This window comes from uncultured Winogradskyella sp. (assembly GCF_947496485.1).
Taxonomy (GTDB): domain Bacteria; phylum Bacteroidota; class Bacteroidia; order Flavobacteriales; family Flavobacteriaceae; genus Winogradskyella.
In genome coordinates, this window is sequence record NZ_CANMCZ010000001.1 from 980,414 (window position 1) to 1,038,084 (window position 57,671).

The window sequence follows — 57,671 nt, forward strand, 5'->3', positions numbered from 1 at the left end:
CCTTTTTAAGGGTTTCATCCGTTTTTGCAAAACAGAAACGCAATACCTTATCATCTTTATTATTTTCGTTAAAAACTGACAGCGGAATTGATGCAATTTTAAATTCTTTAGTTAGTCGTTTTGCAAAATCCACATCGTATTCGTCTGTGATGCCAGAATAATCTAAAACCTGAAAATATGTCCCTTTTGATGGAGTAAATTTAAAGCGAGATTCCGAAATTAAACTTAAAAATAAATCACGTTTATGTTGAAAAAAAGAATTTAAATCTAAATACGTTTCTGCATCTTGCATATAATCAGCTATTCCTTTTTGCATTGGATGATTTACAGAAAACACATTAAACTGATGCACTTTTCTAAACTCCGACATTAAATGATCTGATGCACAGCAATAACCTATTTTCCAACCTGTGTTATGAAATGTCTTTCCGAAGGAAGCCGTAATAAAACTACGTTGTTTTAAATCTTCAAATAAACAGACGCTCTGGTGTTGTTCACCATCAAAAATAATATGCTCATAGACTTCATCACTCAATACAATAATATTAGTGTCTTTGGTTAACTTTTGAAGTTGAAGCATATCCTCCTTAGACCATATTGTTCCGCTAGGATTGTGAGGTGAATTAATAATGATCATCTTAGTTTTAGATGATATCTTTGAGGAAACTTCATTCCAATTTACCTTATAATCTGATGCTGATAATTGAATCGGAATCGTTTTACCTCCATTCACTTCAACAGCAGGTTCATAACAATCGTAAGCAGGTTTAAAAATAACAATTTCGTCATTTGGTCTAATAAATGCTGATATAATGGTATAAATGGCTTGTGTTGCACCAGCTGTAACAGTTATTTCATTTTCAGGGTGATAAGTGGCTTTATAAAGCAGTTGGTATTTGTTAGAAATTGCCAATCGCAAATCCAAATTACCAGCCATTGGTGCATATTGGTTGTAACCATTGTTCATACCATCTGAAACCAAATCATTTAACTTTTGAGAACTAGGATAATTAGGAAATCCTTGAGATAGATTTAAGGCATTATGCTCGTTAGCCAAAGCACTCATTACTGTAAAAATTGTAGTACCTACATTAGGTAGTTTAGATTTGTGTTGCATAGTTTGTAAGATACTAAATATAGAGATAGATCGTTAAATATGTATGTCGAAAATTAGCCTCCTTTTATTTTTTATTTTAGTAAGTAGTTGCAATGACAATGCAGAAAAAGAATTAGTAGTTACAGAAATTCAAAATAAAAATAGCAAGACTATAGCAATGGAAGTTAGTAATGAATTTTTGTTAGATTCCATAAAACTGAACATCAACTTCAAACCAAAAGGAAATTATACGACTATCACCAATAAAATTAAAACTGACCAAAACTATTTTAAAAATTTATATAGCTCTGATAAAACCAAAGCTATTGATAGCGCATCAAAATATATCTACTCTAAATTACTAAATGATATTGTGCCTCATTGGTATGAAACCGAGTGGGATTTTAATGGATACACCAATATTCCGAATGATGGTGAAATTGCATGTGGTTATTTTGTATCGACCACTTTAAAGCATTTAGGTTTTAATCTCAATCGCTACAAAATGGCACAAGCTGCTGGTTTGGATGAAGCCAAACTTTTACAATCGAGGTCTGAGCTTAAAATATTTTCTAACTTAACTTATGAGAAGTTGAAAGCCAAAGTAAATAAGGTTTATTCTGATGGTGTTTACTTTGTTGGTCTTGATAATCATGTTGGTTATGTACTCATAAAAGACAAAGAACTTTATTTTTTACATTCTAGTTATTGTGATGACAAAGTTGTGATAGAACTAGCAGAAAAATCACTATGCTTTGAATCTAATATTTACGTATATGCGGAGATAACATCAAACAAAAAATTGATTAAAAATTGGATATTTAATGAGCGATTGAATATTCGAAGTAATAATTAAAAACCCTCACATTTCTGCGAGGGTTTAAATCTATGATGAGATACTGAAACAAGTTCAGTATGACAATAATTTAATATCTGTAATGCTCAGGCTTATAAGGCCCTTCAACTTTTACACCAATGTAATCGGCTTGGTAGTCTGCTAGTTCTGTAAGCTCAACACCAATCTTTTCTAAGTGTAATTTTGCTACTTTTTCATCTAAATGTTTTGGCAACATATAGACATCATTTCCGTAGGCATCAGCATTTTTCCAAAGCTCGATTTGTGCTAAAGTTTGATTAGTGAATGAATTACTCATTACAAAACTTGGATGACCCGTTGCACAACCTAAGTTTACTAAACGACCTTCAGCTAAAATGATAATATCTTTGCCATTGATAGTGTATTTATCTACCTGAGGCTTAATCGTATCCTTAGTATTTCCATGGTTTTTATTCAACCAATCCATTTGTATCTCATTGTCAAAGTGACCAATATTACAAACAATTACTTTGTCTTTCATAGCTTCAAAATGCTCAGCTCTAACGATGTCTTTGTTTCCAGTGGTTGTAATCACAATATCAGAATTTCCAACAACCGTCTCTAGCTTCTTCACTTCAAAACCATCCATTGCAGCTTGTAATGCACAAATTGGGTCAATTTCAGTGACAGTCACAATACTACCTGCTCCTTTAAAAGAAGCCGCAGTTCCTTTACCAACATCACCATAACCACAAACTGTTACACGCTTACCAGCTAACATAATATCTGTTGCTCTACGAATTGCATCTACTGCCGATTCTTTGCAGCCATATTTATTATCAAATTTAGACTTTGTAACCGAATCATTGACGTTAATTGCTGGCATTGTTAATGTACCATTTTTAACGCGCTCATAAAGCCTGTGAACACCTGTAGTCGTTTCTTCAGATAAACCTTTTATACCATCAGATAACTCTGGGTAACGATCTAAAACCATATTAGTTAAATCGCCACCATCATCTAAAATCATATTTAATGGCTTACGGTCTTCACCAAAGAACAATGTTTGTTCTATACACCAATCAAACTCTTCTTCTGTCATGTCTTTCCAAGCATAAACGGCTGTACCTGCAGCAGCAATTGCAGCAGCAGCCTGATCTTGTGTAGAGAAAATATTACAAGAACTCCAAGTTACTTCTGCACCTAAGGCTTGCAATGTTTCTATTAAAACAGCCGTTTGAATCGTCATGTGCAAACATCCAGCAATACGAGCACCTTTTAGAGGTTGTTCATTTTTATATTCTTCTCTAAGACTCATTAAACCTGGCATTTCTGCTTCAGCTAGTTCAATCTCTTTTCTTCCCCAAGCCGCAAGGGACATATCTTTTACCTTGTTAGGTACGTAAGCAATTGTTTTTGTATTCATATTCTCTTTTATCTCGTTTTTAAAATTGTACTTGCCTTTGGGTTTATGGCTTAAATAACTAAATTCGCTATATCAAAAAAATACCAAATTCGCCTTAGGCGATGCAAAGATAATCAATAGGATTAACAATATTAAATGCCACTGTACAAATCCATTAGCGTAAACTCACAAACTACTGTTAAAATCTGGAAGATTGAAGAGTCTTACAATGCGTTATTAGAGCCTCTAGATTTAAAATCAAATAGCCTAGAACGTGTTTTAGGCATGAAAAGCGAACTACATCAACGTGGTTTTTTAAGTGTACGTCATTTGTTGCGAGAGTTTGGTTATACAGATCAAGATTTATATTACGATAACAACGGAAAACCACATTTAAAAGACGGAAAACACATTTCAATAACACATTCCTTCACCTTTTCGGGAGTCATTGTTAGTGATAACGAAGTTGGAATAGATATTGAAAAACAACGTGATAAAATCGGAATTATAGCACATAAATTTGTGGACTATGAGTTTGATTATTTAGATAAAAACGCTGAAGATTATATAAGAAAACTTACTGTAATTTGGGGAATTAAAGAATCTTTATACAAGTTGTTTGCCACACCAGGTATGCTATTTAGGGAACATTTTTTAGTGATTCCATTCATGATTAAACATAGCGAAACTGTCGCATGGATAGATTATAAAGACAAAAAATACAGGTATAATACAGCATTTTTAGAGTTTGAAGGTTTTACTTGTGCCTATGTTGTCCCATAATGAGTAGCATCTATCAACATATCATTACTGCAAAAGCCAAAGGTGAAAAATTATTAGCTGTTTTAATCGATCCTGATAAAATGAAACTTGAAGCTGTTTCAAGTTTTATCTCTAAAATCAATCAATCTATAGCAACGCATATTTTTGTAGGAGGAAGTGAAGTTGATGAAGGCATCACTGAAATTCTGGTTGATAAGATTAAAAAACACACCTCTTTGCCAGTGGTTTTGTTTCCAGGAGATGTGATACAGATTACAGATAAAGCTGATGGCATTTTGTTTTTGTCTTTAATATCTGGAAGAAATCCAGAGTATTTGATTGGGAAACATGTTGAAGCAGTTTCTAGATTGAAAGGCACAAATCTGGAAGTAATTCCGACTGGCTATCTGTTAATTGAGAACGGAAAAGAAACTTCTGTTCAGCGCGTGAGTAAGACCAAACCAATTAAAAGAAGTGAAATTCAAATTATAAAGGACACAGCTAAAGCTGGAGAATTTTTAGGTATGAAATTAATTTATCTAGAAGCTGGAAGTGGCGCAACACATGCTATTGAGCCTGAAATAATTTTAAAGGTAAAGCAAAAATTAACTATTCCTCTCATAGTTGGAGGTGGTATTAAATCCATTGCAGAACTAAAATCAGCTTACAATGCTGGCGCAGATTTATTAGTAATTGGAACAGCCTTTGAAGAGGATGAAGCATTCTTTAATGACATAAAAAAATAGTATGAATATATCTGTAGATTTAACTTTATCCCCATTACAAGATGATTATGAAAAACATGTCATCAATTTTATAAAAAGACTAAGAGCTTCAGAGTTTACAGTATTAGAAAATCCTCTAAGTACTCAAATCTATGGTGATTATGATGTATTAATGCCGTTCTTAACTCAAGAAATAAAGCGTTCATTTGCTGATGTAGATATTTCAGTATTACAAATGAAACTAGTAAAAACAGACCGAAGCGACTATGAACCAGATTTTTGATTTTTTCTTCGCGCAATATTCAACCTATGAAACTACAGACATCGTCTTAGAAATTATCGCGGTTATTTTTGGATTTTTATCGGTTTGGTATTCTAAACAAAATAAAATATTTGTGTTTCCAACTGGAATGATTAGTACAATGATTTTTGTGTATTTATTATTAAAATGGGAATTATTAGGAGATATGATGATCAACGCTTATTATTTTGCAATGAGCGTATATGGTTGGTATATATGGACACGCAAAGTTGACGAAACACATGTTACTCCAATTTCCATGACTACCACAAAAGAAAAAAAACTAAGTGTAGCAATATTTTTAGCAACTTTACTATTTGTTTTTATAGTTTATAAAACATTTGATAAATGGAATGGTTGGGTCGCTTATGTAGATACTATTACAACAGCGATATTTTTTGTAGGTATGTGGTTAATGGCTAGGCGTAAAATTGAAAATTGGATCTTCTGGATTATTGGAGACATCATATCTGTACCTTTGTATTTGCATAAAGGTTTTACCTTTACAAGTTTTCAATATTTAGGATTTACCATAATTGCAATATTTGGATATTTAGCATGGAAGAAGCACTTAAACAACAACCTAGCAACTGCATAAAAGTCGTTTTGTTTGGACCTGAATCTACAGGTAAAACAACATTATCTCGTCAACTAGCCAGACATTATAATTCGGTTTGGGTACGTGAGTATGCAAGAGAATATCTACAAGATAAATGGAATAACGAGCGTAAAACTTGCGAGCCAAAAGATTTACTGCCGATTGCAATCGGACAAATGAAACTCGAAAATGAATTAGCTCAAAAAACGGACTCAGTTCTAATATGCGATACCGATCTACTTGAAACTAAAGTATATAGTGAAGCTTATTACTCAGGAACATGTGACCCGATTTTAGAAGCATATGCTCTAAAAAATTCCTACGATCTTTACTTTTTAACTTATATTGACACACCTTGGGAAGCAGATGACCTAAGAGACAAACCCAATGAGAGAGAACGTATGTTCAAAGCATTTGAAACTGCTCTAAAAACCTACAATAGACCTTATGTTTTATTAAAAGGAAGTAAAGCCGAGCGTCTTAAAATTGCTGTAGGGCATATTGACAAGCTACTAGAGAAAAAAATATGAGTTTTACAGAGAATGATATAAAACAAATTAAAGCGAAAGGATTAACCGTAGACGATGTTAAGAAACAAATTAACATTTTTGAAGCAGGTATTCCTTTTACAAACATTGCAAATGCCGCTACCTTAAACGATGGAATAATGGCATTAAATGAGATAAGTATAAAAAAATATGTCACCCTATTTGAAGCTGAAAAAAATAATATTTCATTATTAAAATTTGTACCTGCATCTGGTGCTGCAACTAGAATGTTCAAATTCTTGTTCCAGTTTGTTAATGAATATAAGCCTAATGAGCAATCGCTCAATTCTTACATAAATAAAAATGGACTAAAAGATTTATCCTTGTTTATGGTGGGTTTAGAAAAATTTCCATTCTATAAACAAGTTCTAGAATTACTCAAATCTAAAGGAATTGCATTTGAAACTTTACCAACGCATGAAAAAATTTGGCAATTTGCCAAAGCGATGTTAGACAAAAATCAATTGAATTTTGGGAATCAGCCCAAAGGATTATTGCCATTTCACGAATATAAAAACAACCATATATCAACAGCTTTTGAAGAACATTTGTATGAAGCTGCATTGTATGCATCTAGCGATGGACTAGCCAAGCTTCACTTTACAATTTCACAAGTTTACGAAGACAAGTTTTCTAAGGAATTTAAACGCATTCAAGATCACGTAGAAGAAAATACAAATGTTAAATTCGATATTTCATTTTCGTATCAGCAACAATCCACAGATACCGTTGCTGTGACTTTAGATCATAAACCATTTAGAAAAGCAGATGGTTCCATTTTATTTAGACCATCTGGTCATGGAGCTTTATTAAAGAACTTAAATGCGTTAGATGCTGACATTATCTTTGTCAAAAACATAGACAATGTTGTAGTAAAAAAGTACAAAGATGAAGTTGCTAAATACAAAATAGTATTAGCTGGGATTTTATTAGAATTACAAAACAAGACGTTTGAGTTTTTAAAGCAATTAGATAGAAATGATGCATCAGACTCATCACTAAAAACAATAGAGGATTTTTTAACTGAAGAATTAAGTGTCAAAATATCTACCGAGTATATAAAATATTCAGACCGCTATAAAAAAAAATATTTAAAAGAAAAACTAAATCGACCTATCCGAATTTGTGGAATGGTAAAAAATGAGGGAGAACCTGGCGGAGGCCCTTTTTGGGTAAAAGATCAAAATTCTAACCAATCCCTTCAGATTGTAGAGTCTGCACAAATTAATTTGAAAGACAAAAAGCAAAAAGCAATTCTAGAAAATGCCACACACTTTAATCCTGTAGATTTAGTTTGTGGTGTAAAAAACTATAAAGGTGAAAAATTTGATTTAGAAAACTACGTAGACCATAGTGCCGCTTTTATAAGCTCAAAAACACAAATGGGTAAAGATTTAAAAGCGTTAGAACTACCTGGACTTTGGAATGGTAGCATGGCACATTGGAATACCATCTTTGTTGAAGTACCAATCATTACGTTTAATCCGGTAAAGACAGTTAATGACTTACTCAAAGCACCACATCAAATTAAAGAATAGTGGACGCTGATTTACTTAAATCTGAATTATCTTATAAATACGTGCGAAGCTCAGGAAGTGGAGGACAAAATGTCAATAAAGTTTCTTCAAAAGCAGAATTGTATTTCAACCTTCAAGATTCTCAAGTCTTTAATAAAGACGAAAAACTAAAACTCTCTGAATTTTTCTCAAAAAGATTAACTAAAGAAGGTATTTTAATTTTAGCATGTGATGAAAGCAGAAGTCAGTTCAGAAACAAAGCCATTGTCACACATCGCTTTTTAGAACTAATTGATGAAGGTTTAAAGGAAGAAAAGGAACGTATTAAAACAAAAATTCCTAAAGCAGTAAAGAGAAAACGCTTAGCTAATAAACGTAAAACTTCAGAAAAGAAAGCTAATCGTAAACCACCAGAAACAGATTAATTACTTCCGTTAAAATAATTTCTAAATAATCATTTGTCTAATATCATTTGTTACTATCTTTGCAGCGTTCTCAAAAAAGGGGTGCCAATAAGTGGCTGAGATCATACCCATTGAACCTAGAACAGGTAATGCTGTTTAGGAAACGAGCGTAAAGAAAATGTCTTGTAGACATTTTTAGCGAGTGCGATAAGGTCATCAATGCTGGTTTTTACTTCTGAATCTTAAAGATGTTTTAGTCATCATTGTATGGATTCAAAATAGAAATCAACATTTCAATATTGTATAAAGCTAATGCTCACAATAATCAATTTTTAACCAAGAATAATGACCTCTTTTTATTCGATTATAAATTATAGTCGTATGAAATCTAGTATTCTTAAAAGTCAATCTGGTAGTAACTTGTCCTACTTAACTAGATTCAGTTTCGTCTTTCAAAATAATGTAGCCGAAACTAAAATTTTATTCAAAAATCTCCCAAAATTTAGTTGGCAGAGATTAACACTATTCATTTTTTTACTAAGCTTTTGTTCAACTTATGGGCAAGAAAAACAACAAGATTCAACAAAAGTTGAAAAACTCGACGAAGTCCTAGTAAAAGCAGTACGTGTAAATGCTAAATCGCCTATTACACACAGTAACGTTACTAAAAAGGAAATTGCTAAACGTAATTTAGGGCAAGACATCCCGATGCTACTTAACTTTTTACCATCAGTAGTTACCACAACAGATGCTGGTGCAGGTGTAGGTTATACAGGTATTAGAGTTAGAGGTGTTAGTGCACAATCTACAAACATCACTATCAATGGAATTCCATACAACGATGCGGAATCTCTGGGAACATTCTGGGTCAATCTAGGCGACTTTGCCTCTTCTGTAGAAAGTTTACAATTACAACGTGGAGTTGGTACATCAACCAATGGTTCTGGTGCTTTCGGAGCAAGTATTAATATTTTAACGGATGCATTCTCTAAAGATGCATCAGGTGAAATTTCTAATTCTTTTGGAAGTTATAATACAAGAAAACATACGGTGAAGTTTAGTACAGGACTTATGAATGACCACTTCGAAATTGCTGGTCGTCTTTCAAATATTGCTTCAGATGGTTATATTGATAGAGCTTCATCTGATTTGAAATCTTACTTTTTACAAGGCTCTTATGTAGATGATAATACCTTAGTAAAAGCCGTTCTTTTTGGTGGAAATGAAGTTACCTATCAATCTTGGTATGGTCTTGAGGATTTGAATCTATTAGAAAATAACCGTACTTATAATATTGCTGGTCAATACACAGACGACGATGGTAATACCCAGTTCTACGATAACGAAGTCGATAACTACAGTCAAGATCACTATCAATTACACTGGAATCAGAGATACAATAGTCAATGGTCGACAACCTTGGGCTTAAACTATACATACGGTCGTGGCTATTTTGAACAGTATAAAGAAGATGAAGGTTTTGATACGTATGGTTTTGAACCAATAGATATCAATGGAGAAACAATAGATGAGACTGACTTAATTCGCAGACGTTGGTTAGATAACGATTTTTATGTGTTTAATGCCAATGCCAATTATAAAGATGATAACCTAAATTTAATTTTTGGAGGTTCTTACAGTCACTATAATGGAGAGCATTTTGGTGAAGTGATTTGGGCAGAATTTGCTAGTCAAAGCGAAATTAGAGATCATTATTATGATGGTAATAGTAAAAAGAATGATTTATCTGTTTTTACAAAGGCAAACTATAGGCTTAACGAAAATGTAAGTTTATACGGAGATTTACAGGTTAGAAATGTAACTTATAAAACTACAGGAACAACATCTGATATTGTAGAATTTGCAGTAGATAAAAACTTTACGTTTTTTAATCCAAAAGCTGGTATAACATATGATTTAAATTCTGATAACAGCTTGTATTTCTCTTATGCTAGAGCCAACAGAGAACCTAATAGAACCGATTTTGAAAGCAATCCAAATATCGAAGCAGAGCAATTAAATGATTTCGAATTAGGTTGGAGACATAAGAAAGGGAACTTCACCTTTAATGCCAATGCCTATTATATGCTTTATAATGAACAATTGGTACTTTCTGGCCAATTAGATGATGTGGGCAATCCGATAAGAACAAATAGCGGAAAAAGTTATCGTTTAGGGTTAGAATTAGAAGCTATAGTTCCTGTATCACCAAAACTTACGCTACAACCCAATATGACTATAAGTACTAATAAAAATGAGGGAACTATTATTCCTTTTGACGGAGCGTTACAAAATCTTGGTAAAACAGATATTTCATTTTCACCAGATTTAGTTGCTGCAAATGCTATTGTTTTTCAACCTATTGAGAACCTACAAATGTCTTTATTGAGTAAATATGTTGGCGAACAATTTATGAGTAATACCGAAGCTAAAGCATCTAAACTTGAGAGCTATTTTATAAATGATTTTAATATCAGCTATATGCTTAAAACTAAATCTGTTTTCGATTCTGTGGTATTTACTGGTTTAGTAAATAATATATTTAATGTTGAGTATATATCAAACGGTTATTACTATACATTTGATGATACTTGGTCTAATCCAGGAACTATTTCAACAATAGAAGGTGCTGGTTTTTACCCACAAGCAACAACCAACTTTTTGGTTGGTATAACTTTAAACTTTTAATTGGATACTAAAAACGTATTATTTCCAATATCCTCAACCCTGTATGGCTGTAACGTACAGGGTTGTGTGTTTTCACCAAATACTAAACCTGTAGCCAAACTATACTGATTACCATCATCGCAGCCGCAAGTTACTATATCACCTTGACCAGTATCTTCCAATGTTGAACATGCAGCAGGCTGATGACTAGGGTCAGCAGCATCCCAAGCATAAAGGGTAGCAGAGTTTAAACGCCAAAGCCAAATACCATTATTTCCTTGTCCAGAAACATATACTCCATTCCCAGGAAATTGTAGTTGGTTAAACTGAGGCAAATTAGTATTTACTGTTAGGTTAACACCAGCATTAAATAAAAAGTTACAATTGCTATTGTCATTATTTTTATCACAAGTAAAAATCATAACACAACTAAACAGTAAAAGTAGTTTTTTCATTATCAATTTTTGAAAGGCAATTTACAATTAATTCAACTATACCGTAAATATTTTATATATTTGCATAGTAATCTCGTCAGCGCGAGATTTTTTTTATGCTGTCCTTACGCTTAGTAAGTTTCAGCATCTTTTGATAATAAACGAATGAATTATGAGTAAAGTATCTTATTACACAGCTGAAGGTTTAAAAAAGCTAAGAGAAGAACTAAATCATCTTAAAGATGTTGAGCGCCCAAAGGCGTCCCAAGCTATTGCAGAAGCTAGAGACAAAGGTGATTTGAGTGAAAATGCAGAATATGATGCCGCAAAAGAAGCACAAGGTATGTTAGAAATGAAAATTTCTAAAATGGAAGAAACATTATCCGGTGCTCGTGTTATTGATGAATCGCAATTAGATACCTCTAAGGTTTTGGCGTTATCTATTGTAAAAATAAAAAACCAAGTAAATGGTATGGAAATGACCTATACTTTGGTGGCTGAAAGTGAAGCAGATTTAGCTTCTGGTAAAATTTCAGTTAATTCACCAATTGGTAAAGGTTTACTTGGTAAATCTGTAGGTGATACTGCTGAAATACAAGTACCAAGTGGAACAATGAAGTTTGATATTTTAGAGATTTCGAGATAAACTCTCTGAACTTAATATTTAAAAGATTCCTGTTTTATACTGAATTGATTTCAGTTAAGCAGGAATCTTTTTATCTTTATAAAAACTTGTTACTTTCTCATTTAAATTATGGCAACACTCTTTACAAAAATAGTATCAGGTGAAATTCCATCCTATAAAGTCGCAGAGACAGAAAACTTCTTTGCCTTTTTAGATATTAATCCTAATTCTAAAGGGCACACGCTTTGTATCCCTAAAAAGGAAATCGATAAAATTTTTGATTTAGATGAAGCTACTTATACTGCATTGATGCAATTTTCTAGACGTGTAGCACTAGCATTAGAAAAATCAGTACCGTGTGAGCGTATTGGCATGTCTGTTATTGGATTAGAAGTACCTCATGTACATGTTCATTTAATTCCACTTCATACTATGGAAAACGCTCGCTTTACACACAAAGAGAAACTAGAACCTATAGAGTTTGAAACTCTAGCCAATAAAATAGCTTCTAATTTTATTTAAAAACTAAATATTTCGGTTGCAAATAACGCAGATACAATAATTAAAACTAAAATAGTTATGATTAAAATCCAACTGATTGGTTTTAATTTAATTGATTTAGGCTTAGGTTGTAAGGCTCGTTTTTGGTAATCTACAACACTTTCAATATCGTCCGTCCAACGAATAGGAAATATTTGAGTATCACAGTTCAAGCAATGTAATTCATTTACTGTTTCTGCTGTAATCGCTTTATAAAAAGTGTTTTCGATAAACTTTTGTTTAAATACAACTTCTAAACTATCATTAGAATAGCATTCTGGACAGTTGTTACTTAACCGAGCTTCTTTTAAAGTGAAAAATCTTGACGCACTCATATTCAAATTTAAACTAAATTTTCAATAATCATTTGCTAAACCTGCTTCATAGCAATCTGAATTGTTGTTCCTTTTCCAATCTCAGAAGTCAAAACCTTAATTTTTCCATTGTGGTAATCTTCAATTATACGCTTAGCTAGAGACAGTCCAAGTCCCCAACCACGCTTTTTAGTTGTATAACCTGGTTCAAAAATTTTAGTGAATTGTTGTTTTGAAATCCCTTTTCCTGTATCCGAAATATTTATAAACACTTGCTTTTCAGTTTGAAAAAGCTCTAGCTTTACATCACCCTTTCCTTTCATAGCGTCAATTGCATTTTTCACCAAATTTTCAATAGTCCAGCTATAAAGTTCAGTATTCAAATTCACTGGTATTTCTTGTTCTGGGATATTGCTTTCAAAATTAATGAGCTTAGACGATCTTGATTTTAAATAATCATAAGATGTTTTGGTAACCTCAACAATATCAACTTTTTCTAGAGTTGGTATCGATCCTATTTTACTAAAACGATCTGTTATGGTTTGTAAACGATCAATATCCTTTTCAATTTCTACAATATAATCTGGATTGATGTTTTCAGTCTTTAAAATTTCTGTCCAGCCGACAAGAGAAGACAACGGAGTACCTATTTGGTGTGCTGTTTCTTTAGCCATACCTGTCCAAAGCTTGTTTTGTTGAGCATTTTTAGAACTTCGGTAAAAGAAATAAACAACCGCAGCAAAAAGTAGAATAATTAATAAAAGTGCTAGTGGATAATATTTTAGTTTGTTTAAAAGTGGCGAATTACCGTAGTATAATACTTTATTCTGACTTTTTATGATAAATGGTTCGTTCTCTTTACTAAACTTAGTAATAAGCTTTTCTCTATTTCTATAAATAAATGAAGAATCTAGTATTTTTTTTATAGAATCATTAGCCTTAATATTTACTCCTATATTTCTAGATCCTTCAATATTATTACTCTTTGTATCAATTAATAACATTGGTGTAGTAATCGTAGAATCTAAAACAATGAACTGCGCTACTTCATTAAAGGTAGGTTCAGCGCTAGTGAGGTCTTTCACATATTCATTGTAGGCAAATGTCCAACTTTTCATCTTTGCGCGTTCCTCTGCTTTAAAGTATTGAAAAAACACATACGTATTCCAAAGTATAAGGGAAATGATAATAAAGGAAGACACAATAATAATCCAACGGATTACATTTCTGTTTAAACTCAAGGTCATTAGTCAGTAAAATTTCATGTGCTTTTAAAAATTGATTTTATATAGGACACATGCTGTTCGTCATTAAAAATCCCTTAAGCCATAAAACTATTAGGATACTCGTTTCAATTTTAAATATAATGTAAATATGTTGATAATATTGTACTAATACAGATGTAAAATACTTTCGCTGACAACCTATAATAATTATATTTGCTGAAAATCAGTTGACTACATGGTTTCATTTATCCCTCAAGACCTTTCAACAGGCGTATTACATAGCTATTTATTAGGTGCTGTTGCACCAAGACCAATTGCTTTTGCAAGTACGATTGATGTAAATGGTAATCCTAATTTGTCTCCTTTTAGTTTTTTTAATGTGTTCAGCGCTAATCCACCTGTGTTAATATTTTCACCAGCGAGACGTGTTAGAGATAATACCACAAAGCATACTTTAGAGAATGTAGAGGCCATAAAAGAAGTTGTAATTAATGTGGTGAATTATGATATTGTTCACCAAATGTCTTTAACTAGTACTGAATATCCTGAGGATGTTAATGAGTTTGAAAAAGCAGGATTAACTATGTTAGCTTCGGATATTGTAAAGCCTTTTAGAGTTGCCGAATCACCTGTACAATTTGAATGCAAGGTCAATGATATTATACATTTGGGTAACGAAGGAGGAGCAGGAAATTTAGTAATCTGTGAAGTGGTAAAACTTCATATTTCAGAGGACGTTATGACTAACGATAACACTATAAATCAAGAAGCCTTAGATTTAGTTGCTAGAGCTGGTGGTAGTTATTATAGTAGAGCAAAAAAGGGCTTTTTTGAAATTCCAAAACCTATCAGAAATATGGGTATAGGTGTAGATAGTATGCCAGAGCATGTAAGAAACAGCATGATTTTAACCGGAAATAATCTTGGGATGCTAGCAAATGTTGAAACTTTGCCAAATGCCGATGACGTAAATAAGTTTGTTGAAGATATTAGTGAGCGTTATCCTGATATTAAAACAGCGTCACATAGAGAAAAACATAAGTTAGCTCGAAATTATTTGAGCTATGGAGACATAGAAAGTGCTTGGAAGTTATTACTTTCGTAGTCTCAAAAAATACAAATATTTAATAATTATAGATTAAGCAAAAATGGAAGTACAAGGACGTATTAAGATGGTAGGTGAGACACAAACCTTTGGTAGTAATGGATTTAGAAAAAGAGAAGTAGTGGTAACTACAGAAGAACAATACCCACAACATATTATGGTGGAATTTGTTCAGGATAAAACTGATTTATTGAATAACTACCAAGTTGGTCAGCAAGTAAAGATTAACATTAACCTAAGAGGTAGAGAATGGGTAAATCCACAAGGAGAAACTAAATACTTTAATTCAATACAAGGCTGGAGAATTGAAGCTTTACAACCAGAAGCTGCGAGTGGAGACATGCCACCTGTGCCACCAACAGAAGCATTTGAACCTGTTAGTGATTTAAACGAAGGAGATAGCGACGATTTACCGTTTTAAGGATACAAATTTTAAGCGATTATAAAAGACTTGATTTAATTAAAACAAGTCTTTTTTTATGTTTTGAAATAAAAAAAGTCCTGATGGTTAATCAGGACTTAATATTGTGGTTTTAGGTTTGACCTCTACTAACAAACTTAAAAAAAAGCAATGATGAACAAAAATTTATTTCATAAAGGTCAGGTCAAATATCAATAAAATTATTATACTATCAAAACAGAAACCTGTATTTAACACCAAAAATGTTAAAAAAATGTTATCGCAGTACTAATTAATGCACTTTTTAACTCAAAAAATAGAATTTCCAGATGTTTCAGAAGCCTCTGTTGATGGGCTTTTAGCTGTTGGTGGAGATTTATCTACTGAACGTTTACTCCATGCTTATTCAAAAGGTATATTTCCATGGTTTGATAGTACAGAACCTATTCTTTGGTGGTCGCCAGACCCTCGTTTTGTATTATTTCCGGCAGATTTAAAGGTATCTAAAAGTATGAAACAAGTGATAAGAAAGAATCTATTCAAAGTCACAGAAAACAAAGCCTTTATACAAGTAATTGAAAACTGTGCCGAAGCAAAGCGAGAAGGACAACAAGGTACTTGGATCACTCATGAAATGGTAGAAGCTTATATAAAGTTACATAAGCTTGGCTATGCTAAATCTATTGAAGTTTGGCAAAATGACGAATTGGTTGGAGGACTTTACGGTATTGATATAAAGAATTCTGTTTTTTGTGGTGAAAGCATGTTCGCTAAAGTTAGTAATGCCAGCAAAGTGGGTTTTATAACATTTGTTCAGAGTTCTAACTATAAATTAATTGACTGTCAATTACACACCAATCATCTAGAGAGTTTAGGAGCTAAGCATATTTCGCGATTAGATTTTTTAAAGTACCTCTAAACTTCATTATATCTAAAACATGATACTTCGTGGTCATTAACCATTCCTGTCGCCTGCATATGCGCATACATAACAGTTGTACCTACAAATTTAAAACCTCGCTTTTTTAGATCTTTACTTATGACATCACTCAAAGGAGTATTTGCAGGAGCATTTTTATAATTTTTATAATTGTTTTTAACAGGTTTGCCATCAACAAAATCCCAGATATACTTAGAAAAAGACCCAAATTCTTCTTGAATTTTCATAAAAGCCTGCGCATTAGTAATCGTTGCTTTTACTTTTAGTTTGTTTCTAATAATACCATCATCTTGCAACAAATCATCAATTTTAGACTGTTGATATTTGGCTATTGTCGCATAATTGAAATTATCGAAAGCTTTTCTAAAGTTTTCACGCTTTTTTAAAACGGTTATCCAACTTAAACCCGCCTGAAACGTTTCTAAAATTAAAAATTCGAATAAAGTATTATCATCATATACCGGAACTCCCCATTCTTCGTCATGGTAAGCCTCATACAAAGGATTACCAACGCACCATCCACACCTGTGTTTTTCCATAATTGTAAGGAATAAAAATTAGAACTACTAATGTAACAACTGTTGCACAAAAAATAGCAATAGAAACTTAAATTTGTACTATGGAAGTTTTAGATACACTTATGATCAACAATATAATTTCAAATGGCTTAAAGCATAGTATTACTTATGCTGATTATCGCAATTTAGTCTCTCAATTAGTTGAAGAAAATTCAACCACAGGAAACCAAAAAACAGAAGATTTAGCTAATTATACCATACTCAATGATAGACGTATGAAGCGTTGGGATAAAACTGTAAAAGTTTCGGAAGATATAAAAACGAAAATTGAAAATTTCAATAGAAAAGTAACTTGGTTGGTCATTACAGAAAGTTGGTGTGGCGATGCGGCCCACATTATGCCTGTAATAAATAAAGTTGCTGAACTCAATGAAAATATTGATTTCAAAGTTGTGTTAAGAGATGAGAATGATGAACTTATGAATCAGTTTTTGACCAATGGAGGAAAATCCATACCAAAATTAATAATGATAGATGATATAACTAATCAGGTCATTGATACTTTTGGACCGAGGCCAACAGTTGCTACCAATATGGTAAATAGCTACAAGGCTGAACATGGTATGCTAACACCTGAGTTTAAAGAAGATTTGCAACGTTGGTATAATAAAGATAAAGGACAATCGACAATTGAAGATTTAGTTAATTTATTGTCTTAAATAGTGACTTGCATAGGTCTAATTACTTTCCTTTAAATAAAAAAGTAATAGTGCCCAATTGATCTGTCCGATCAGACGTGTTAAATTGAACCGACTTTGCATATTCAATGGCGTGATCTATTAAACACTGATTGCTAGAATTCGAAGAACCATTTATGTAAGCATCGTAAACATCACCTGAACCATTAACTTTAATTGTAACTACAATTTTTCCGCCAAATTCGCATAAATAACGTGGCGTTTTATAATAGGTCAACGTTCTTCCTTTTAAAGAGTACGTTAAAGTGCTTTTGGCTTTAGCATGCTCATCAGCTATTTTCTTATTTTCTAAACGCTTATTTAATTCCTCCTGAAGTTTTTTATAAGATTCTGTTTCTTTAGAATTTAAAGCATACGCATTACTGGTTTCGTAAGATTTATCAACGCTGGTTTCTTCTTGTACTTCATTTGCTTTAGCTTCTTCTAGAGCTTTGGTTGTACGTTCAAAATCATTGCTGCTAACCGTTTTAAAGTTACGCATCATGTCTTTATACTCTTGATCTTCATTAAACGCCTTATTGGTCGAAGGTCCTGTTAAATCTTCAAATTTTTGAAGCTCTTCTTCAGTTAATTCTGGCTCTGGTTCTAAAAGGTAATAGCTTTCGGTAATTAGCTCTCCTTTGAGCCTTAGTTGAGCGCTAAACAGACCTAATACTACGATTCCTGCTATAAGAAAAGTAATTATTTCAGCTTTATATTTATCAATTAGTTCCAAATAGAATGCAAGTTTTAGTTTGCTTAGGATATACGAATATAACAACGAAATAGTTTAAAATCCAATCTTAAACCCTTGTTAAATCATTGTTTAGCAGGAAGACTTTCAATAAAAGCCTCAGGAGTTAAGGCGTTTTCAACTTTAAAATCACCTATACGTGTTCTTCGTAATTTAGATAGATGTGCGCCAGAATTCAGTGCTTTTCCAAAGTCATGAGCTAAAGAACGTATATAAGTCCCTTTGCTGCAAACGACTCTAAAATTTAGCTCTAAGTTCTTGATTTGAATAATTTCAAATTCAGTGATTTCTACTTGTCTTGGTTTTATTTCAACCTCCTCACCTGCTCTAGCAAATTCATATAAACGTTTTCCCTCTTTTTTAATAGCAGAAAATACTGGAGGAAATTGTTCAATCTTTCCAATAAATTGGTTCGTAGTTTTATGAATTAAATCTTCTGATATATGTTCCGTCGGATAAGATTGATCTACTTCCGTTTCTAAATCAAAAGAAGGTGTTGTGCTACCTAATGTAAACGTGCCTGTATATTCTTTTTCTTGCCCTTGAAATATATTAATCTGCTTGGTCATCTTACCAGTACAAATCACCAATAATCCTGTAGCTAGTGGATCCAAAGTACCTGCATGGCCCACTTTGATTTTCTTTATAGAAAAGGCTTGTCTTATAGCCCAGCGCAATTTATTTACCGCCTGGAAGGATGTCCAGTGTAGCGGTTTATCTATTAGTAAAACTTGACCAGTTTTGAAATCGTCTTCGGTTTGCATTAGATTTGAGTCCAAATTATTGCGATAATTCCAACGATAACACAATAAACAGCGAAATACGTTAATTTACTTTTCTTTACCAAAGCAATCATCCAAGTACATGCAAACAAACCTGAAATAAAGGCAGCAATAAAACCAACACTCAAATAGCCAAAACTTGTGCTGCTATAAGTCAGTTCTCCGGATAAAATATCCTTTGCTATTTTACCAAATATGAGTGGAACAACCATTAAAAATGAAAATCGTGCGGCTTTGGTTTTATCAATTCCTAAAAGTACAGATGTTGAGATTGTTGCACCAGAACGTGATATTCCAGGAAGCATAGCGATTCCTTGAGCAATACCGATAATAAAACTATCCGCAAAAGAAACTTTCTTATGTGTTTTCTTTGCTCTATCTGCCAAAAACAGCAATAAAGCGGTAACTATTAGCATGGCACCAACTAAAAGAATGTTATTTCCAAAGAGTTGTTCAAAAACACGTTCGTACTTATAGCCAATAATTACGGCAGGTATCATTGAAATAAGAATTTTTATTGAGAACTGAGATTCTTCATTCCATTTTAAACTTATTATACTATTAATGATACCTCTTAATATTTCAAGAATATCTTTTCTAAAAATAACCATGGTACTTAATGCTGTAGCAAAATGGAGCACAACGGTAAACATTAAGCTCTCTTCAGGAATAGCATCACTTCCTAGAATTGCTTTTCCTAATTCGAGGTGACCACTAGAAGATACAGGTAAGAACTCTGTAAGACCTTGAACAATTCCTAAAATAATGGCATCTAAAATTTCCATGGGGCATAAGTATCAACTAGGGATATGATACGTGGCAAATATAAGTAAATTCAAAATTATTTCTTGGAATCCTTATTTGGGTTCAAAAGTATAGCATAGACCTGAATCCCGAAACCAATAAGAACAAGTGTAGGAGCTAATCGAATACGCCTCCAACTAAAGATTGAAGGATCATAAACATTAGGGTTGTCACTTCCACCACCAGCCATGAGAATAAAGCCAATAGCAATAAATGCTAAACCGATAAATAAGAATTTGTAGTTTTTCTTACCAAAGATAAATTCTGCTTTATTATCTTTTTTACGTTTTTGTTCTCCCATAATGTTTTCAACTAAACTTTAATAGTGCACAAAGTAACAGTTTTATTTATAAATATAAGTTCACATTAATATTTTCCTAACATCTAATAATACAACTGATCCGTCTTCAAATTTAAGAAGCGTTGTGTGGCAATGAATGTGCTAATCCATGTAATTACAATACCTAACAGAAAGATGCCAACAAAAAGGGCAATAATCATTACTGTATTTCGCAATAATTCTAACTCAGGGAATGTAATATCTAAGTAATATAAAACTATAGCCATACCAACTAAAGCGACAAACGCACCGATGATTCCTAGTTGTACACTTTTCCAAACAAAAGGTCTACGGATAAAAGTTTTTGTAGCTCCTACCATTTGCATGGTCTTTATAATAAAGCGCTTAGAATAAACTGCCAAACGAATAGAACTATTAATCAACAACACAGCAATTAAAGTAAACAAACCACTAATGATTAATACCCAAAACGTAATTTTCTTAACGTTGTCATTCATCAATTCGACCAAGTCATTATCATATCGTATTTCTTCAATAAAAGCTTTATTAGACAAGCTTTCGGTGATCTCTGTTAAATTTTCAGTAGTTACAAAATCAGCTTTTAAATGAACATCAATTGAATTCTTTAAAGGGTTGTAACCTACAAAATCCATAAAATCTTCACCTGTTTCAGCTTTCATGAGCTCAGCAGCTTCTTCTTTAGAAACATATAATGCTTCTTTAGTATAATCTGCCATCGCTAAACTCTTTTTTAACTGATTTACTTCAACTTCTTTTGCTGTATCATTTAAATAAATGGTCATAACCACTTGCTCTTTAAAGTGGTCAGCCACTTTTTTTGAGTTAATCACCAAAAGACCCAAACAGCCTAAAAGAAATAAAACGAGTGCAATACTTATCACTACAGAAACATAAGACGATATAAGTTTTCGTTTTTGATATTTGTCAAAGGATGATGCCATGGATTAATGCTAATTAGTACCGTAAAAATAAAAAACAATTCGCTTATCTAGAACAATACAACGTTTAGTTTTTTATTGTGTTGTAATACCTTTAAATTTGCACCTTATTTCAAGGAAAATACAACGATGAGGTACGATTTCAATCAAATCGAAAAGAAGTGGCAAGACTACTGGGCAAAAAACGAAACGTTTAAAGCATCTAACACAAGTGAAAAACCAAAATATTATGTTTTGGATATGTTTCCTTACCCTTCTGGTGCAGGTCTGCATGTTGGCCATCCATTAGGTTATATTGCAAGTGATATTTATGCACGCTACAAACGTCATAAAGGCTTTAATGTACTGCATCCTCAAGGTTATGATAGTTTTGGATTACCAGCTGAGCAGTATGCCATACAAACAGGACAACATCCTGCAGTAACGACTGAAGCGAATATAAAAACCTATCGTCGTCAGTTAGATCAAATCGGATTTTCCTTTGATTGGAGTCGTGAAGTACGAACGTCTGATCCTAATTATTATAAATGGACACAGTGGATTTTCATCCAATTGTTTGAATCTTGGTACAATAACAATTCTAATAAAGCAGAACATATTGATACATTAGTTGAAGTTTTTAAATCTGAAGGAAATGCAACAGTAAACGCAGCTTGTGATGATGATGTAGAAACTTTCACTGCTGAAGAATGGAATAATTATTCTTCTGAACAGCAACAAGAAATACTTTTAAAATATAGACTTACTTATTTAGCAGAAACCGAAGTAAATTGGTGTCCAGCATTAGGAACTGTTTTAGCCAATGACGAAATCGTTAATGGAGTTTCAGAACGTGGAGGGCATCCAGTAGTGCGTAAAAAAATGACACAATGGAGTATGCGCATTTCTGCTTATGCAGAGCGTTTACTTCAAGGATTAGATACTATTGATTGGACAGATGCTTTAAAGGATATTCAAAAAAATTGGATTGGAAAATCGGTTGGAGCTTCTGTAACTTTTAATGTTAATGGACATGACGAAAAAATAGATGTATTCACTACACGACCTGATACCATTTATGGTGTGAGTTTTATGACGCTAGCTCCAGAGCATGAACTTGTATCTAAAATTACAACCGAAGCTCAAAAAGCAGATGTTGAAGCCTATATAGAAAAAACAGCTAAACGAAGTGAACGCGATCGTATGGCAGATGTAAAAACTATTTCTGGTGTATTTACAGGAGCTTATGCTGAGCATCCTTTTTCTAAAGAGCCTATTCCTATCTGGATTGGCGATTATGTATTAGCAAGCTACGGAACAGGAGCAGTGATGGCTGTACCATGTGGCGACCAGCGTGATTATGACTTTGCAAAACATTTTGATATCCCTATTCCTAATATTTTTGATGGTGTAGATCTTTCTGAAGAAGCTTATGGTTCTAAAGACAATGTAAAGATTGCTAATAGTGATTTCCTTAACGGCATGAACTATAAAAAAGCCACCAAACGTGCGATTTATGAATTAGAGCAAATAGGACAAGGAGAAGGTAAAACTAATTACCGTTTACGTGATGCTGTATTTTCTAGACAACGATATTGGGGAGAACCCTTCCCAGTATATTATGTCAATGGTATGCCGCAAATGATAGACAAAGCCCATTTGCCGATTGTATTGCCTGAAGTAGAAAAATATTTACCAACCGAAGAAGGCGAGCCACCATTAGGACGTGCGGATGTTTGGGCTTGGGATACTGAAAGTAATGCTGTTGTTTCTAATGATAAGATAAATAATACAAAGATTCATCCTTTAGAATTGAACACTATGCCAGGTTGGGCAGGCAGTTCTTGGTATTTCTTCCGTTATATGGAGGATGCCATGCGAGATGAAACTTTTGCAAGTGAAGCTTCACTAAAGTATTGGGAAAATGTAGATTTATATATTGGTGGAAGCGAACACGGTACAGGCCATTTATTGTACTCACGTTTCTGGGTAAAGCTTTTAAAAGATAGAGGTTTTGTAGATGTTGAAGAGCCTTTTAAAAAGTTGATTAACCAAGGAATGATTTTGGGGACGAGTGCTATTGTTTATAGAATAAATGAAGCTCCTGATTTTATTGTTTCGGGAGATGTTTGCAATAATTATAATAATTCTGAAAAAAGAGCAGAAACCCTTAAACTTATTCAAAGTCATACGGGTCAATCTTTAAACTCAATTCAGTTAGACCCTGTTCACATTGATGTTAAATTAGTAAATGCATCTGATGAGATTGATGTTCTAGCATTTAGGAGTTGGATGAAGGAATTCGGTTATGGTCATATTAAGTTTATATCGACTAAATCAGAAAGAGATAGTGATACAATTAAGGTTAATCGTGAAGTTGAAAAAATGTCTAAGCGTTGGTATAATGTTGTCAACCCTGACGATATTTGTGAGCAATATGGCGCAGATAGTCTAAGACTTTACGAAATGTTTTTAGGGCCTTTAGAGCAATACAAACCTTGGAATACAGCTGGTATTACAGGTGTACATAGTTTCCTTAAAAAATTATGGAAATTGTATGTTGGTCAAGACAGCTTAAATGTTAATGATACTGAGCCAACTAAAGACAACTTAAAAACATTACATAAAACCATAAAGAAAGTACAAGAAGATATTGAGAATTTCTCTTTTAATACGTCAGTGTCTACCTTTATGATTGCTGTAAATGAGTTAACTGCTCAGAAATGTACAAGTAAAGCTATTCTAGAACCTTTACTAGTTCTAATATCACCATATGCACCTCACATTGCTGAGGAATTATGGGAAAAGATAGACAATGAACCTTCTATCTCAACAGCACCTTTCCCAACATTTGATGCAAGTCATTTGGTAGAAAGCAGCAAAAATTATCCTATTTCATTTAATGGTAAAATGCGTTTTACTATGGAGTTACCAATGGATATGGGTAAAGACGATATTGAAGCAGCTGTAATGGCTCATGAAAAAACCATAGCACAATTAGATGGTCGTACTCCAAAGAAAGTCATTGTAGTACCTGGTAAGATTGTGAATATTGTAGGCTAGGATAAACAAATGGGAAATATAGATTACGTTGAGGTTATAGGATTATGTGCTGCTGTTCTTACAACAGCCGCATTCTTACCTCAAGTATATAAAACATGGAAAACTAAAGATGTCTCTAGTTTATCTATGCCAATGTTATGGATGTTTTTTACTGGTGTAATACTTTGGCTGATTTATGGCTTTTTATTAGAAAGTGCAGCTCTGATTTTAGCAAATAGTATTACTTGTATTTCTGCTTTTTTACTATTTTATTTCAAGATTAAATACCGAAATAGATAAATCTCAAAAGGGTCTAAAATCATTTCGTCGAATCTATTTTACATTCATCTAATACCGTATTCTTCTTATAATGAGTGTTTTATTATTGAATTTTCAAAATTGAGATTTCAAAATAATAATTCCATAAAAATCACTTCAACATCATATCTAAATTTGGATAAATCTATTTTTTGATAGTACTTTCCTACAGCTATTAATATCAAAAAAATTATAAAAATGAAAATTGGAGTCCCAAAGGAAATTAAAAACAATGAAAATAGAGTTGGTATGACACCTGCTGGTGTTTTCGAATTAACTAGAAACAATCATACTGTCTTTGTTCAAAAAGATGCCGGTTTTGGCAGTGGTTTTTTTGATGAAGATTACAAAGATGTTGGCGCTAAAGTTTTAGATACCATAGAAGACGTTTATGCTGCTGCTGATATGATTGTAAAGGTAAAAGAACCTATTGCCGAAGAATATCCTTTAATAAAATCTCACCATGTTGTATTTACTTATTTTCACTTTGCTTCTAGCGAACCTCTTACAAAAGCCATGCTAAAAAGTGAAGCCGTTTGTATCGCTTATGAAACGGTTGAAGATAAAGATGGTTCATTACCATTATTAACGCCAATGTCTGAAGTTGCTGGTCGCATGGCCATTCAGCAAGGTGCAAAATATTTAGAAAAGCCAATTAAAGGTCGTGGTGTATTACTTGGAGGAGTACCAGGAGTACCACCCGGAAAAGTTTTAGTGCTTGGAGCAGGAATTGTTGGTATACAAGCTGCTAAAATGGCTGCCGGTTTAGGTGCTCATGTCACTATAATGGACATCAATATGAAACAATTACGTTACGTTAATGATGTTATGCCAAGTCATGTAGTGACTGAATTTTCAAGCGAATATAATATTAGAAAACGTATAAAAGATCATGATTTAATTATTGGTGGTGTTTTAGTAAAAGGAGCAAAAGCTCCAAAATTAATCACAAGAGATATGTTGAAAGACATGCGACCAGGAACTGTTTTGGTTGATGTAGCAGTAGATCAAGGTGGTTGTATAGAAACGACTAAAGCAACAACTCATGAAGATCCAACATTCATTATAGATGATGTTGTTCATTATTGCGTAGCAAATATGCCTGGTGCTGTACCTTATACTTCTACTCTAGCCTTAACTAATGTGACATTACCGTATGTGTTAAGACTAGCAAATCAAGGTTGGGAAAAAGCCTGCGAAAAAGATGACATGTTAGCTAAAGGTTTAAACATAGTTAAAGGTAAAATAGTCTATGAAGAAATCGCTGAGGCCTTTAATTGGTCTGTTGATGCGATATAAAATCCTATTCTGCCATAAAGAATATGACAAAATTTCTTAACTTAAAATTGGCGCACTATTTGCAGTTCATTTATTAAATTTACATAAATTAAAATATTTATATTATGAACGGAATGATGGGTTATTACATATTAATAGGTGCTATTGCTTTAGTAAGCTGGTTAGTGAGTAACACTCTTAAAAGGAAATTCGCAAAGTACTCTAAAGTACAATTGCGAAATGGATTAAGCGGTAGAGAGATTGCTGAAAAAATGCTGGCAGATAATGGTATTTATGATGTTGAAGTAATTTCTACAGCTGGTCAATTAACAGATCATTACAATCCAAAAAATAAAACAGTAAACTTAAGCGAATCGGTTTACAATCAACGTAATGCTGCTGCTGCTGCAGTTGCAGCTCATGAGTGCGGACATGCCATACAACATGCTCAGGCTTATAGTGCTCTAGGTATGCGTTCTGCTCTTGTGCCTATAGTGAGTGTTACTTCAGGAATGTCTCAATGGCTGGTGATTGGAGGTTTAATATTAGGTGCTGCTGCAGGAGTTGGTTTAGGCTATTGGGTCGCTGTTGCTGGTTTGGTCTTTATGGGCTTTGCTACACTATTTAGTTTTATAACCTTACCTGTGGAATATGACGCTAGTAACAGAGCTTTAGCATGGTTAAAGAATAAGAATATGGTATCGCAAGAAGAATATAAAGGTTCTGAAGATGCGCTTAAATGGGCTGCAAGAACATACTTAGTTGCTGCCATTGGTGCATTAGCTTCTCTTTTATATTGGGCATTGCAAGTTTTTGGAGGAAGAGATTAAACTTAAAAACCATAACAATTAAACTAAAAGCTCTGATAAATCAGGGCTTTTTTTATTAACGTGATATTGTTTCTATCTCTCCAAAAACAATAGCAAACAAAATAAATCATTCTAAATTTTAAAAGTTAACCAATACCACATCCAAACCACCCAATGTTATAAAATTAACTTTTATTTTACTTTTTTATTAGATTAGGGTTAATATAGTATATAAATCAGACAAATCTATTGTTTTCTAAAGCCTATAAGTGGCTTAAATTTGCAGCGGTAAAAACCCCAAATAAAACAAATTATGAAAACAACTAACAGAGTAATAGGAGAAAGTAAAGTAGGAACGAAAACCATAAAATTTGGTAATGCAAGTTCTATCGTTTGGAATACAAAAAGACGTTTCAAATAAATATAGATTTTACTTAAAAAACAAAAAGCCCTTCCAGAATTGGAAGGGCTTTTTTAATAGATATTATTTGATTTTGTTACCATCCTTGTCAAAGAAATGGTATTCAAGATAAGTGTAAGCATCTCTAGGTAAAACTTTTACCCATTTTTTATGTTCAAAAAACCATTTTGAACGCGGTGATGGAAACCCTTTGGTTAAAAAGGCTGCTATAAAAGGATGCGCATTGAGCGTAATCTTTTTATAATCTTTTTTGAAGATCCTTTCGAGGTCTTGATTAATTCGTTCTACCACTTTAATTGGCGCTTCGATTTCAGCTCCTCCTATTTGATTAGGATTTTCTTCTTTTGTTTTAATATTGCGTTCTGGCCTAACACGCTGTCTGGTAATTTGCACTAAACCAAACTTACTCGGCGGCAATATTTTGTGCTTTGCTTTGTCGTCTTTCATCTCATCTCTGAGATAATTGTAAAGTTTTTTTCTGTTCTCTGCACGTCCCATATCGATAAAATCGATAACGATAATTCCACCCATATCACGTAAACGCAATTGGCGTGCAATTTCTTGGGCTGAGATCATATTAACTTCTAAGGCTGTATCTTCCTGGCTCTTCTCTTTGTTAGAGCGATTACCACTGTTTACATCTACAACATGAAGTGCTTCGGTATGTTCTATAACCAAATATGCTCCTCTTGCCATAGATACTGTACGACCAAATGATGTTTTAATTTGGCGTTCTATACCAAATTTTTCGAAAATAGGAACACCATTTTTGTAATGCTTTACAATAGACTCTTTTTTTGGTGCAATTTGTTGCACATAATCTTTTACTTGTATGTACAGCTCTTCATCATCAACAGTAATGTTGGAAAATGAATCGTTAAAAATATCTCTCAAAATTGAGGATGCTTTGTTCATTTCGCCCAATACTTTTGTTGGGTGATGTGCTTTGTACAACTTTTTACACATTGCTGTCCATCGATTCAGCAAATTCTGTAAATCACTATCGAGCTCGGCAACTTTTTTGCCTTCTGCTACGGTACGAATAATAACCCCAAATCCTTTAGGTGTGATACTTTTAACAAGTCTCTTTAAACGGTCTTTTTCTTCTTGTGATTCAATTTTTTGTGAAATTGAAATACGATTAGAAAAAGGTACCAAGACAATGTATCTACCAGCAATAGACAATTCTGAACTAATGCGTGGTCCTTTTGTAGAAATTGGCTCTTTTACTACTTGTACTAAAATGGATTGATTAGACTTAATAGCATTTGCAATTTTACCATGCTTATCTAAATCCTTTTCCATTAGAAAGTCTTTGAGCGTATAGTCTCTTAATTTTCCTGTGCTTACACGTTTAATGAATTTCATTAATGAAGGCAATTGCGGTCCTAGATCATGATAGTGTAAAAAACCATCTTTCTCGTAACCTACGTTAACAAACGCAGCGTTTAAACCAGGCATAACCTTGCGTATTTTGGCAATAAAAATATCACCAACTGCGAAGTTATTATCCTCTTCATCTTTATGTAATTCAATAAGTTTTCCATCTTTTAATAAGGCAAAATCAACAATATCTGAACTCGATCTTACGATTAATTCTTTGTTCATAATGTTAATTTATATCTAGCTCTTCATTGAGATAGATGGATTTTACTAAATTATTTGACACAGGTCCCGACGTATTATCGGGAATCCAGCAAATCTTGGTGAACTCTATTAAATACACCAGATTTTATATCAAAGAACGTTTTTTCTAAAACTGAAAAAAGTAGTCGAAAAACTACTTTTTACAATTTATTTCTTTTTGTGACGATTAGCGCGTCTACGTTTTTTACGCTTATGCGTCGCTACCTTGTGTCTTTTTCTTTTTTTACCACTTGGCATAATAAATAATTCTTTTAAATTAATATTTTGTTTGAATGTAATTAGTTTACTTCAACATTAGATTTTACGCCTTCTAAAAATACTTTAGCAGGTTTAAAAGCAGGTATGTTGTGAGCAGGTATTTTTATTGTAGTATTCTTTGAAATATTACGACCAGTTTTTTCTGCTCTTGTTTTAATAATAAAACTTCCGAAACCTCTTAAATAAACATTATCTCCACTTTCCAAAGATGTTTTTACTTCTTCCATAAAGGTTTCTACTGTAGCTTGTACGTCTCCTTTCTCAATACCTAGTTTGTCAGATATTTTAGCTACCAAATCAGCTTTTGTCATTTTGTTATTAGTTTTAGGGTTACTATAAATTCTAAGGGATGCAAATATATGTAATTTAATTTCAATATTTCAAGCGTAATTAATTAAAATTTAAGATGATAAAGATTTAATTTTGTTCCATCATTTAAAAAACTAAATGGATTTCAAAAAAGAACTAATTAACTGGTACTCAATTCATAAGCGCGAATTACCATGGCGTGAGACTGAAAACCCATATTACATTTGGCTTTCAGAAATAATTCTACAGCAAACGCAAGTCAAACAAGGCTTGCCTTATTACATCGCATTTGTAAAACAGTATCCTACAGTTTTTGACCTTGCCAACGCATCTGAAGAGTCTGTTTTAAAACTCTGGCAAGGTCTTGGTTATTACTCAAGAGCTCGTAATCTATATACAACAGCAAAACACATTGCATTTAATCTTAATGGGCAATTTCCCAATAATTATAAAGATCTATTAAAACTGAAAGGCGTAGGTGATTATACAGCGAGCGCTATAGCATCTATCGCTTTTAATGAAGTTGCTGCAGTTGTAGATGGTAATGTCTATAGAGTATTGGCACGTTATTTTGGAATTGACACAGCTATAAATTCAACTACTGGAATTAAAGCGTTTAAAGCATTAGCTTCTACTTTAATTGATACACAACAGCCTGCAACTTATAATCAAGCGATTATGGAGTTTGGTGCCAAACAATGCAAACCAAAAAATCCTGATTGTATGGTTTGCCCAATTAAAAATGGATGTGTTGCACTTCAGAAGAGTTTAGTCGATTCGCTACCTGTAAAATTAAAGAAAACCAAAGTCACCACTAAGTATTTCAATTTTTTAGTCTGTGTGGATAAGAACAACAATGCTTTATTCGAAAAACGACAAAACAAAGGTATTTGGCAGAACCTATATCAATTTCCTTTAGTTGAATCTGAAAAAAGTTTGAATACAGACGAATTTCATCTTCTAAATTTAGAAAACACTGTTTTAGAATATACTGATTTTGATTATGCATTGTATAATGAGATTGATAAGGTACATAAACTATCGCATCAACATCTTTATACTAAATTCTGGATTGTTGAGATTGACGAGCTTCCCAAAACAGCTATATCTATTAATAACCTTGAAAAATATCCTGCTCCTGTACTGATTAGTGACTTTATAAATGAATTCAATTTTTCTAGTTTATAAAAATCATAAATTTTTACTACTTTTAATGAAGTGCTTTCAAAAAGACTAACTTTACAAAAAATTAACTAATTATGTCAGGAACATTGAATAAAGTAATGCTAATAGGGAACTTAGGTGACGAAGTAAAAATGCATTATTTTGATGATAAGAATTGTGTTGGGCGTTTTCCTTTGGCAACAAGCGAAAGCTACACTAATAAGCAAACAAACGAACGCATTACTAATACCGAATGGCATAATATTGTGGTCAGAAATAAAGCTGCTGAAATTTGTGAAAAATACTTATCAAAAGGTGATAAAGTATATATTGAAGGTAGAATAAAAACTAGAAAATGGACGGATGATAAAGGTATGGATCGCTATTCTACAGAAATTCAATGCGATGAGTTTACGTTCTTAACCAATAAGAATGAGCAGAAACAACCACAACCATCTCAGGCACCAAATACGACTTCTCAACCACATCAACCAGAACAAAATAGCGTTGTGCCAGATGGTGATGACGATTTACCATTCTAAAATAATTTAATATCATTTTATCTTGGACCCAGAACCCACGGTTTTAATTTCAAATTTATTAGTTACTAATACTTCTTTTATTACAAGTATTGTATTACTTATTGTATTGCTTGGATGTTCTGCTTTAATCTCTGGAGCCGAAGTAGCTTTGTTTTCATTAACCAAATCTAATATCGATGAAGGTTTAGAAAACAAATCTACACCTATGGAGATAATTGCAAAACTATTAGAACGTCCAAAGAAGTTATTAGCCACGATATTGGTTGCCAATAATTTTATCAATATTGCCATTGTTTTGTTATTTGCATTTATAGGAGAAACGCTCTTTAAGACAGTTACACAACCCATCATAAGATTTCTATTAGAAGTTGTATCAGCAACGTTTCTAATCTTACTTTTTGGAGAAATTATTCCTAAAATTTATGCGAGCAGAAATAGTGTGAAATTTTCTTCTTTTATGGCAAGACCGTTAAAGGTACTAGACGTTTTATTTTCACCTCTAAGTTTACCAATGCGCTATGTGACCATTAAAATTCAGAATAAGTTCGGCAAACAACGTTCTAATCTTAGCGTGGATCAATTATCACAAGCATTAGAGCTCACCAATGACGAGGATACTACGCATGAAGAACAAAAACTCTTGCAAGGAATTGTATCGTTTGGTAATACAGATACGAAGCAAGTAATGCGTCCTCGAATTGACTTGTTTGCTCTTAATATCGATACTCCTTTTGAAACCATTATTAAAGACATTATTGATAATGGATACTCTAGAATTCCTGTATACGAAGAAAGTATAGACTCTATAAAGGGTGTGCTTTATGTAAAGGATTTATTACCACATTTAAACAAGAAAAAATTTGACTGGACAACCATTTTGCGTGAACCCTTTTTTGTGCCAGCTAATAAGAAATTAGATGATCTAATGGTCGAATTTCAGACTAAAAAAGTGCATCTGGCTGTGGTAGTGGACGAATATGGAGGAACATCTGGTTTGGTATCATTAGAAGATATTATTGAAGAAATTGTAGGTGACATCAGTGACGAATATGACGACGATGATTTAATATTTACTAAAATAGATAATAACAATTATAGTTTTGAAGGTAAAACACCTTTAAAGGATGTTTATAAAATTGTAGGTATTGAAGATGACACTGACTTTGAGAGTATAAAAGGAGAAGCAGAGACACTTGCGGGCTTTGTTCTAGAAATATCTGGAGGTTTCCCTAGAATAGGAAGTAAAATAAATTTTAAAAATTACGTTTTTACTATAGAGGCTTTAGAACGAAAGCGCATAAAACAAATTAAACTAACACTACTCAATACTACTGCGGAATGAAAAGAATAGTTATACCTATATTAAGCCTTTTTTTGATAGGTTGTGGAGATGATCCTCTACCTAAACCAAAAGGATATTTAAGACTAGAGTATCCTAAAGCCAACTATGAAAAGGCCAGTATTCCACTACCCTTCTCATTTGAGAAAAACACGCTGGCTGAACCGATAAGTTCAGTTAAATCTTCTGGTTCAACCAAAGGTGTGGATATTAAATATCCAGGCTTAAAAGCCACCATATATCTTTCTTATAAAGGTGTTTCAAATGGAAATTTGGATAGCTTATTACGAGATGCACAGAACTTAACGCAAAAGCACACTATTAAAGCAGATGAAATAGCTAGCAACTTTTTTGAAAATGAAGAAGAGAAAGTATATGGTATGCTATACGAAATTGGTGGTGATGCTGCTTCACAATCGCAATTCTATGTTACAGACAGCATTAACCACTTTCTAAGCGGTTCTTTATACTTTTACGCTAAACCAAATTATGATTCTTTATATCCTGCATCGGAGTATCTAAAAAAGGATATTAAACGCATTATGGAGACTGTTGAATGGAAGAAATAAAACTTTTAATACACTTACAATAATTCAACAACAACAAACAAAAAAAACCGCCTCGATATGAAGCGGTTTAACTTATTTAATATAAAATTAGCTTGTCAGTTCTTCATAGAGTGCTTGTGTTATCCACTCTCCTTGATACTTAATCATTTCCCATTCCTCAGTTGAATTTCCAGGAGCCCAAGTCGCTATAGTAAGAACATACTTTTGAAGTTCTTCTGCATTTGGATCTAAATTATCTAGAATAACATCTAGAGCTGTAATAAGCATCTCGTCAGTCCAAGTACCTGTTCTATTAAAATTACCAAAACTATCAAGGTTATCAACAGCAGATTCAAATCCTGCAACATCTGCCAGTGCTGCAACTACCGCAGCATAATCTGCACCTACTAAAGTATAACGGATAGTATTATCTGGTACCCAAACACCTTCATCATAACCAAATTGAAGAGATGTAGTAATAGTAGACTCATGTGGCGTCCATTCACCCTCAATTACCGTATAAGATTGACCTCTAGTTCCTAATCCTGAATTACTAGAGAAATACTTGTAAATCACAAAGATTTGATCTTCTTCTTGAGCAAAAGGATATGTAAGATTTAAAAATGTAGGAATGTAATTATCTGCAGGTGTACTTGAACTAAAATTATCAAAACGACCAGGTTGACCAGATTCTTCACCCATAGAATCGTAATCTGACGTACTTAAATAATAAACATCCTCTGCTGGCTCCCAAGAACCGCTTTCATATACAAAAAATTCTCCTTTAGCATTTGTATCTCCAGAAACACCTAGTACTCTTATCGCAAAATCTTGGACTCTCCATCTTGGAGAATCTGAATCAGTAGAACTATACTTAAGTCCAACATGAATAGTTTCCCCATCATAAGCAGAAAAATCAAAATCTTCAGATGTTGTTAAACTTCCATAAATTGTTTTATCAAATGGTAAAGCTGTCCAATTGGCAGCAGACACATCTCCACCTGTAGTGTAATCTGTCGCAATCATAATGTCAATCAAGGTATCGTCACCTAAGAAATCTATTTCTTGAGTGATTTGAAATAACAAATCAGACTCACCGGTTAAATCTATCTCAGGAGAGATAAGCCATTCTTCTAGAGCATTTGCACCACCATCAAAGCCAGAACCCTGTACGTTAGCTGAACCTACTGTCCAACCCAATTCATCAGGTCCAGAAACAGATATCAACTCAAAACTATCATAGTCTGCAGGAAATGCTGCACTATACAAACTAGCTAAACCGATTTCTGGTGTTTCAAAATATTGATCATATTCAGCTAACACAATCTGACCTTCAACGGGTGAAGCAATTTGAGCAGCTAAAACTGCAGGGATTTGTTCTGTAGCATCAACATTAGGGTAAAATCCAAAAGCGTCACTTCCCGTTGTTGCATAATCTGCATTAGAAAATCCATATACATCAGCACCTGTAAAATCGCTTAAACCTTCTGCAGAACCTATAAATAAATTATAGTTTACTAAAACTGAAGAACCTTGTCCCCAAGATGGATATTTATCAGACAATAGCATAGGAATAGAATCCTTAGCCTGATCTTCGGAGTTAAAGCTACCAAAACCTAAATTAAGATCATCGTAATCATCGTCCGTTAATGTATATTCGTCATTTCCAACTACTGGATTAGCTTGAGCATCGATATCTTCATTAATATCTTCTATAGGATTACAACCAATAATGGTTATGCCTATAAACGCTAATAAATAAATTATTTTTTTCATTTTTCTAATTTTTTAAAATTTAATTGTTGCTCCTACACTGAAAGTTCTTCCGAAACCATAATAAACTAAAGCTTTTTGAGCACTTGAATCTTCCCCATCTAAAGCATCAGCTATATAATGTGTATTGAATACGTTATTCATTCTAGCAATTAATGTTGCCTCGAAATTACCAAATGGGAAACTATGAGATATTGCTGTATCAAACACTCCGTACGCAGGGACTTCCCATGGTTGAATTGGATCTGTAGCCAATATCGCATCTATTTCTGCTTGTATTTCTTCTGGTGTAAGACCTGTTTCATCCACATCCACACCCCTGTCACTAGGATTAAAGTCTGAATAAAGATTTCCAAAGTAATTATAATCTACGGTGATCCTGGTATTAACTCCAAATTTATAACTTGCTCCTAATGCCATTGTAGTTTGAGCCGCATCGCCCACTTTTAAACCAGCTATATGTAAATTAACAGGTGAATCATCAATTTCTTCTTGTTCTTCGTCAAAAATTCGAACATTTTCAATATTATCTTCCCATATCCAATCACCTAAAGATGCCATACCAGTTAAAGTAAGTCTGTCTGTAGCTCTGTAAACAAAATCAACCTCAACACCTTGGTGAATAGCGTTTACACCTAATAAATTTGCAAATGCTGTTTCTTCTTCATTTAATTGAAAGCCCAAAGTCTCTGTTCTATCTCTCCATGCTGTTCTATATAAATTGACATTTGCAGATAATTTTTCGCCTCTAAATCCGTAACCAAGCTCAAAACTAATGATCTTTTGATTTTCTGCATTTTTATTAATTTCTTCATTATTAAACTCAGGAAACACAGCATCAAAATCTGCTGCTTTTTCAAAGTAACCCAAATTAACAAAAACATTATGATTATTATCTATCCTATAGTTTCCACCACCTTTGGCACCAAAACCAAAGAAATTGAAACGGTCTGTTTCTCTTAATGGATCGTCAGCAGTGTACTGAAAATAATCAATTCTCTTATAAGATGTATTAGAGGCATTTAATGCGATAAACGTATTAAATTTTTCGCTGATATCGTATTCTAATTGTGCAAAAGCACCTAACCAACCCACTTTACCATCATTGTGATAATCTATTTTATCTCCTTCTCTTGCAACACCTGTTGGATTATTTACATTATCTTCATTTATTATAAACTGACCACCTAATAAGTCTGTAACTTCTCTGAAGTGAATTCCAGTATAATCTCTAAAATCTAAACCTGCTAACAAGACCATATCATCGGTTAAATCAGTCTTTAAGGTAGATAATACACCATACCAGTTATGATCATTACGAGATGCTCTTAAAGCTGCATTAGATCCGTTTGCTCCATTAGCGATATTTTCCGCAACAATTCTATCAAAATCTAATGGGCCAAAGTTACCAATTCTGTATTCGTCACTTGTAAATTTAGATCTTCCATCTGCTATCTCTTCAAAGCCTGTAACTTCAGAATCACTACCAAGGGTTCCACCACCACCACCAGAGCCAAACGATACATATGCTGCAGTAGAGATACTTGTTTTATCACTTAGATCCCAATAGTGATTTAATGAAATTTGCGGTTTGTGATAAAAGTTATCTTCTATAGAAGTAAGTTGACCATTTTTGTAACCCCAATCTTGGTTATATTTTATACCATCTGGATTATTTCTAAAAGTCTCAATAGTCTGTCTGTTTTGTCTCTGACCATGACGTTGTTTTGCACCAAATGCTGTAAATGAAATTTTATGCTGGTCATTAATTTCTTTTGAAACATTTAGAAAATAAGACACTGCGTTAAACTGAGTTCCTCTTACATAACCATCTCCATCTGTTTTTGCAGCTGAAACAGTAGCAGCCCAACCACTATCCATTAGACCTGTTGAATATGTCACACCAAATTTAGTATAACCATCATTACCTAAAGTGGTTAATATATTACCACCTTCTTCAGCATCTGTAGTCTTGGTTAAAATATTAATAGTTCCACCAATAGAAGGTACTGCAACTCTAGCAGCTCCTAAACCTCTTTGTACTTGCATAGTGCTTGTAACATCTCCTAAACCTGCCCAGTTACTCCAAAATACACGACCATTTTCCATGTCGTTTACTGGAACACCGTTAATCATAACGGCAACATTCTCCGAACTAAATCCACGCAAGTTAATACGACCATCACCAAATCCACCACCAGCTTTGGTAGCATATACACCTGGAGTCGATTTTAATACCTCGGGAAACTCTTGAGTTCCTAATTTTAATTGAATGTCAGCAGCTTTTACCGTAGAAACCGCAACTGGTGTTTTTCTATCAACGGCCACTGAAGCTACAATCATAATTTCATCGAGTCCTACATCACTAGACATTAATGTGATAGTTCCTAAATCTGTATCTCCATTAAAAGCTAATGTTTGACTAACATAACCTACATAAGAAATAACCACCTCACCAGAGTTAGAATCAGAATTTAAAGTAAAATTTCCTTCAAAATTTGAAGTTGTACCATTAGTAGTTCCTTTTACTATGATGTTAGCACCAGGAAGTGGTGAGTTTAAATCACCATCTATAATCTTACCTGTTACGGTACTTTGTGCATACATAACTGTTGAGAACAATGTCAAAACAGCAATACATAAAAATTGATTAAATTTTTTCATATAAAATTTAAGTTAAATTGATTTTTTTAATTAGCGCAAAATTACGCAAAACTGTAGTGAAAACATTAAGATAATGTTAACAATTAAGCCGCACGAAGTTAATTATAGATTTCCTAAATTTTATGCACGCATAATTAAATTTATTAAAACTTTTTAACAAATTTTAACAATTTTCTTTATAAAAAGTAACTAAACCTTGAGTAGATGCATCATGCTTTGAAGATGAATTGTCTTCTTTAAGCTCTTTTAGAATGGATTTTGCCAATTGTTTACCCAATTCAACACCAAATTGATCATAGCTGTAGATGTTCCAAACAATACCTTGAACAAAGATTTTATGCTCGTACATAGCTATCAATTTCCCCAAACTCTCTGGTGTAAGTTTTTGAATTAAGAGTGATGTTGTTGGTTTATTACCTTCAAAAATTTTGAATGGAGTTAGTGTATTAATTTCTTCTTGAGAAAGTGAATTTTCATTAAATTCAGATCGCACTTCTGCTTCAGTTTTACCATTCATTAAGGCTTCTGTCTGCGCGAAGTAATTAGACATTAATTTATCGTGATGGTCTTTATTTCCATAAAGTGACTCTACAAAACCTATAAAGTCTGCTGGAATCAATTTTGTGCCTTGATGAATTAATTGAAAAAAAGCATGCTGTGAGTTTGTTCCTGGTTCTCCCCAAATTAATGTACCTGTTTGATAGTTAACTTTGTTGCCATCTCTATCTACGCTTTTACCATTACTTTCCATAATCCCTTGTTGAAGATAGGTCGCAAACTGATTTAAGTACTGTGTGTAGGGAATTATAGCTTCACTTTCGGCTTCAAAAAAATTGTTATACCAAATGGTTAGTAAAGCAGAAATAACAGGAATGTTATTTTCAAAATCAGATGATCTAAAATGTTCATCCATTTTATGTGCTCCTTCTAATAGGCTTTCATAATTCTTATAGCCTAAAGCTAAACTGATTGTTAAGCCTACGGCACTCCACAAAGAAAAACGACCACCAACCCAATCTTTCATTGGAAAAATATTCGTTTCTTCAATTCCAAAAGCTTTTACACTATTTATATTAGTAGAAACTGCAACAAAATGTTTAGAAACTGCTTCTTTTGGTTGTGATTCTAAAAACCAAGCTCGTATTGAATTAGCATTAGATAATGTCTCTTGCGTAGTAAACGTTTTAGAGACTATGACAAAAAGTGTAGTTTCTGGATTTAAGTTTTTTATGACTTCTTGGTAATGATCTCCATCAACATTACTTACAAAATGAGTGGTTAAATGATTTTTATAATATTGAAGCGAATCTACAACCATTGCTGGTCCAAGATCTGAACCTCCGATACCTATATTTACAACATCTGTAATTACTTTTCCTGTAAAACCCTTGTGATTACCGTTAACCACTGAATTTGTAAAGTCTTCTATTTTTTTCTTTACTTCATGTACCTCAGGAATCACATTTACTCCATCTACTAATACCTTAGCGTTTTTAGGAGCTCTTAATGCTGTATGCAATACCGCTCTGCTTTCAGTAGCGTTTATGATATCCCCTTCAAAATATTTTGAAATAGCATCTTTTAATTGCACCTCATTTGCTAAGTCTAATAATAAATCTAAAGTTTCCTTTGTTATTCTGTTTTTAGAAAAATCAACATAAAAGTCTTCCCACTTTATGGTTAAGTCCTTTGCTCTCTGAGCATCAGATTTAAACAGGTCTTTTAAATGTTTTGATTTTATATGGTCGAAATGTGATTGTAATTTTTTCCAGGAGTTTGTGGATGTTGGATTGGTCGCTTTTAATGCCATTATAATTATAATATTGGATCTTGTGTTATAGTATCTTCTGGTTCAATTGGTTCCGCTTCAAAGAAAAAGATGTTGTCTAACCGTTGTTTTATTGGCGCGATATGTTCAAGATATTTTACTTTTAAGCTATCTGAAATGGGCTTAGCCTCTGGCAATTTTTGTTTGAAGGGATCAACTTGTTTTCCGTTCTTCCAAAAGCGATAACAGACATGTGGACCACCTGTATTACCTGTCATACCAACATATCCAATAATATCACCTTGTTTTACAAACTGACCTTTTTTTACGGCTTGTTTACTCATATGGAGGTACTGTGTGCTATAGGTGTCATTATGTCTAATCTTTACATATTTACCATTGCCTCCTCTTCTGCGAGATTCTGTTACAGTTCCATTAGCAGTTGCCATAATTGGTGTGTTTATTGGTGCTGCAAAATCAGTTCCTTTGTGAGGACGCACTTTATAGCCATATACAGCAATACGTCTTCTTAAGTTATAACGCGATGAGATTCTGCTGAACTTAACAGGTGCTTTTAGAAATGCACGTCTTAAATTCTTAGCATCCTCATTAAAATAATCTATAATACCTTTCACTGAATCAGTTTCAAACTCAAAAGCATACAATGAATCCCCATTATGCTCAAAATATGCGGCTTTCACATTGTGAACACCTGCATAAATAGTATCATCTATGTATTTGTCTGTATAAATAACTTTAAATCTATCCCCTTTTTGAAGTCTTCTAAAATCGATGGTCCAAGCATAAATATCATCAGCCATTTTATAAGCTAATGCTTGACTTAAACCTTTATCTTCTAAGGTTTTAGAAATACTGCTTTCTATAACTCCTGTGGCAGTCTTCTCTATGTAAGTAGTTGGTTTTTTACTTGTATAAGCCTGTATAGAATCCTTGAAGTTGATAACGACATAGTCTTCCAAACTTTTCTGATATATAAATGTCGTCGGTTTTTGAATACTATCTTCTTTATTTGCTTTAGCATAAAGCAAGGTGTAAGGTTTACCAACTTGAAGTTTTCGGATATCGAAAGTGTCTTTTGCTTTTTCCGCTATCTGATAAATCTGCGGGTAACCAACATTATTTCGTTCTAAAATAAAACCAAATGTATCTCCTTTCTTAATGGTATCGCGCTTAAACTCATAATGATTTAGATCGAACCCAAATTCTAAAATCTTTTCTTCTTCAACAATTTCAGCGAGTTCTTTTTTGTACTCTATTTCTGCTGTATTATCCTCCTTACAAGCATAAGTCGTTATTACAACAATAGCTATTACTACTAAACGTTTTAAATGCATTAATTAAGCTAATTATAAATTATTTCCCCAATTTTTTAATTCTTCTTCACTCCATAATTCTGGAAAGAAAATACGCTTCTGATATTTCGGATGCATATACTTTTTCCAATCACTTCCTCCAGTGGCTTCCCCATCACCAATACCGCTTTCAATATAATGTTTTGCTGCATTGTAATGCGCCATTACCCAAGTGACATTTACTGTATAATCATAATGTCGCATGGCTTTTACCAAATCTTCGTCTTTTTGGTCCCTTAAAGGTAATTCCTTAAAACGTGTCCATAGGTTTTTTGTGTTATAGGTTTCCATAAACCGTAAAAACTCATCTTTATAACGTTTTTCAAAATTAACTAAAAGTGTAGATTTTTTTCCTGTTTTATGATCTTTTCCTGCGGCTTGCCAATATAAATGCTCAAACGCGTGCGTAAAAGGGGTATCTCTATTAATATTTTTTCTAAACCTATAATCTATAAGATTGATAAGCTCGGTTGAAGCAAACTCAATAAATCTATATTGTGCACTTTGAAAACCACTAGCAGGAGTTAAGGTATATCTGAACTTCATGTACTGATCTACTTCCATACCCTCTCTCATAATATTGAAAGACGTTGTCAACATATCAAAATAACGACTGATGCGCATAATTTTATTTTCAAAATAAGTAACGTCTAAATTTTCTTTTTCTGCTACTTGAGAAATTTCCCAGAGTATCATTTTAAAAATAAGTTCGTTGATTTGATGATAGGCAATGAATACCATTTCATCTGGAAGCGTGGTACGTTGAATCTGCAGATTCAACAAAGCATCGGTTTGTATATAATCCCAATATGTAATCGGCTTGCTGTAAAGCAAGCCGTATAAATGATCATCTGTATCTTGGTCTATTGCAATGTATTTCTCTTGAAGCTCTTTTAAGATGTCTTCGTAGTTTGGTTGGTCTGGCATGAATTAATCTTTAAATTCTATTTTAAAGGAATGTTTTAAACCCTTAAATTCAATAAGATCTGCTCGTAATGAACCAACAGCTAAATCTGCCTTAATTCTCAAAGGGATTTTATTTTTATCTGCACTTACCCAAAGGGTTAAACTTTCTTCTTCTTTAAAAACACGACCAGCCATTACATAGGGTCTGAATTTAAGTGTCTTTACATTAACATCAGATCCGTTAACATCGACCTCTATAGTTTCTTTCCCTAAATATTTAAGCTTAAAACCATAGTTTTCCTCATCAAAGAACATATTAGTCTTAATTTCATCACCTTGTTTCAGTGAGGCTACATCTATATTATTTCTCAAATAGTAATACATAGAAATCATGTCTTGCACATCCTTCTCAGTAGTTATTTTTTTTACTTTTTTATGCTTTTTATTGTTTACTTCCGCAATTTGGTTTTGATGATCGAAATTAATTTCGATGTCTTTAGTGTGCCCACCTTCATTAATTTTTCTAATGAACTTATATGGTGCGCCAGTCTCTTTATCAAAATAACTTTCGTAACGGTCTTTTACTTTAAAAAACAATTTTGCAAGTCCTGTTGTCTGGCCTTTTCCAACAACATGATAGACTTCTTTGCCGTCTAATCTAGATTGTTTAACGGATAATGTTGCATTACCAGCTGTAAGAAACTTGCTGTAACTCATTTCAAATTTAAACCATTCTCCCTCTTGGAAAGCAGATTCTTTCTCAACATTAGAGGCTTGAAAGCCTACAAAGAATAACATAATTGTAAATAAATGTTTCATAATCTCTTAGATTGTAAATATAAATAATGTAACGCATTTTTTATGTTACAATTATCTTAAATACAATTACTATTCCAAATGTAATAAAACATTGAAAAACCAGCGAAAAGCTTAGCTAATATTACAAATTTTTCGATAAATACTCACATTTTTAAATCAATCCTATGTTATTGTAGAGCTAACAAAAAGTTTAATCATAAAAACGTGATTAAATGTTAAGGGAATTAGAATTGGTTTTCTGTCTGTCGGTAGACAGGTTTTAGCGCGTTTAACTTTAAGGGAGTTAAGCGCGCTTTTGTTTTATAAAGTTCCTCTTTTGGCTTGTTCTCTTTCTATAGATTCGAATAAAGCTTTAAAATTTCCAGCACCAAAACCACGTGCTCCCATCCTTTGAATGATTTCAAAAAATAGTGTTGGTCTATCTTCTACAGGCTTTGTGAAAATTTGAAGTAAATAACCTTCTTCATCTGCATCTATCATAATACCCAAACCTTTCAAGGTTTCAATATCTTCTCTTAATGCATGACTATGCTCCTCTAGTCTACCAGGAACTGCTCTATAATATTCTTCTGGTGGAGTGGATAAGAACTCAACACCTCTAGATTTTAATTTTGAAACTGTAGAAATAATATCATCTGTAGCAACCGCAATATGTTGTACTCCGGAGCCTTCATAAAAATCTAAATACTCTTCTATTTGAGAACGTTTTTTACCTTCGGCTGGTTCATTTATAGGGAACTTTATTCTACCATTACCATTACTCATCACTTTGCTCATTAAAGCTGAATACTCAGTATGAATTTGTTTATCATCAAATGATAAAAAGTTTACAAATCCCATTACGTCCTCATACCATTTTACCCACGTATTCATTTCTCCCCAACCTACATTGCCAACCATATGGTCTATATATTTTAGACCTGCTGACTCTGGGTTGTAATCACTTTTCCATTCTACAAAGCCAGGCATAAATTTTCCGTTATAGTTTTTACGTTCTACAAACATGTGCACGGTCTCACCGTAAGTGTAAATCCCTGCTCTTACCACTTCACCAAATTCATCTTTCTCTACGACGGGTTCCATATAAGATTTTGCACCTCGTTTGGTGGTTTCCTCATAAGATTTACGAGCATCTTCTACCCAAAGGGCAACAACTTTAACACCATCACCATGTTTTACAATGTGTTTATTAATTTCAGATTTACTGTTTAGCGGTGTTGTTAGTACTAAACGTATCTTATCTTGCTTTAACACATAACTTACTGAATCCTTCGACCCAGTTTCTAATCCTTTATAAGCATAAGATTGAAATCCAAATGCTGTTTTATAAAAATGTGCTGCTTGTTTAGCATTACCAACATAAAACTCTACATAATCCGTACCTAAAAGTGGAAGAAAATCTTGTGCTCCTTCAAATATTTTTTCTAAACCGTAGTTTACACTTTCTATTTCTTTTGCCATAATATTTTATTTTATAAACTGTCTCCTTCTATAAATTTTTTATTTAATTCTGGTTCTTTATCCTCCATAGCATCTATATTAATTGAATCCACTTGTTCTTCAAGGATATAATCATCATCTTCCCAATCATCTGAGTCTTCAGTTTCCATATCATAATCATAAAAATCATCAGTTTCATTATTAGTTCTATTCATTTCCTCTAGAACTGCTGAAGAAATAATTGTTCCGTAAAATGCTATTGCTATTACTGAAACCATAACAATTAACCCATTAAGTACAATAGCGATAATATTTATAATCTTAGCTGTATTAACATTGCTTCTAGATTGTGGTGAATATGCTTCTGGATTTTGATTAAAATCACGTAAACTTTTATTTGCCGTTACTAATCCAATTATAGCCATAACTAAAGGGATAATTGCCGTTAAGCCATAGCAACAACACCCAGCAAGTCCAATGACCAAAGCTAAAATTCCTAAAATCATTGCTAATGGATCTGCTGATAATTTGTTATAATTCATACGTACTAGTGTATAATTTATTTGTATTTAATTATTCTTCTAACCAAGATTTAAAATAATCTTCGTCTGCTATTTTCATGGCTTCTTCAGTAACTTTTAATGGTTTAAATGTATCTACCATTACAGCCAATTCGTCAGTTTTTACTTTGCCAATGCTACGTTCCATTGCTCCAGGATGCGGACCATGAGGAATACCTGCAGGATGCAACGAAATATGACCTGCATCAATATCATTTCTACTCATAAAGTCACCATCAACATAATACAACACCTCATCACTATCTATATTGCTGTGATTGTAAGGTGCTGGCACACTCAAAGGATGATAATCATATAAACGTGGTACAAAACTACAAATAACAAAAGCGTCAGTTTCAAAAGTTTGATGTACTGGAGGTGGTTGGTGTATACGACCAGTTATCGGTTCAAAATCATGTATTGAAAATGCGTAAGGATAATTATAACCATCGTACCCAATCACATCAAAAGGATGCGATGCATAAACCATATCAAAAATCTCGTCTTGCTTTTTTATTTTAATTAAAAACTCTCCTGACTCATTATAAGTTTCTAGTTCTTGTGGTTGACGCAAATCGCGCTCACAAAATGGCGAATGTTCTAATAATTGTCCAAACCAATTTCTATAACGTTTTGGTGTATAGATTGGTCTGTACGATTCTACAATAAACAGTCTATTATCTTCAGTGTCAAAATCTAGTTTATAAATGATACCTCTTGGTACCAACAAGTAATCACCATATTTAAAATCGAGATTACCTAGCATAGTTCTCAATTTTCCTGTGCCTTTATGAATAAATATTAATTCATCTGCATCTGTATTTTTATAAAAATAATCTCTTGTGGATTCTTTTGGTGCTGCTAAGATGATATTACAATCGCTATTAGTCAACACAATTTTTCTGCTCTCTAAATAATCGTTTTCTGGCTTTACTTTAAAGCCATGTAAACGATACGATTGCATATTATTTGCTTTGGCAACTTTAGGAGCAACGCTATATTGTTTTTTAATTTCCTTAACCTGAGTTGGCCTTTGCTCATGGTAACTATTGGTAGACATCCCGTCGAAACCTATTGTGCCAAATAACTGCTCGTAATAAAAGTCACCATTTGGTTTTTTAAATTGTGTGTGTCTTTTTGGTGGAATTTTCCCTAATTTATGATAAAATGGCATTTTTTATTGTTTTAAAGGTTGATTGTTTTACACGCAAAAGCGTGTAAATAATTCTCATTAAAGGTACAAAAAATGCGTGTCTATTCTGGATTCCTCTTGATGAGGAAATGAAGGTAAAGTTTTATGTTTGCCCAGAACGGTTTCATGAGTATAAAACTAATAAATTATTTGATTAAGAGCAATCAAATTAATAGTCAAAATTCATGATCCCAATTTATAAAGTAAACTGATCTTGTAAGCTGGTAATTGAACTACCACCAACAAAAACTTGAAAATCACCTTTCTCAACGATAAAATCTCCTTTATTATTAAAAAAGCCTAATTCATTATCTGTTAACTCAAAAGTGATGGTTTTGGTTTCGCCTTTCTGAAGTTCAATCAATTCAAATCCTTTGAGTTCTTTAACTGGTCTTGTAATACTTGCTACCAAATCTCTAATATATAGTTGAACAACTTCTTTACCATCATATTTTCCGGTATTAGTAATATCTACTGAAACTTTAACCTTTTTATTTGATGATGTTCCATTTTGTTCAATACTCAAGTTTTTATACTTAAAATCGGTATAACTCAAACCATGACCAAACTGATAAAGTGGAGTATTTTCTTTATCACTATAATGCGACCAAAACACATTATTCTGTGAATTATTAGGTCTACCGGTACTTTTGTGATTATAGTATATTGGGATTTGACCTACATTTCTAGGAAATGTCATAGGTAGCTTACCACTTGGATTATAATCACCATATAAAACTTGAGCAATGGCGTGTCCTGATTGCGTTCCTAATTGCCAACCTTCTACAATAGCAGGAATATTCTCTGAAGCCCATTCTATTGTCAATGGCCTACCATTTTGAAGTACTAGCACTATATTTTTATTAACTTCATAAACGGCCTCAAGCAGTTTTTGCTGCAATCCTGGCAAATCAATAGATGTTCTACTTCTTGCTTCTCCACTCTGAAAACCATGCTCTCCTAGCACCATTACAACAACATCAGACGTTTTAGCTAAATCTACAGCTTCTTTTATACCAGAGTTATCAGTGTTATTAATTTTTAATTCACTTATAAACGACGTTTTACCAAGAAATACATCCACCCCTTTTGTATAAGTTATGGAATTGTCCTTATATACTTTCATTCCTTCTAATACAGATACAGCAGTATTATCATCAGAAGCAAGCCTCCAACTTCCTAAAGGACTATTTTTATCTGAGGCTAACTCACCAATAAGTGCTATTTTTTGACCTGCTTTGTTGAGTGGTAATAGGTTTTTTTCGTTTTTAAGTAAAACAATCGACTTCTTTGCCATATCTAATACAGCTTCGTTATTTGATTCACTGCCTATCATTTCTTTTTGATTCTCCTCATTACAATATCTGTAAGGGTCTTCAAATAATCCAAGTTCGAATTTTACTTTTAAAATACGTCTAGCTGCATCGTTAATTAATGACTCCTCTACAATACCTTCATTTACAAGATTCGCCAATTCTCTTATATAAACATAACCTTCCATGTCCATATCTGATCCTGCTACTGATGCCAATTTTGCAGCTTCTTTTTTATCTTTTGCATGTCCCCAAAAAATGAGTTCATTTATTGAAGCCCAGTCTGATACCACAAACCCTTCAAAGTTCCACCCATCTTTTAGAATTGTTCTCTGTAAATATTTACTAGCAGTTACAGGTATACCATTTAATGTATTGAAAGAATTCATAACTGTTTTTACATCACTATCTACAGCCGCTTTAAAAGGTGGTAAAACTGTATTTAAGAGTGTTACATTATCAATGCTTACCGTATTATATTCTTTCCCTGATTCAGAAAAGCCATAGGCAGCAAAATGTTTTGCACATGCTGCAATGGTATTATTTTTACTAAGATCATTACCCTGAAAACCTTTAACTCTTGCTTTAGCGATTTTACTACCCAGATAGGTATCTTCACCAGCACCTTCCATAACTCTTCCCCATCTTGGATCACGAGAAATATCAACCATCGGTGCAAAAGTCCAATTAATTCCTGCTGCTGAAGCTTCAATAGCAGCAACCCTTGCAGAGTTTTCTATAGCCTGTAAATCCCAACTGGCAGATTCTGCCAAAGGGATTGGACTCAATGTTTTTAATCCATGAATAACATCAAAACCAAAAAGTAATGGAATACCTAACCTAGATTCTTCTACCGCTATACGTTGCAACTCTCTTACATGTTCAACACCTCTTATATTAAGCATTGCGCCAACATATCCTTTTTTTAAATGTTCATATTTTAAATTTGAAGAGCTCCCTTTTGGTACTGGCCCTGTAACATCCCAAAATCCATTATATAAATTCATTTGACCTACTTTCTCTTCTATTGTCATAATAGCTAGTAATGAATCTATTTTTTTATCTACTATATCGTCAGGTACAATTGAGAGTGTGTGCTTTTTTGTAGAACAACTAATTATAGCTAAAATGAATACTGTAACCAGTAAAACGGAATGCTTGAGTTGGTATTTCATTATTTTAATCTTTACGGATTTTTAAAAGACTAAATTAATCTATCTGTTGGAATTATTAAATTTTTAAAACCAAAACCCAAGATTAAAAAACCAATAGCCATTTCCTGTCTCCGGTGAGTAGGTATATTTTCCTTCCAAAGGACCCAAAAAAGTTTCTAAAGAGTAACCAATAGCATAACCGCTATAATCTGGTGAGCTAAGCCATTCTCCCGATTCAAAAATACCATCTTCTATATTAGCGTAATTTGCTGCTATTATAATATGATGCTTTTTAAAAATCTCATAGTCCAAAGTAAATGTTGCTTTTACAAAGCTGTCACCAAAAAGAGCTAAATAATCATAACCGTAAAATGACTGAAAATTATTAATGAAGTTATTTCCATAACCTCCTAGACCAAATCCCAAAGTAGTTGTAGAATCATCTCCTATTTTAAAGCCTCCACTGGTTTCGGTTTTAAAAGCTAAGTTATCACTGAAACTAAAGGCATAGCCAATATCGGCTTTAGCAATAGAAAATTCTTTAAAATCACTATTAAAGTTAGACGCATCTAAGTATAGATGAAAATCTCCATTAAAGTAAAATCCGTTTTTAGGAAAATGGACATTGTCGTAATCATCAAAAATCAAATTCCCAAATACACCAAAATAATCAGTTTTTTCAAAAATAATTTCGTCATCCTGATTACCTTCGACAATGGTTTCGGATGTTATTTTAAGTCTTTTATGCTCTGCACCAATACGTAAAGCAAAATCCTTTCTAAAAATAGTTTGTAAATACACTTGGTTAGTAAAATCCGAAAGTTGAACATCTATTTTATTCAATCCTACAAGCAAAGGTGATTCTTCCTCTAAAGCTATTAAAGGATTTATATTCTTATTAAAACTGTTGTAGCGCGATTTTAAACCAATACTAATGTAAAACCCTTTATCAATAAAATAATTAAAATTATATCTTGAATTATCACCTAGAACTAAATCTAATGAGGCAATATCATTATTAAACAACAAACGCTTTTTAGTAAGATTAGCAAGTGCAGCACTTTTGTATAAGCCATCATAATGTACACCGAGTTTAAGAAAGGTAGTCGTTTCAGACTCCCTTATTTCACCCGCTAAATTATATCCGTAATCCTTTGTGCTTGGCTCTAATTCATATCTAAATGTATCAAAATTATTTGTAGCTATGAGGTTATTAATTCTTTTCCTGAAGTCACTGTAGCTAATTTTTTCTTCGTTTTTAAACTTCAACTTACCTAAAAGGTAAGATCTAGTGTATTTTTCGTTGCCTGTAATACTTATAGCATTGATTTTTATGCTATCTAAAAGCTTAATGTTCTGCTTTTTTAAAATAGATGTTTGTTGACGTCTTACATTTTGCAATGACATTATATTAACTCTTGCGGCTGCTTCACCATTTGCAATGATATTATCACCTTCATTAAAAGAAATAACAGAAAAGTTGGTTATGTCGGGTTTTATATAAATATCCGTAAGTGCAGCTTTACTTTTCATTGCGTTAATGGTACGGAAATTATTAATTTGTAATAAAATATCTGGAGCAGATTTTAATGATTCACGATCCTTTAGAGCATCTTGCACATCAACTCCTATTATAATATCCATGCCTTTAGCTCGTAACTCTTCTACTGGAAAGTTATTGGTTACTCCACCATCTATTAAAATTTTACCATCAATAACTACTGGTTGAAACAACGATGGCAGTGCGCCACTTGCAGTTACAGCCTTGGCTAATTTCCCTTTGTCCATAATTAAAGATTCACCTGTTTCTATATCTGTGGCAATACAGAAGAAAGGGATAGGAAGATTTTCAAAATCCCTAATATTATTAACAGGAAGCATTAACTGATATAGTAAGTTATATACATTTTGTCCTCTTGATAAAGCGGAGGGTAAACTAATATTGAAATTGTCAAAGGGTAAACTTACCGCATATTTCTCGGCATTTTCGCGTTCGTAAAACGGCTTTGCTGACCTCGGAAAGTTATCGTTTATTAACTCATCAAAATCTTGAGTTTTAAACATCGCTTCTAATTGTTTACCAGAATATCCTGTAGCATACAATGAACCAATTATGGCGCCCATACTAGTGCCAGCTACATAATCTATCTTAATACCAAGACTATCAATGACCTTTAGAACACCAATATGTGCAAAACCTTTGGCACCACCACCACTCAAAACTAACCCTACTTTTGGTTCCTTAGCTTCTGCTATTTCTTGAGCTTTCAAAAGATTGAAGCTTATAAAAAAAAGAATTAGAGTATAGATTATAAGTTTACTTCTAAATCTGAGGTCATATGTTTGGGACAATTTCACTTTATTCTTTATGATAGTAGTTATATATTTTATTTGCTCTAGATACTCCTACAACAGCTTCAAGCTCATCTAGTTTTGCATTTGCAATTCGCTTTACGGTTTTAAAACTTTTCATTAAATCGATAATGGTTTGTTCACCTACTCCAGAAATATTTTCGAGTTCTGTAGTTAATGCACCTTTACTTCTTCTATTTCTATGATGCTCAATACCAAAACGATGTGCTTCGTTTCGTAATTGCTGAATAATTTTAAGGGTTTCGCTTTTTTTATCTAAATATAATGGAATTGGATCATCTGGATAAAATAATTCTTCTAAACGTTTCGCAATTCCGATGATTGCAATTTTTCCTCTTAATCCTAAAATATCTAAACTTTTTAATGCTGAAGATAATTGTCCTTTTCCACCATCAATGATAATGAGTTGAGGCAAGGATTGTCCTTCTTCAACTAAACGTTTGTAGCGTCTGTAAACTACTTCTTCCATGGATGCAAAATCATCTGGGCCTTCAACAGTTTTTATATTAAAATGACGATAATCTTTCTTACTAGGCTTTCCGTTTTTAAATACTACGCAAGCTGCAACAGGGTTTGTACCTTGAATATTAGAATTATCGAAACACTCTATATGTCTTGGTTCTTCAGACAAACGCAAATCAGCTTTCATCTGTGCCATAATACGATTGGCATGACGATCTGGATCTACTAATTTTACTTGTTTAAATTTATCCATTCTAAAATATTTCGCATTACGAATTGATAAATCTAATATGCTTTTTTTATCACCAAGCTTAGGTATTGTTATCTTTACTTTATCTCCTAAATTAACTTTAAAAGGGACATAGATTTCTTTAGAGTTTGAATTAAATCGTTGTCTTATCTCAGTAATAGCTAGTTCTAATAATTCAACATCAGATTCTTGTAGTTTCTTTTTTAATTCTAGTGTATGAGATCTAATAATAGAACCATAACTTAATTGTAGGAAGTTCACATACGCATAGGTTTCATCGCTTACAATAGAAAACACATCAACATTGCTAATCTTAGGATTTACAATGGTTGATTTGGCTTGATAATTCTCTAAAATTTCTAATTTTTCTTTTATTTTTTGGGCATCTTCAAACTGCATGTTTTCTGCATGCTGCTTCATCTGTAGTCTGAACTGTTGCAAGGAGTCTTTAAAATTCCCTTTTAAAATTTCCCTAATTGCAGTAATATTAGAATGATATTCTTCTTCAGTTTCATAGCCTTCGCAAGCTCCTTTACAATTCCCTAAATGATATTCTAAACAAACTTTATACTTACCTGCATTAATTTTTGCTTCGGACAAATCGTAATTACAAGTACGTAATTGGTATAAACCTTTTATTAAACCCAGAAGTGTTTTTACTGTTTTCATGCTTGTATAAGGTCCAAAATATTCTGAGCCATCTTTAAATACTCTACGCGTAGAAAATACTCTGGGAAAACGCTCTTTTTTTACACAAATCCAAGGATATGATTTATCATCCTTAAGCATTACATTATACTTAGGTTGATATTTTTTTATGAGATTATTTTCTAGTAATAACGCATCGTTCTCAGTCTCAACCACAATATGCTTTACAGAAGCTATATTTTTTACTAAAACTCTGGTTTTTCCGTAGTCATAATGCTTGGTAAAATAACTGCTAACCCGCTTTTTAATATCCTTCGCTTTACCTACATAAATTAGCTTTTCATCAGCATCAAAATATTGATAAACACCAGGTTGATGCGGTAGTGTTTTTATTTGTATATCTAAGGTGGTTTCTGACATCTATTCAAAGGTAGTTTAATTGATAGTATTGTAAAAATCAGAATTCCTTTTTTAGTATATTGCATCAACCAAAAAATTCTTTTAAGCTCAAAGGATACTATGAATATTGTCATTCTTTCAAGAAATGAAAACTTATACTCTACTAAACGTCTTATTATTGAAGGTGAAAATAGAGGTCATGATGTAGAAGTTATTGATCCTCTAAGATGTGATATTATCATAGAAAAGGAAAAGCCTACTGTTTATTATAAAGATCGTTATTTAGATTATGTTGATGCTATAATTCCCAGAATTGGAGCTTCAGTCACCTTTTTTGGCTGTGCTGTTGTACGTCAGTTTGAAATGATGAATGTTTTTACAACGGTGACCTCAGACGCTATTATTAGAAGTAGAGATAAATTGAGAAGTTTTCAGCGCTTATCTAAAGCCGGAATTGGAATGCCTAAAACCGTATTTACGAATTACTCTCGAGATGTGGAAGAGGTTTTAGAGCATGTTGGTGGGCCACCAGTAATTATTAAATTATTAGAAGGCACTCAAGGTTTAGGCGTAGTTTTAGCCGAATCAAAAAATGCAGCAGAATCTGTACTCGAAGCCTTTAATGGTTTACAAGCAAGAGCATTAGTGCAAGAATATATTTCAGAGGCAAAAGGATCAGATTTAAGAGCGCTTATTGTGGATGGGCAAGTCGTAGGAGCCATGAAACGACAGGGTAAGGACGGTGAGTTTCGTTCTAACTTACACAGAGGAGGAACTGCTAATTTGGTTAGACTATCAGAAGATGAACTAAAACTAGCGATAAAAGCATCACGTGCATTAAAGCTACCTGTTTGTGGTGTAGATATGCTACAATCATCTAGAGGACCTCTAATTATGGAAGTCAATTCTACTCCTGGTTTGGAAGGTATAGAAGGTGCCACTCAAAAAAATATAGCAAGAGCAATTATTACATTTATTGAGCGAAATAGAAAATAGTTAGAATTTAAGACTAAACAGATTTCCGTTTTCACGGAAAATGAATATGAGTAAAAAAGAAGTATTACATATACTAGGTGAAAAAATTGAGCTTGGAGAGAGTGCGAAAGTAAGCTTTAATGTCGCTAAGTTACATACTCAGAACACTATTGATGTTCCAGTCATTATAGAACGCTCTAAAAAACCCGGCCCAACAGTTTTAATAACCGCTGGTATACATGGTGATGAAGTTAATGGTGTAGAAATAGTACGCCAAATAATTGCGAAGGGAATTAACAAGCCTAAGAAAGGTACTATCATTTGTATTCCTGTAATTAATGTTTTTGGATTTATTCATATGGATAGAGAATTCCCAGATGGTCGTGATCTTAATCGTGTGTTTCCCGGAATTAAAGGTGGCTCTTTAGCCAGTAGGGTAGCCTTTAAACTAGTAACTGAAATTTTACCACATGCTGATTTGGTTTTGGATTTTCATACAGGTGGAGCAGATCGTTTCAATTCTGCACAAGTACGTATTATTAAGGGTGAGAAAATTTTAGATGACTTAGCTAAGGTTTTCGGTGCACCTTTTGTCTTTTACTCTAAAAATATTAACAAGTCCTTCAGAAATACCTGTTACAAATTAGGTGTTCCTATTCTTTTATTTGAAGGTGGTAAATCATTTCATATTGATAATACAGTTACTAATACAGGTGTTAATGGTGCCAAAAGAGTGTTGCACTACTTAGATATGCTAAACAGAAAATTTAAGGTCTCTGAACCAAAAAAATCTTGCGTTTACATTACAAATAGCAGATGGATAAGAGCCAACTATTCTGGGATGTTCAAATCTACAATTGCCATTAATGCCGAAGTGAAAAAAGGTGATGTTATTGGAAACATTACTGATCCATATGGAAGTTTTAACCATTTTGTTAAAGCACCAAATGATGGCTATATTTTCAATATTAATGAATCGCCTATTATCTACCAAGGAGATGCAATTTTTCATATTACCACCAAGCTAAAATCGTGACAAAAAAAGAATTAAGAATTAAATATAAAGCGCTTAGGCAGTCACTTACAGCATCTCAAATTGAAGACTACAGTTTAGCTATTGCTAATCAACTATTAAAGCTTAGCATTTGGGATTTTTCCTTTTATCATACCTTTTTAACCATTGAAGAGCAAAAAGAAATTAACACGGATTATATGCTCAATATTTTAGCTGGTAAGGATAAGAACATCGTCATTTCTAAAAGTAATTTCGAAGATTACTCCATGACACATTATTTATTAACAGACAATACGAAACTAAAGAAAAACGAATACAATATTCCTGAACCTGTTGATGGCATAGAAATTCAATCTTCTAAAATAGATGTAATTTTTGTTCCTCTTTTAGCTTATGACAAAGTTGGTCATAGAATTGGTTATGGAAAAGGATTTTATGATCGTTTTTTATCTGAATGCAAACCTGAAGCTTTAAAGATTGGTTTTTCTTTTTTTAATGCTGAAAACGAATTTTCTGACTTTAGTACAAACGACGTAAAGCTAGACTATTGCATAAGTTCAGATAAAATATACAAATTCTAATTTCTTAAAATCATCGATTAAAGGCAATAAAAATAGATTAAATGTAATTTTTTATTATATTGCATATTCAAAATCTTAGAATAGATCCCTAAATCTAATTCTCACATTTTATCTTATATGACAGAACCTGCTCTGAAAAAGAACATTATTTCGAATAATGAAATTTGCTATTGGGAATTAATTAATAATACCAGCCATTGGTCTAAAGCATTTATAAAGGAACTTGGTTATTCAAAAAAGAAAGTTGTTACTACAATTGACTTTTTTTTAGATCATATCATTCATGAAGATTATCGAGCTCCTTTTAAAGATAATTTTTACAACCTTGTTAGACACGATGTAGATTTTAAACAAAATATATTACTCAAGAATAAAGAAGGTAAATATTTAGAATATATATGTAAAACGAACGACGAAATTGCTGTTGATACTAATATCAACTCTAAGACTATCTTCTTCTTTAAGACAAAATTAAAAACGCACAAAAAAGTTAGAGTTGATAACTTTTATTACCAAGAAACAGCAACTATGACCTCTACTGGTAGTTGGTATGTAGATTTCGAAAAAAAGAAAAGCTATTGGGATAACATTACAAGAAAAATATTAGAATATCCCGATGATTATATTCCATCTCTCAAAATGGGTTATAAACTATATGCTGAAGAACATCAAACATTGGCTTCAAACGCTTTTTTTGAATGTGGTATGTCAGGAAAACCATTTGATATTGAAATACTAATGGTTACTGCAAATAACAGAAAGTTTTGGGCTAGAGCAATGGGAAAGCCTGTATTTAATGATGCTGAACAAATTATTGGGTTAAGAGGCGTTTTTCAAGATATTGATGATGTTAAACAAAAAGAAATCAATTTAGAAAAAACATCAGAAATTATAGCCTCTCAAAACTCAAGATTATTCAATTTTGCACATATAGTATCCCATAACCTTAGGTCCCATTCTAGCAATCTTTCATTGATTGTAAATTTAATAAACGAGGTTGACAAAGAAGAGAAATTAGAGCTTATTGAAAACATAAAAGATGTGTCCCATAGTTTAAATACAACTATAGAGCATTTAAATGAGGTTGTAACTATTCAAACCAATGCGCAACAAGCTAAAGAAGCAGTGAGTTTCGCAATTACTTTAAAACAAGTTGCTACATCAATAAATCAAATAATAAAAACCACAAATACAACTATTGTGTCAGATTTTACCAGCATTGAAGATATCAATTATATACCAGCATATATGGATAGTATTTTATTGAATCTAATTACAAATGCTATAAAATACAAGCACAAGGATAGAGACCCCGTTATTAAAATTAGGACGTATTTAGACTTTAAAGATAATGACAGAGTCGTTTTAGAAATTAAAGACAATGGATCTGGTATAGATTTAAAGAAATTCGGCGATAAACTTTTTGGAATGTACAAAACATTTCACTATAATACTGATGCTAGAGGTATTGGTTTATTTATTACAAAAAACCAAATCGAATCTTTAAATGGTGAAATAACTGTTGAAAGTGAACTTAATAAAGGAACAATTTTTACTATTAAATTCTAAAAGCAATGGATAAAAAAATAGAATTAGCTTGTATTATAGATGATGATAACATCTATGTGAATTTGGTTAAAAAAATCATTGAAACTAAGAAATTATGTGATCATCTTCTAATATTTAAAGATGGTAAGGAAGGTATTGAATATTTTGAAGCCTTACTTCAGAATTTAGAGGAAAAACATATTCCTGAAGTTATTCTTTTAGATATTAATATGCCTGTATTAGATGGATGGGGATTCATTGAGCGCTTTACAAAAATTAGGAATAAATTCAATAGCCCTATTACACTATACTTAGTAAGCTCTTCTATTGATGTTAGAGACATTAACAAAGCAAAGTCATTATCTAGTGTAAAAAATTATCTTATAAAACCTGTGAATATTGATGAACTTGAAGCTGTTTTTAATAAATCAGCTTAGTCATTAAATGCCTTCTTATTAAAAACAATCAAAATCCCTATTCCTGTACTTATAGCAATATCTGCTACATTAAAAACTGGGTCAAAAAACGAAAAGGATTTTCCGCCAAAAAACGGTAGCCATTCTGGTAGCGTACCATTCCAAATAGGAAAGTGTAACATATCTACAACATTACCATAAAATATCCTGGCATAACCACCTTCTTCGGGTAAAAAAGTAGCGACTTGCATTTGGCTATCACTAAACAAAACACCGTAAAAAACCGAGTCAATAATATTACCCAAAGCGCCAGCAAAAATAATAGCAATAGCAAAAATTAAGGTTTTAGATTTCTTCTTTTTAGTAACATCTATTAACCAAAAGGCTATGCCTGTAACTGCAACAATTCTAAATAAGGTTAAAATAAGTTTTGCAGACTCATCTGAAATAAAGGTAAAAAAATCACTCAGTTTGGTTCCCCAAGCCATACCATCATTTTCTATGAACGAAATCTTAAACCAAGAAAAAACCGTAACATCATCGTGCAAAGCAAAGTGGGTTTTTACATAGATTTTACTGATTTGATCTATCAATAAAATAAGAACGATAATAAGTGTAGCTTTCTTTAAGGACATTTTTGAGTTTGGTCAAAAGTAAAAGATTATTCTTGTTTAGTAACTGTTATATCGCCATTAATAGTCTTCAAGTTCCATAAAGATTTAGAACCAGTGAATTTATCTATGCTTACAGTACCATTATTAGAATTCGCTTCTATCCTTGCATTTTTAGTAACAATGTCTATATCTCCTTCTAAAGTATTTATGGTTGCTATTTCAGCTTCACCTTTAACCCTACATTCCCCTTGAGATAGTTCAACAACTATTGATTTAAAACTACCGTTTATATTCACAAATCCTATATCACTAATAATATGTAAAGAGAGCTTTTCTGGAATTTCAAGGTATAGCATTGCAGCAATTACTTTATGTGCATTTCGCTTGTCATCTGGTATATCCGTAAATGACATATGCTCTAAACTCAGCTGTATCGTATTGTTATTTTTCTTTAATAGAATCTGAAAATCGTTTTGATATTCGCCATCTAATATT

The 57,671-nt window shown here is 32.8% G+C and carries 55 protein-coding genes (2 of these 55 running past the window's edge); 28 read left to right on the forward strand and 27 right to left on the reverse strand.

From position 1 onward, the window contains the following. Nucleotides 1–1,117 carry the 5' portion of a methionine aminotransferase gene (locus tag Q0822_RS04150; RefSeq protein WP_299120526.1) on the reverse strand. 26 nt of this gene lie to the left of the window's left edge, so 1,117 of the gene's 1,143 nt are visible here — the first part of the coding sequence; its start codon is at nt 1,115–1,117; its stop codon lies off the left edge, out of view. Nucleotides 1,118–1,160: 43 nt separating this feature from the next. Between Q0822_RS04150 and Q0822_RS04155 the strand changes: the two genes are divergently transcribed. Beyond that, on the forward strand, nt 1,161–1,952 hold the full coding sequence (locus tag Q0822_RS04155) for a hypothetical protein (RefSeq protein WP_299120528.1): 792 nt from the start codon (nt 1,161–1,163) through the stop codon (nt 1,950–1,952). A gap of 70 nt (nt 1,953–2,022) precedes the next feature. On the opposite strand, the gene ahcY is transcribed toward Q0822_RS04155, so the two are convergent. Further along, nucleotides 2,023–3,339, reverse strand: a complete 1,317-nt coding sequence (gene ahcY, locus Q0822_RS04160) for an adenosylhomocysteinase (RefSeq protein WP_299120530.1) — start codon at nt 3,337–3,339, stop codon at nt 2,023–2,025. Nucleotides 3,340–3,474: 135 nt separating this feature from the next. Between ahcY and Q0822_RS04165 the strand changes: the two genes are divergently transcribed. The 8 genes from Q0822_RS04165 (at nt 3,475) to Q0822_RS04200 (ending at nt 10,861) form a co-directional block, all read left to right on the forward strand. After that, nucleotides 3,475–4,101, forward strand: coding sequence for a 4'-phosphopantetheinyl transferase family protein (locus tag Q0822_RS04165; RefSeq protein ID WP_299120532.1), 627 nt, complete (start codon nt 3,475–3,477; stop codon nt 4,099–4,101). Beyond that, a complete protein-coding gene (locus Q0822_RS04170) occupies nt 4,101–4,826 on the forward strand; it encodes a geranylgeranylglyceryl/heptaprenylglyceryl phosphate synthase (RefSeq protein ID WP_299120533.1) in 726 nt (241 codons plus the stop codon). Before Q0822_RS04165 ends, Q0822_RS04170 begins: the two co-directional genes overlap by 1 nt. 1 nt (nt 4,827) lies before the next feature. Next, nucleotides 4,828–5,088, forward strand: coding sequence for a hypothetical protein (locus Q0822_RS04175; RefSeq protein ID WP_299120534.1), 261 nt, complete (start codon nt 4,828–4,830; stop codon nt 5,086–5,088). Further along, nucleotides 5,072–5,704, forward strand: a complete 633-nt coding sequence (pnuC, locus tag Q0822_RS04180) for a nicotinamide riboside transporter PnuC (RefSeq protein WP_299120535.1) — start codon at nt 5,072–5,074, stop codon at nt 5,702–5,704. Before Q0822_RS04175 ends, pnuC begins: the two co-directional genes overlap by 17 nt. Next, complete coding sequence (locus Q0822_RS04185) at nt 5,665–6,234, forward strand: ATP-binding protein (RefSeq protein ID WP_299120536.1); 570 nt, start codon at nt 5,665–5,667, stop codon at nt 6,232–6,234. Before pnuC ends, Q0822_RS04185 begins: the two co-directional genes overlap by 40 nt. After that, nucleotides 6,231–7,790, forward strand: a complete 1,560-nt coding sequence (locus tag Q0822_RS04190; protein WP_299120538.1) for a DUF4301 family protein — start codon at nt 6,231–6,233, stop codon at nt 7,788–7,790. The genes Q0822_RS04185 and Q0822_RS04190 overlap by 4 nt, the downstream gene beginning before the upstream one ends. Continuing rightward, on the forward strand, nt 7,790–8,194 hold the full coding sequence (gene arfB, locus Q0822_RS04195) for an alternative ribosome rescue aminoacyl-tRNA hydrolase ArfB (protein ID WP_299120541.1): 405 nt from the start codon (nt 7,790–7,792) through the stop codon (nt 8,192–8,194). The genes Q0822_RS04190 and arfB overlap by 1 nt, the downstream gene beginning before the upstream one ends. Before the next feature lie 360 nt (nt 8,195–8,554). Next, nucleotides 8,555–10,861 (forward strand): TonB-dependent receptor, encoded by a 2,307-nt coding sequence (locus tag Q0822_RS04200; protein WP_299120544.1) that lies wholly within the window; start codon nt 8,555–8,557, stop codon nt 10,859–10,861. On the opposite strand, the gene Q0822_RS04205 is transcribed toward Q0822_RS04200, so the two are convergent. Continuing rightward, nucleotides 10,858–11,295, reverse strand: coding sequence for a hypothetical protein (locus Q0822_RS04205; protein WP_299120547.1), 438 nt, complete (start codon nt 11,293–11,295; stop codon nt 10,858–10,860). The genes Q0822_RS04200 and Q0822_RS04205 overlap by 4 nt on opposite strands. 151 nt (nt 11,296–11,446) lie before the next feature. Here Q0822_RS04205 and greA point away from each other — a divergent pair, with 151 nt between their 5' ends. Both greA and Q0822_RS04215 read left to right on the forward strand, forming a co-directional pair. Then, complete coding sequence (gene greA, locus Q0822_RS04210; protein WP_299120550.1) at nt 11,447–11,920, forward strand: transcription elongation factor GreA; 474 nt, start codon at nt 11,447–11,449, stop codon at nt 11,918–11,920. A gap of 108 nt (nt 11,921–12,028) precedes the next feature. Continuing rightward, the gene (locus Q0822_RS04215; protein WP_299120553.1) at nt 12,029–12,421 is read left to right on the forward strand and encodes an HIT family protein; all 393 of its coding nucleotides are present in this window, start codon (nt 12,029–12,031) and stop codon (nt 12,419–12,421) included. Here the strand turns inward: Q0822_RS04215 and Q0822_RS04220 are convergent. Both Q0822_RS04220 and Q0822_RS04225 read right to left on the reverse strand, forming a co-directional pair. Further along, entirely contained in the window at nt 12,418–12,774 is a 357-nt protein-coding gene (locus Q0822_RS04220; protein WP_299120555.1) for a hypothetical protein, read from the reverse strand. The genes Q0822_RS04215 and Q0822_RS04220 overlap by 4 nt on opposite strands. A gap of 35 nt (nt 12,775–12,809) precedes the next feature. Beyond that, a complete protein-coding gene (locus Q0822_RS04225; protein ID WP_299120557.1) occupies nt 12,810–14,000 on the reverse strand; it encodes a HAMP domain-containing sensor histidine kinase in 1,191 nt (396 codons plus the stop codon). Nucleotides 14,001–14,214: 214 nt separating this feature from the next. On the opposite strand from Q0822_RS04225, the gene Q0822_RS04230 reads away from it, so the two are divergent. From Q0822_RS04230 to aat, 3 genes are all read left to right on the forward strand, one after another. Beyond that, nucleotides 14,215–15,084 carry a flavin reductase family protein gene (locus Q0822_RS04230; protein ID WP_299120559.1) on the forward strand — a complete coding sequence of 290 codons (870 nt, stop codon included), beginning with the start codon at nt 14,215–14,217 and terminating at the stop codon, nt 15,082–15,084. A gap of 43 nt (nt 15,085–15,127) precedes the next feature. Continuing rightward, nucleotides 15,128–15,505 (forward strand): DUF3127 domain-containing protein, encoded by a 378-nt coding sequence (locus Q0822_RS04235; protein ID WP_299120561.1) that lies wholly within the window; start codon nt 15,128–15,130, stop codon nt 15,503–15,505. 274 nt (nt 15,506–15,779) lie between these two features. After that, nucleotides 15,780–16,403 (forward strand): leucyl/phenylalanyl-tRNA--protein transferase, encoded by a 624-nt coding sequence (gene aat / locus Q0822_RS04240; RefSeq protein WP_299120564.1) that lies wholly within the window; start codon nt 15,780–15,782, stop codon nt 16,401–16,403. On the opposite strand, the gene Q0822_RS04245 is transcribed toward aat, so the two are convergent. Further along, a complete protein-coding gene (locus Q0822_RS04245) occupies nt 16,400–16,963 on the reverse strand; it encodes a DNA-3-methyladenine glycosylase I (protein WP_299120566.1) in 564 nt (187 codons plus the stop codon). The two genes, aat and Q0822_RS04245, sit on opposite strands and share 4 nt — an antisense overlap. Before the next feature lie 80 nt (nt 16,964–17,043). Here Q0822_RS04245 and Q0822_RS04250 point away from each other — a divergent pair, with 80 nt between their 5' ends. Further along, nucleotides 17,044–17,661: a thioredoxin family protein gene (locus tag Q0822_RS04250; protein ID WP_299120569.1), complete on the forward strand. Its 618-nt coding sequence runs from the start codon at nt 17,044–17,046 to the stop codon at nt 17,659–17,661. Nucleotides 17,662–17,683: 22 nt separating this feature from the next. Here the strand turns inward: Q0822_RS04250 and Q0822_RS04255 are convergent, their stop codons facing one another. The 5 genes from Q0822_RS04255 to Q0822_RS04275 form a co-directional block, all read right to left on the reverse strand. Continuing rightward, nucleotides 17,684–18,415 carry a hypothetical protein gene (locus Q0822_RS04255; RefSeq protein ID WP_299120572.1) on the reverse strand — a complete coding sequence of 244 codons (732 nt, stop codon included), beginning with the start codon at nt 18,413–18,415 and terminating at the stop codon, nt 17,684–17,686. A gap of 83 nt (nt 18,416–18,498) precedes the next feature. Continuing rightward, nucleotides 18,499–19,197 (reverse strand): tRNA pseudouridine(55) synthase TruB, encoded by a 699-nt coding sequence (gene truB / locus Q0822_RS04260; protein ID WP_299120574.1) that lies wholly within the window; start codon nt 19,195–19,197, stop codon nt 18,499–18,501. Further along, nucleotides 19,197–20,000: an undecaprenyl-diphosphate phosphatase gene (locus Q0822_RS04265; protein ID WP_299120577.1), complete on the reverse strand. Its 804-nt coding sequence runs from the start codon at nt 19,998–20,000 to the stop codon at nt 19,197–19,199. The genes truB and Q0822_RS04265 overlap by 1 nt, the downstream gene beginning before the upstream one ends. A gap of 56 nt (nt 20,001–20,056) precedes the next feature. Next, a complete protein-coding gene (locus tag Q0822_RS04270; protein ID WP_299120579.1) occupies nt 20,057–20,320 on the reverse strand; it encodes a DUF3098 domain-containing protein in 264 nt (87 codons plus the stop codon). Nucleotides 20,321–20,403: 83 nt separating this feature from the next. Beyond that, nucleotides 20,404–21,282 (reverse strand): permease-like cell division protein FtsX, encoded by an 879-nt coding sequence (locus Q0822_RS04275; protein ID WP_299120582.1) that lies wholly within the window; start codon nt 21,280–21,282, stop codon nt 20,404–20,406. A gap of 126 nt (nt 21,283–21,408) precedes the next feature. On the opposite strand from Q0822_RS04275, the gene Q0822_RS04280 reads away from it, so the two are divergent. The 4 genes from Q0822_RS04280 to Q0822_RS04295 all read left to right on the forward strand — a co-directional run bounded on the left by Q0822_RS04280 (nt 21,409) and on the right by Q0822_RS04295 (nt 26,726). Further along, a complete protein-coding gene (locus Q0822_RS04280) occupies nt 21,409–24,321 on the forward strand; it encodes a class I tRNA ligase family protein (RefSeq protein WP_299120585.1) in 2,913 nt (970 codons plus the stop codon). Nucleotides 24,322–24,330: 9 nt separating this feature from the next. Beyond that, nucleotides 24,331–24,600 carry a SemiSWEET transporter gene (locus Q0822_RS04285; protein WP_299120588.1) on the forward strand — a complete coding sequence of 90 codons (270 nt, stop codon included), beginning with the start codon at nt 24,331–24,333 and terminating at the stop codon, nt 24,598–24,600. A gap of 216 nt (nt 24,601–24,816) precedes the next feature. After that, nucleotides 24,817–25,917: an alanine dehydrogenase gene (gene ald, locus Q0822_RS04290; RefSeq protein WP_299120591.1), complete on the forward strand. Its 1,101-nt coding sequence runs from the start codon at nt 24,817–24,819 to the stop codon at nt 25,915–25,917. Between the two features lie 113 nt (nt 25,918–26,030). Continuing rightward, nucleotides 26,031–26,726, forward strand: a complete 696-nt coding sequence (locus Q0822_RS04295) for a zinc metallopeptidase (protein ID WP_299122257.1) — start codon at nt 26,031–26,033, stop codon at nt 26,724–26,726. A 463-nt stretch (nt 26,727–27,189) separates the two neighbouring features. Here Q0822_RS04295 and Q0822_RS04300 read toward each other — a convergent pair whose 3' ends face one another. Next, nucleotides 27,190–28,734 carry a ribonuclease E/G gene (locus tag Q0822_RS04300; protein WP_299120594.1) on the reverse strand — a complete coding sequence of 515 codons (1,545 nt, stop codon included), beginning with the start codon at nt 28,732–28,734 and terminating at the stop codon, nt 27,190–27,192. 317 nt (nt 28,735–29,051) lie between these two features. Then, nucleotides 29,052–29,372 (reverse strand): HU family DNA-binding protein, encoded by a 321-nt coding sequence (locus tag Q0822_RS04305; RefSeq protein WP_299122259.1) that lies wholly within the window; start codon nt 29,370–29,372, stop codon nt 29,052–29,054. Between the two features lie 106 nt (nt 29,373–29,478). On the opposite strand from Q0822_RS04305, the gene mutY reads away from it, so the two are divergent. The 4 genes from mutY to gldD all read left to right on the forward strand — a co-directional run bounded on the left by mutY (nt 29,479) and on the right by gldD (nt 32,954). Then, nucleotides 29,479–30,528, forward strand: a complete 1,050-nt coding sequence (gene mutY, locus Q0822_RS04310) for an A/G-specific adenine glycosylase (protein WP_299120597.1) — start codon at nt 29,479–29,481, stop codon at nt 30,526–30,528. A gap of 71 nt (nt 30,529–30,599) precedes the next feature. Next, nucleotides 30,600–31,046: a single-stranded DNA-binding protein gene (gene ssb, locus Q0822_RS04315; protein WP_299120600.1), complete on the forward strand. Its 447-nt coding sequence runs from the start codon at nt 30,600–30,602 to the stop codon at nt 31,044–31,046. A gap of 22 nt (nt 31,047–31,068) precedes the next feature. After that, the gene (locus Q0822_RS04320) at nt 31,069–32,388 is read left to right on the forward strand and encodes a gliding motility-associated protein GldE (protein WP_299120602.1); all 1,320 of its coding nucleotides are present in this window, start codon (nt 31,069–31,071) and stop codon (nt 32,386–32,388) included. Beyond that, a complete protein-coding gene (gldD, locus tag Q0822_RS04325) occupies nt 32,385–32,954 on the forward strand; it encodes a gliding motility lipoprotein GldD (protein ID WP_299120604.1) in 570 nt (189 codons plus the stop codon). The genes Q0822_RS04320 and gldD overlap by 4 nt, the downstream gene beginning before the upstream one ends. Nucleotides 32,955–33,041: 87 nt before the next feature. Here gldD and Q0822_RS04330 read toward each other — a convergent pair whose 3' ends face one another. The 12 genes from Q0822_RS04330 to uvrC form a co-directional block, all read right to left on the reverse strand. Then, nucleotides 33,042–34,709 (reverse strand): choice-of-anchor J domain-containing protein, encoded by a 1,668-nt coding sequence (locus Q0822_RS04330; protein ID WP_299120606.1) that lies wholly within the window; start codon nt 34,707–34,709, stop codon nt 33,042–33,044. A 12-nt stretch (nt 34,710–34,721) separates the two neighbouring features. Further along, entirely contained in the window at nt 34,722–37,370 is a 2,649-nt protein-coding gene (locus tag Q0822_RS04335; RefSeq protein ID WP_299120608.1) for a carboxypeptidase-like regulatory domain-containing protein, read from the reverse strand. 163 nt (nt 37,371–37,533) lie between these two features. Continuing rightward, a complete protein-coding gene (gene pgi / locus Q0822_RS04340) occupies nt 37,534–39,180 on the reverse strand; it encodes a glucose-6-phosphate isomerase (protein WP_299120610.1) in 1,647 nt (548 codons plus the stop codon). A gap of 5 nt (nt 39,181–39,185) precedes the next feature. After that, on the reverse strand, nt 39,186–40,493 hold the full coding sequence (locus Q0822_RS04345; RefSeq protein WP_299120613.1) for a peptidoglycan DD-metalloendopeptidase family protein: 1,308 nt from the start codon (nt 40,491–40,493) through the stop codon (nt 39,186–39,188). Between the two features lie 12 nt (nt 40,494–40,505). Then, a complete protein-coding gene (locus tag Q0822_RS04350; protein WP_299120617.1) occupies nt 40,506–41,438 on the reverse strand; it encodes a tryptophan 2,3-dioxygenase family protein in 933 nt (310 codons plus the stop codon). A 3-nt stretch (nt 41,439–41,441) separates the two neighbouring features. Next, nucleotides 41,442–42,236 (reverse strand): DUF3108 domain-containing protein, encoded by a 795-nt coding sequence (locus Q0822_RS04355; RefSeq protein WP_299120620.1) that lies wholly within the window; start codon nt 42,234–42,236, stop codon nt 41,442–41,444. Nucleotides 42,237–42,536: 300 nt separating this feature from the next. Further along, on the reverse strand, nt 42,537–43,697 hold the full coding sequence (hppD, locus tag Q0822_RS04360; RefSeq protein WP_299120623.1) for a 4-hydroxyphenylpyruvate dioxygenase: 1,161 nt from the start codon (nt 43,695–43,697) through the stop codon (nt 42,537–42,539). Between the two features lie 11 nt (nt 43,698–43,708). After that, nucleotides 43,709–44,218, reverse strand: a complete 510-nt coding sequence (locus Q0822_RS04365; RefSeq protein ID WP_299120625.1) for a CCC motif membrane protein — start codon at nt 44,216–44,218, stop codon at nt 43,709–43,711. Between the two features lie 31 nt (nt 44,219–44,249). Then, on the reverse strand, nt 44,250–45,410 hold the full coding sequence (locus Q0822_RS04370) for a homogentisate 1,2-dioxygenase (RefSeq protein WP_299120628.1): 1,161 nt from the start codon (nt 45,408–45,410) through the stop codon (nt 44,250–44,252). Nucleotides 45,411–45,624: 214 nt separating this feature from the next. Further along, entirely contained in the window at nt 45,625–47,916 is a 2,292-nt protein-coding gene (gene bglX / locus Q0822_RS04375) for a beta-glucosidase BglX (protein ID WP_299120630.1), read from the reverse strand. 63 nt (nt 47,917–47,979) lie between these two features. Further along, nucleotides 47,980–50,166 carry a patatin-like phospholipase family protein gene (locus tag Q0822_RS04380; RefSeq protein WP_299120632.1) on the reverse strand — a complete coding sequence of 729 codons (2,187 nt, stop codon included), beginning with the start codon at nt 50,164–50,166 and terminating at the stop codon, nt 47,980–47,982. Nucleotides 50,167–50,254: 88 nt separating this feature from the next. Continuing rightward, nucleotides 50,255–52,048, reverse strand: coding sequence for an excinuclease ABC subunit UvrC (gene uvrC / locus Q0822_RS04385; RefSeq protein ID WP_299120633.1), 1,794 nt, complete (start codon nt 52,046–52,048; stop codon nt 50,255–50,257). A gap of 99 nt (nt 52,049–52,147) precedes the next feature. Between uvrC and rimK the strand changes: the two genes are divergently transcribed. From rimK to Q0822_RS04410, 5 genes are all read left to right on the forward strand, one after another. Beyond that, nucleotides 52,148–53,023, forward strand: coding sequence for a 30S ribosomal protein S6--L-glutamate ligase (gene rimK, locus Q0822_RS04390; RefSeq protein WP_299120634.1), 876 nt, complete (start codon nt 52,148–52,150; stop codon nt 53,021–53,023). A 46-nt stretch (nt 53,024–53,069) separates the two neighbouring features. After that, entirely contained in the window at nt 53,070–54,038 is a 969-nt protein-coding gene (locus tag Q0822_RS04395) for a succinylglutamate desuccinylase/aspartoacylase family protein (protein ID WP_299120636.1), read from the forward strand. Continuing rightward, nucleotides 54,035–54,598, forward strand: coding sequence for a 5-formyltetrahydrofolate cyclo-ligase (locus Q0822_RS04400; protein ID WP_299120639.1), 564 nt, complete (start codon nt 54,035–54,037; stop codon nt 54,596–54,598). Before Q0822_RS04395 ends, Q0822_RS04400 begins: the two co-directional genes overlap by 4 nt. Nucleotides 54,599–54,715: 117 nt before the next feature. After that, nucleotides 54,716–56,167, forward strand: coding sequence for an ATP-binding protein (locus Q0822_RS04405; protein ID WP_299120640.1), 1,452 nt, complete (start codon nt 54,716–54,718; stop codon nt 56,165–56,167). A 5-nt stretch (nt 56,168–56,172) separates the two neighbouring features. Continuing rightward, a complete protein-coding gene (locus Q0822_RS04410; RefSeq protein WP_299120642.1) occupies nt 56,173–56,583 on the forward strand; it encodes a response regulator in 411 nt (136 codons plus the stop codon). Here Q0822_RS04410 and Q0822_RS04415 read toward each other — a convergent pair. Together Q0822_RS04415 and Q0822_RS04420 are read right to left on the reverse strand one after the other, a co-directional pair. Then, entirely contained in the window at nt 56,580–57,197 is a 618-nt protein-coding gene (locus Q0822_RS04415) for a lipoprotein signal peptidase (RefSeq protein WP_299120645.1), read from the reverse strand. The two genes, Q0822_RS04410 and Q0822_RS04415, sit on opposite strands and share 4 nt — an antisense overlap. Nucleotides 57,198–57,223: 26 nt before the next feature. Next, nucleotides 57,224–57,671 carry the 3' portion of a hypothetical protein gene (locus tag Q0822_RS04420; protein WP_299120648.1) on the reverse strand. Its footprint extends 254 nt past the window's final position, so only the last 448 of its 702 coding nucleotides appear in the window; its start codon lies beyond the right edge, outside the window; it ends in the stop codon at nt 57,224–57,226.

What these genes read in the sequence shown, in the direction of transcription:
- Q0822_RS04155 (WP_299120528.1), top strand. Translation starts at nt 1,161, where the DNA reads ATGTCGAAAATTAGCCTCCTTTTATTTTTTATTTTAGTAAGTAGTTGC.
- ahcY (WP_299120530.1), bottom strand. Translation starts at nt 3,339, where the DNA reads ATGAATACAAAAACAATTGCTTACGTACCTAACAAGGTAAAAGATATG.
- Q0822_RS04165 (WP_299120532.1), top strand. Translation starts at nt 3,475, where the DNA reads ATGCCACTGTACAAATCCATTAGCGTAAACTCACAAACTACTGTTAAA.
- Q0822_RS04170 (WP_299120533.1), top strand. Translation starts at nt 4,101, where the DNA reads ATGAGTAGCATCTATCAACATATCATTACTGCAAAAGCCAAAGGTGAA.
- Q0822_RS04175 (WP_299120534.1), top strand. Translation starts at nt 4,828, where the DNA reads ATGAATATATCTGTAGATTTAACTTTATCCCCATTACAAGATGATTAT.
- pnuC (WP_299120535.1), top strand. Translation starts at nt 5,072, where the DNA reads ATGAACCAGATTTTTGATTTTTTCTTCGCGCAATATTCAACCTATGAA.
- Q0822_RS04185 (WP_299120536.1), top strand. Translation starts at nt 5,665, where the DNA reads ATGGAAGAAGCACTTAAACAACAACCTAGCAACTGCATAAAAGTCGTT.
- Q0822_RS04190 (WP_299120538.1), top strand. Translation starts at nt 6,231, where the DNA reads ATGAGTTTTACAGAGAATGATATAAAACAAATTAAAGCGAAAGGATTA.
- Q0822_RS04200 (WP_299120544.1), top strand. Translation starts at nt 8,555, where the DNA reads ATGAAATCTAGTATTCTTAAAAGTCAATCTGGTAGTAACTTGTCCTAC.
- Q0822_RS04205 (WP_299120547.1), bottom strand. Translation starts at nt 11,295, where the DNA reads ATGAAAAAACTACTTTTACTGTTTAGTTGTGTTATGATTTTTACTTGT.
- greA (WP_299120550.1), top strand. Translation starts at nt 11,447, where the DNA reads ATGAGTAAAGTATCTTATTACACAGCTGAAGGTTTAAAAAAGCTAAGA.
- Q0822_RS04215 (WP_299120553.1), top strand. Translation starts at nt 12,029, where the DNA reads ATGGCAACACTCTTTACAAAAATAGTATCAGGTGAAATTCCATCCTAT.
- Q0822_RS04220 (WP_299120555.1), bottom strand. Translation starts at nt 12,774, where the DNA reads ATGAGTGCGTCAAGATTTTTCACTTTAAAAGAAGCTCGGTTAAGTAAC.
- Q0822_RS04225 (WP_299120557.1), bottom strand. Translation starts at nt 14,000, where the DNA reads ATGACCTTGAGTTTAAACAGAAATGTAATCCGTTGGATTATTATTGTG.
- Q0822_RS04230 (WP_299120559.1), top strand. Translation starts at nt 14,215, where the DNA reads ATGGTTTCATTTATCCCTCAAGACCTTTCAACAGGCGTATTACATAGC.
- Q0822_RS04235 (WP_299120561.1), top strand. Translation starts at nt 15,128, where the DNA reads ATGGAAGTACAAGGACGTATTAAGATGGTAGGTGAGACACAAACCTTT.
- aat (WP_299120564.1), top strand. Translation starts at nt 15,780, where the DNA reads ATGCACTTTTTAACTCAAAAAATAGAATTTCCAGATGTTTCAGAAGCC.
- Q0822_RS04245 (WP_299120566.1), bottom strand. Translation starts at nt 16,963, where the DNA reads ATGGAAAAACACAGGTGTGGATGGTGCGTTGGTAATCCTTTGTATGAG.
- Q0822_RS04250 (WP_299120569.1), top strand. Translation starts at nt 17,044, where the DNA reads ATGGAAGTTTTAGATACACTTATGATCAACAATATAATTTCAAATGGC.
- truB (WP_299120574.1), bottom strand. Translation starts at nt 19,197, where the DNA reads ATGCAAACCGAAGACGATTTCAAAACTGGTCAAGTTTTACTAATAGAT.
- Q0822_RS04265 (WP_299120577.1), bottom strand. Translation starts at nt 20,000, where the DNA reads ATGGAAATTTTAGATGCCATTATTTTAGGAATTGTTCAAGGTCTTACA.
- Q0822_RS04270 (WP_299120579.1), bottom strand. Translation starts at nt 20,320, where the DNA reads ATGGGAGAACAAAAACGTAAAAAAGATAATAAAGCAGAATTTATCTTT.
- Q0822_RS04275 (WP_299120582.1), bottom strand. Translation starts at nt 21,282, where the DNA reads ATGGCATCATCCTTTGACAAATATCAAAAACGAAAACTTATATCGTCT.
- Q0822_RS04280 (WP_299120585.1), top strand. Translation starts at nt 21,409, where the DNA reads ATGAGGTACGATTTCAATCAAATCGAAAAGAAGTGGCAAGACTACTGG.
- Q0822_RS04285 (WP_299120588.1), top strand. Translation starts at nt 24,331, where the DNA reads ATGGGAAATATAGATTACGTTGAGGTTATAGGATTATGTGCTGCTGTT.
- ald (WP_299120591.1), top strand. Translation starts at nt 24,817, where the DNA reads ATGAAAATTGGAGTCCCAAAGGAAATTAAAAACAATGAAAATAGAGTT.
- Q0822_RS04295 (WP_299122257.1), top strand. Translation starts at nt 26,031, where the DNA reads ATGATGGGTTATTACATATTAATAGGTGCTATTGCTTTAGTAAGCTGG.
- Q0822_RS04300 (WP_299120594.1), bottom strand. Translation starts at nt 28,734, where the DNA reads ATGAACAAAGAATTAATCGTAAGATCGAGTTCAGATATTGTTGATTTT.
- mutY (WP_299120597.1), top strand. Translation starts at nt 29,479, where the DNA reads ATGGATTTCAAAAAAGAACTAATTAACTGGTACTCAATTCATAAGCGC.
- ssb (WP_299120600.1), top strand. Translation starts at nt 30,600, where the DNA reads ATGTCAGGAACATTGAATAAAGTAATGCTAATAGGGAACTTAGGTGAC.
- gldD (WP_299120604.1), top strand. Translation starts at nt 32,385, where the DNA reads ATGAAAAGAATAGTTATACCTATATTAAGCCTTTTTTTGATAGGTTGT.
- Q0822_RS04330 (WP_299120606.1), bottom strand. Translation starts at nt 34,709, where the DNA reads ATGAAAAAAATAATTTATTTATTAGCGTTTATAGGCATAACCATTATT.
- Q0822_RS04335 (WP_299120608.1), bottom strand. Translation starts at nt 37,370, where the DNA reads ATGAAAAAATTTAATCAATTTTTATGTATTGCTGTTTTGACATTGTTC.
- pgi (WP_299120610.1), bottom strand. Translation starts at nt 39,180, where the DNA reads ATGGCATTAAAAGCGACCAATCCAACATCCACAAACTCCTGGAAAAAA.
- Q0822_RS04345 (WP_299120613.1), bottom strand. Translation starts at nt 40,493, where the DNA reads ATGCATTTAAAACGTTTAGTAGTAATAGCTATTGTTGTAATAACGACT.
- Q0822_RS04350 (WP_299120617.1), bottom strand. Translation starts at nt 41,438, where the DNA reads ATGCCAGACCAACCAAACTACGAAGACATCTTAAAAGAGCTTCAAGAG.
- Q0822_RS04355 (WP_299120620.1), bottom strand. Translation starts at nt 42,236, where the DNA reads ATGAAACATTTATTTACAATTATGTTATTCTTTGTAGGCTTTCAAGCC.
- hppD (WP_299120623.1), bottom strand. Translation starts at nt 43,697, where the DNA reads ATGGCAAAAGAAATAGAAAGTGTAAACTACGGTTTAGAAAAAATATTT.
- Q0822_RS04365 (WP_299120625.1), bottom strand. Translation starts at nt 44,218, where the DNA reads ATGAATTATAACAAATTATCAGCAGATCCATTAGCAATGATTTTAGGA.
- Q0822_RS04370 (WP_299120628.1), bottom strand. Translation starts at nt 45,410, where the DNA reads ATGCCATTTTATCATAAATTAGGGAAAATTCCACCAAAAAGACACACA.
- bglX (WP_299120630.1), bottom strand. Translation starts at nt 47,916, where the DNA reads ATGAAATACCAACTCAAGCATTCCGTTTTACTGGTTACAGTATTCATT.
- uvrC (WP_299120633.1), bottom strand. Translation starts at nt 52,048, where the DNA reads ATGTCAGAAACCACCTTAGATATACAAATAAAAACACTACCGCATCAA.
- rimK (WP_299120634.1), top strand. Translation starts at nt 52,148, where the DNA reads ATGAATATTGTCATTCTTTCAAGAAATGAAAACTTATACTCTACTAAA.
- Q0822_RS04395 (WP_299120636.1), top strand. Translation starts at nt 53,070, where the DNA reads ATGAGTAAAAAAGAAGTATTACATATACTAGGTGAAAAAATTGAGCTT.
- Q0822_RS04405 (WP_299120640.1), top strand. Translation starts at nt 54,716, where the DNA reads ATGACAGAACCTGCTCTGAAAAAGAACATTATTTCGAATAATGAAATT.
- Q0822_RS04410 (WP_299120642.1), top strand. Translation starts at nt 56,173, where the DNA reads ATGGATAAAAAAATAGAATTAGCTTGTATTATAGATGATGATAACATC.
- Q0822_RS04415 (WP_299120645.1), bottom strand. Translation starts at nt 57,197, where the DNA reads ATGTCCTTAAAGAAAGCTACACTTATTATCGTTCTTATTTTATTGATA.